At 50.5% G+C, this 55,989-nt stretch carries 67 protein-coding genes, 1 pseudogene, 2 riboswitches and 1 other annotated feature (1 of these 71 only partly in view); of the genes and pseudogenes, 53 read left to right on the top strand and 15 right to left on the bottom strand.

Going from position 1 to position 55,989, the window contains the following annotated elements; genetic code table 11:
- A protein-coding gene (gene aroD, locus CRN96_RS11130; protein WP_097042173.1) for a type I 3-dehydroquinate dehydratase crosses the window boundary here: on the top strand, positions 1 to 408 show its 3' portion. The gene continues 336 nt to the left of window position 1, outside the view; 408 of the gene's 744 nt are visible here — the last part of the coding sequence; its start codon lies beyond the left edge, outside the window; it ends in the stop codon at positions 406 to 408.
- A 40-nt stretch (positions 409 to 448) separates the two neighbouring features.
- Here aroD and CRN96_RS11125 read toward each other — a convergent pair whose 3' ends face one another.
- A complete protein-coding gene (locus CRN96_RS11125) occupies positions 449 to 766 on the bottom strand; it encodes a thioredoxin family protein (protein ID WP_097042171.1) in 318 nt (105 codons plus the stop codon).
- A 123-nt stretch (positions 767 to 889) separates the two neighbouring features.
- Between CRN96_RS11125 and CRN96_RS11120 the strand changes: the two genes are divergently transcribed.
- The 14 genes from CRN96_RS11120 (at position 890) to sufB (ending at position 12,410) form a co-directional block, all read left to right on the top strand.
- Positions 890 to 1,243, top strand: a complete 354-nt coding sequence (locus tag CRN96_RS11120; RefSeq protein ID WP_097042169.1) for an arsenate reductase family protein — start codon at positions 890 to 892, stop codon at positions 1,241 to 1,243.
- Positions 1,244 to 1,315: 72 nt separating this feature from the next.
- Entirely contained in the window at positions 1,316 to 1,696 is a 381-nt protein-coding gene (gcvH, locus tag CRN96_RS11115; protein WP_097042167.1) for a glycine cleavage system protein GcvH, read from the top strand.
- 65 nt (positions 1,697 to 1,761) lie between these two features.
- Positions 1,762 to 2,169 carry a toprim domain-containing protein gene (locus CRN96_RS11110; RefSeq protein ID WP_097042165.1) on the top strand — a complete coding sequence of 136 codons (408 nt, stop codon included), beginning with the start codon at positions 1,762 to 1,764 and terminating at the stop codon, positions 2,167 to 2,169.
- Positions 2,120 to 2,428: a thioredoxin family protein gene (locus CRN96_RS11105; protein WP_179647203.1), complete on the top strand. Its 309-nt coding sequence runs from the start codon at positions 2,120 to 2,122 to the stop codon at positions 2,426 to 2,428. The genes CRN96_RS11110 and CRN96_RS11105 overlap by 50 nt, the downstream gene beginning before the upstream one ends.
- 45 nt (positions 2,429 to 2,473) lie before the next feature.
- Positions 2,474 to 2,573: riboswitch (SAM riboswitch) on the top strand.
- A 77-nt stretch (positions 2,574 to 2,650) separates the two neighbouring features.
- Positions 2,651 to 3,670 carry a methionine ABC transporter ATP-binding protein gene (locus CRN96_RS11100; protein WP_097042161.1) on the top strand — a complete coding sequence of 340 codons (1,020 nt, stop codon included), beginning with the start codon at positions 2,651 to 2,653 and terminating at the stop codon, positions 3,668 to 3,670.
- The gene (locus CRN96_RS11095; RefSeq protein ID WP_097042159.1) at positions 3,670 to 4,362 is read left to right on the top strand and encodes a methionine ABC transporter permease; all 693 of its coding nucleotides are present in this window, start codon (positions 3,670 to 3,672) and stop codon (positions 4,360 to 4,362) included. Before CRN96_RS11100 ends, CRN96_RS11095 begins: the two co-directional genes overlap by 1 nt.
- A 46-nt stretch (positions 4,363 to 4,408) precedes the next feature.
- Complete coding sequence (locus CRN96_RS11090; protein WP_097042157.1) at positions 4,409 to 5,311, top strand: MetQ/NlpA family ABC transporter substrate-binding protein; 903 nt, start codon at positions 4,409 to 4,411, stop codon at positions 5,309 to 5,311.
- A gap of 273 nt (positions 5,312 to 5,584) precedes the next feature.
- Positions 5,585 to 5,920, top strand: a complete 336-nt coding sequence (locus CRN96_RS11085) for a DUF4870 domain-containing protein (protein WP_097042155.1) — start codon at positions 5,585 to 5,587, stop codon at positions 5,918 to 5,920.
- Between the two features lie 121 nt (positions 5,921 to 6,041).
- A complete protein-coding gene (locus CRN96_RS11080) occupies positions 6,042 to 6,944 on the top strand; it encodes a sulfurtransferase (protein WP_097042153.1) in 903 nt (300 codons plus the stop codon).
- Positions 6,945 to 7,200: 256 nt separating this feature from the next.
- Positions 7,201 to 7,986, top strand: a complete 786-nt coding sequence (sufC, locus tag CRN96_RS11075; protein ID WP_097042151.1) for a Fe-S cluster assembly ATPase SufC — start codon at positions 7,201 to 7,203, stop codon at positions 7,984 to 7,986.
- Between the two features lie 15 nt (positions 7,987 to 8,001).
- Positions 8,002 to 9,318, top strand: coding sequence for a Fe-S cluster assembly protein SufD (sufD, locus tag CRN96_RS11070; RefSeq protein WP_097042149.1), 1,317 nt, complete (start codon positions 8,002 to 8,004; stop codon positions 9,316 to 9,318).
- 22 nt (positions 9,319 to 9,340) lie between these two features.
- Positions 9,341 to 10,564, top strand: coding sequence for a cysteine desulfurase (locus tag CRN96_RS11065; protein ID WP_097042147.1), 1,224 nt, complete (start codon positions 9,341 to 9,343; stop codon positions 10,562 to 10,564).
- Entirely contained in the window at positions 10,554 to 10,991 is a 438-nt protein-coding gene (sufU, locus tag CRN96_RS11060) for a Fe-S cluster assembly sulfur transfer protein SufU (protein WP_097042144.1), read from the top strand. Before CRN96_RS11065 ends, sufU begins: the two co-directional genes overlap by 11 nt.
- Positions 10,992 to 11,012: 21 nt before the next feature.
- Entirely contained in the window at positions 11,013 to 12,410 is a 1,398-nt protein-coding gene (sufB, locus tag CRN96_RS11055) for a Fe-S cluster assembly protein SufB (RefSeq protein ID WP_097042142.1), read from the top strand.
- Between the two features lie 47 nt (positions 12,411 to 12,457).
- Here the strand turns inward: sufB and cyoE are convergent, their stop codons facing one another.
- A complete protein-coding gene (cyoE, locus tag CRN96_RS11050; protein ID WP_245844664.1) occupies positions 12,458 to 13,381 on the bottom strand; it encodes a heme o synthase in 924 nt (307 codons plus the stop codon).
- A gap of 196 nt (positions 13,382 to 13,577) precedes the next feature.
- On the opposite strand from cyoE, the gene CRN96_RS11045 reads away from it, so the two are divergent.
- Complete coding sequence (locus CRN96_RS11045) at positions 13,578 to 14,759, top strand: MFS transporter (RefSeq protein WP_097042140.1); 1,182 nt, start codon at positions 13,578 to 13,580, stop codon at positions 14,757 to 14,759.
- A 51-nt stretch (positions 14,760 to 14,810) separates the two neighbouring features.
- Here CRN96_RS11045 and CRN96_RS11040 read toward each other — a convergent pair whose 3' ends face one another.
- A complete protein-coding gene (locus tag CRN96_RS11040; protein ID WP_245844661.1) occupies positions 14,811 to 15,362 on the bottom strand; it encodes a M15 family metallopeptidase in 552 nt (183 codons plus the stop codon).
- Positions 15,363 to 15,562: 200 nt separating this feature from the next.
- On the opposite strand from CRN96_RS11040, the gene CRN96_RS11035 reads away from it, so the two are divergent.
- The gene (locus CRN96_RS11035; protein ID WP_179647201.1) at positions 15,563 to 15,889 is read left to right on the top strand and encodes a GRAM domain-containing protein; all 327 of its coding nucleotides are present in this window, start codon (positions 15,563 to 15,565) and stop codon (positions 15,887 to 15,889) included.
- A gap of 54 nt (positions 15,890 to 15,943) precedes the next feature.
- Entirely contained in the window at positions 15,944 to 16,504 is a 561-nt protein-coding gene (locus tag CRN96_RS11030) for a thioredoxin family protein (RefSeq protein WP_218839935.1), read from the top strand.
- 327 nt (positions 16,505 to 16,831) lie between these two features.
- On the opposite strand, the gene CRN96_RS11025 is transcribed toward CRN96_RS11030, so the two are convergent.
- Genes CRN96_RS11025 through CRN96_RS11015 form a run of 3 tightly spaced genes read right to left on the bottom strand, consistent with a single transcriptional unit; the run spans position 16,832 to position 18,783 of the window.
- The gene (locus CRN96_RS11025) at positions 16,832 to 17,308 is read right to left on the bottom strand and encodes a lipoprotein (protein ID WP_097042132.1); all 477 of its coding nucleotides are present in this window, start codon (positions 17,306 to 17,308) and stop codon (positions 16,832 to 16,834) included.
- Positions 17,309 to 17,317: 9 nt separating this feature from the next.
- The gene (locus CRN96_RS11020) at positions 17,318 to 18,082 is read right to left on the bottom strand and encodes an ABC transporter permease (protein ID WP_097042130.1); all 765 of its coding nucleotides are present in this window, start codon (positions 18,080 to 18,082) and stop codon (positions 17,318 to 17,320) included.
- Positions 18,082 to 18,783 (bottom strand): ABC transporter ATP-binding protein, encoded by a 702-nt coding sequence (locus CRN96_RS11015; protein ID WP_097042127.1) that lies wholly within the window; start codon positions 18,781 to 18,783, stop codon positions 18,082 to 18,084. Before CRN96_RS11015 ends, CRN96_RS11020 begins: the two co-directional genes overlap by 1 nt.
- A gap of 50 nt (positions 18,784 to 18,833) precedes the next feature.
- On the opposite strand from CRN96_RS11015, the gene CRN96_RS11010 reads away from it, so the two are divergent.
- From CRN96_RS11010 to CRN96_RS10990, 5 genes are all read left to right on the top strand, one after another.
- Positions 18,834 to 19,682: a DUF72 domain-containing protein gene (locus tag CRN96_RS11010; protein WP_097042125.1), complete on the top strand. Its 849-nt coding sequence runs from the start codon at positions 18,834 to 18,836 to the stop codon at positions 19,680 to 19,682.
- A 12-nt stretch (positions 19,683 to 19,694) separates the two neighbouring features.
- Positions 19,695 to 20,516: a sulfite exporter TauE/SafE family protein gene (locus CRN96_RS11005; RefSeq protein ID WP_097042122.1), complete on the top strand. Its 822-nt coding sequence runs from the start codon at positions 19,695 to 19,697 to the stop codon at positions 20,514 to 20,516.
- Between the two features lie 12 nt (positions 20,517 to 20,528).
- Complete coding sequence (locus CRN96_RS11000) at positions 20,529 to 21,848, top strand: bifunctional metallophosphatase/5'-nucleotidase (RefSeq protein ID WP_097042119.1); 1,320 nt, start codon at positions 20,529 to 20,531, stop codon at positions 21,846 to 21,848.
- A gap of 45 nt (positions 21,849 to 21,893) precedes the next feature.
- A riboswitch (Lysine riboswitch) is annotated at positions 21,894 to 22,059 on the top strand.
- A 65-nt stretch (positions 22,060 to 22,124) separates the two neighbouring features.
- Positions 22,125 to 23,711 (top strand): Na+/H+ antiporter NhaC family protein, encoded by a 1,587-nt coding sequence (locus tag CRN96_RS10995; protein WP_097042117.1) that lies wholly within the window; start codon positions 22,125 to 22,127, stop codon positions 23,709 to 23,711.
- Positions 23,712 to 23,834: 123 nt separating this feature from the next.
- Positions 23,835 to 24,257: a YutD family protein gene (locus CRN96_RS10990; RefSeq protein ID WP_097042115.1), complete on the top strand. Its 423-nt coding sequence runs from the start codon at positions 23,835 to 23,837 to the stop codon at positions 24,255 to 24,257.
- A 41-nt stretch (positions 24,258 to 24,298) separates the two neighbouring features.
- Here the strand turns inward: CRN96_RS10990 and CRN96_RS10985 are convergent, their stop codons facing one another.
- Positions 24,299 to 24,586 carry a DUF3055 domain-containing protein gene (locus tag CRN96_RS10985; protein ID WP_097042113.1) on the bottom strand — a complete coding sequence of 96 codons (288 nt, stop codon included), beginning with the start codon at positions 24,584 to 24,586 and terminating at the stop codon, positions 24,299 to 24,301.
- 87 nt (positions 24,587 to 24,673) lie between these two features.
- On the opposite strand from CRN96_RS10985, the gene CRN96_RS10980 reads away from it, so the two are divergent.
- The 5 genes from CRN96_RS10980 to CRN96_RS10960 all read left to right on the top strand — a co-directional run bounded on the left by CRN96_RS10980 (position 24,674) and on the right by CRN96_RS10960 (position 27,791).
- Positions 24,674 to 25,093, top strand: a complete 420-nt coding sequence (locus tag CRN96_RS10980) for a DUF86 domain-containing protein (RefSeq protein ID WP_097042111.1) — start codon at positions 24,674 to 24,676, stop codon at positions 25,091 to 25,093.
- Position 25,094: 1 nt separating this feature from the next.
- A complete protein-coding gene (locus CRN96_RS10975; protein WP_097042109.1) occupies positions 25,095 to 25,853 on the top strand; it encodes a TIGR01457 family HAD-type hydrolase in 759 nt (252 codons plus the stop codon).
- Between the two features lies 1 nt (position 25,854).
- Entirely contained in the window at positions 25,855 to 26,814 is a 960-nt protein-coding gene (locus CRN96_RS10970) for a 2-hydroxyacid dehydrogenase (protein ID WP_097042107.1), read from the top strand.
- A 23-nt stretch (positions 26,815 to 26,837) separates the two neighbouring features.
- Entirely contained in the window at positions 26,838 to 27,155 is a 318-nt protein-coding gene (locus CRN96_RS10965; RefSeq protein ID WP_097042104.1) for a cupin domain-containing protein, read from the top strand.
- A gap of 93 nt (positions 27,156 to 27,248) precedes the next feature.
- Positions 27,249 to 27,791: a biotin transporter BioY gene (locus CRN96_RS10960; RefSeq protein WP_097042101.1), complete on the top strand. Its 543-nt coding sequence runs from the start codon at positions 27,249 to 27,251 to the stop codon at positions 27,789 to 27,791.
- A 6-nt stretch (positions 27,792 to 27,797) separates the two neighbouring features.
- On the opposite strand, the gene CRN96_RS10955 is transcribed toward CRN96_RS10960, so the two are convergent.
- The gene (locus tag CRN96_RS10955; RefSeq protein WP_097042099.1) at positions 27,798 to 28,082 is read right to left on the bottom strand and encodes a DUF1462 family protein; all 285 of its coding nucleotides are present in this window, start codon (positions 28,080 to 28,082) and stop codon (positions 27,798 to 27,800) included.
- A gap of 115 nt (positions 28,083 to 28,197) precedes the next feature.
- On the opposite strand from CRN96_RS10955, the pseudogene CRN96_RS10950 reads away from it, so the two are divergent.
- The 14 genes and pseudogenes from CRN96_RS10950 to mnhG (CRN96_RS10885) all read left to right on the top strand — a co-directional run.
- Positions 28,198 to 28,422: pseudogene (locus tag CRN96_RS10950) on the top strand (NifU family protein); the annotation flags it as partial.
- Positions 28,423 to 28,483: 61 nt separating this feature from the next.
- Positions 28,484 to 28,747: a DUF1450 domain-containing protein gene (locus tag CRN96_RS10945; protein ID WP_425442545.1), complete on the top strand. Its 264-nt coding sequence runs from the start codon at positions 28,484 to 28,486 to the stop codon at positions 28,745 to 28,747.
- 62 nt (positions 28,748 to 28,809) lie between these two features.
- Complete coding sequence (locus CRN96_RS10940) at positions 28,810 to 29,169, top strand: HesB/IscA family protein (RefSeq protein WP_097042097.1); 360 nt, start codon at positions 28,810 to 28,812, stop codon at positions 29,167 to 29,169.
- Between the two features lie 133 nt (positions 29,170 to 29,302).
- The gene (locus tag CRN96_RS10935; protein ID WP_097042095.1) at positions 29,303 to 30,514 is read left to right on the top strand and encodes an NAD(P)/FAD-dependent oxidoreductase; all 1,212 of its coding nucleotides are present in this window, start codon (positions 29,303 to 29,305) and stop codon (positions 30,512 to 30,514) included.
- Positions 30,515 to 30,578: 64 nt separating this feature from the next.
- Positions 30,579 to 30,899 (top strand): YuiB family protein, encoded by a 321-nt coding sequence (locus tag CRN96_RS10930; RefSeq protein ID WP_097042093.1) that lies wholly within the window; start codon positions 30,579 to 30,581, stop codon positions 30,897 to 30,899.
- Between the two features lie 13 nt (positions 30,900 to 30,912).
- Entirely contained in the window at positions 30,913 to 32,394 is a 1,482-nt protein-coding gene (locus CRN96_RS10925) for a leucyl aminopeptidase family protein (RefSeq protein ID WP_097042091.1), read from the top strand.
- Positions 32,391 to 32,777 carry a PaaI family thioesterase gene (locus CRN96_RS10920; RefSeq protein ID WP_097042089.1) on the top strand — a complete coding sequence of 129 codons (387 nt, stop codon included), beginning with the start codon at positions 32,391 to 32,393 and terminating at the stop codon, positions 32,775 to 32,777. Before CRN96_RS10925 ends, CRN96_RS10920 begins: the two co-directional genes overlap by 4 nt.
- 309 nt (positions 32,778 to 33,086) lie before the next feature.
- Positions 33,087 to 35,504, top strand: a complete 2,418-nt coding sequence (locus CRN96_RS10915) for a Na+/H+ antiporter subunit A (RefSeq protein ID WP_097042087.1) — start codon at positions 33,087 to 33,089, stop codon at positions 35,502 to 35,504.
- Entirely contained in the window at positions 35,501 to 35,932 is a 432-nt protein-coding gene (locus CRN96_RS10910; RefSeq protein WP_179647199.1) for a Na(+)/H(+) antiporter subunit B, read from the top strand. Before CRN96_RS10915 ends, CRN96_RS10910 begins: the two co-directional genes overlap by 4 nt.
- Entirely contained in the window at positions 35,932 to 36,270 is a 339-nt protein-coding gene (locus CRN96_RS10905; RefSeq protein ID WP_097042085.1) for a Na(+)/H(+) antiporter subunit C, read from the top strand. The genes CRN96_RS10910 and CRN96_RS10905 overlap by 1 nt, the downstream gene beginning before the upstream one ends.
- Positions 36,263 to 37,747, top strand: coding sequence for a Na+/H+ antiporter subunit D (locus CRN96_RS10900; protein ID WP_097042083.1), 1,485 nt, complete (start codon positions 36,263 to 36,265; stop codon positions 37,745 to 37,747). The genes CRN96_RS10905 and CRN96_RS10900 overlap by 8 nt, the downstream gene beginning before the upstream one ends.
- A gap of 5 nt (positions 37,748 to 37,752) precedes the next feature.
- Positions 37,753 to 38,229, top strand: a complete 477-nt coding sequence (locus tag CRN96_RS10895) for a Na+/H+ antiporter subunit E (protein ID WP_097042081.1) — start codon at positions 37,753 to 37,755, stop codon at positions 38,227 to 38,229.
- On the top strand, positions 38,229 to 38,504 hold the full coding sequence (locus CRN96_RS10890) for a Na(+)/H(+) antiporter subunit F1 (protein WP_097042079.1): 276 nt from the start codon (positions 38,229 to 38,231) through the stop codon (positions 38,502 to 38,504). The genes CRN96_RS10895 and CRN96_RS10890 overlap by 1 nt, the downstream gene beginning before the upstream one ends.
- The gene (gene mnhG, locus CRN96_RS10885) at positions 38,491 to 38,871 is read left to right on the top strand and encodes a monovalent cation/H(+) antiporter subunit G (RefSeq protein WP_097042076.1); all 381 of its coding nucleotides are present in this window, start codon (positions 38,491 to 38,493) and stop codon (positions 38,869 to 38,871) included. Before CRN96_RS10890 ends, mnhG (CRN96_RS10885) begins: the two co-directional genes overlap by 14 nt.
- 54 nt (positions 38,872 to 38,925) lie before the next feature.
- On the opposite strand, the gene mnhG (CRN96_RS10880) is transcribed toward mnhG (CRN96_RS10885), so the two are convergent.
- Genes mnhG (CRN96_RS10880) through CRN96_RS10850 form a run of 7 tightly spaced genes read right to left on the bottom strand, consistent with a single transcriptional unit; the run spans position 38,926 to position 44,779 of the window.
- On the bottom strand, positions 38,926 to 39,297 hold the full coding sequence (mnhG, locus tag CRN96_RS10880) for a monovalent cation/H(+) antiporter subunit G (RefSeq protein WP_245844657.1): 372 nt from the start codon (positions 39,295 to 39,297) through the stop codon (positions 38,926 to 38,928).
- Positions 39,290 to 39,589 carry a Na(+)/H(+) antiporter subunit F1 gene (locus CRN96_RS10875; protein ID WP_097042074.1) on the bottom strand — a complete coding sequence of 100 codons (300 nt, stop codon included), beginning with the start codon at positions 39,587 to 39,589 and terminating at the stop codon, positions 39,290 to 39,292. The genes mnhG (CRN96_RS10880) and CRN96_RS10875 overlap by 8 nt, the downstream gene beginning before the upstream one ends.
- Positions 39,586 to 40,065: a Na+/H+ antiporter subunit E gene (locus tag CRN96_RS10870; RefSeq protein ID WP_097042072.1), complete on the bottom strand. Its 480-nt coding sequence runs from the start codon at positions 40,063 to 40,065 to the stop codon at positions 39,586 to 39,588. The genes CRN96_RS10875 and CRN96_RS10870 overlap by 4 nt, the downstream gene beginning before the upstream one ends.
- Positions 40,066 to 41,559 (bottom strand): Na+/H+ antiporter subunit D, encoded by a 1,494-nt coding sequence (locus tag CRN96_RS10865; RefSeq protein WP_097042070.1) that lies wholly within the window; start codon positions 41,557 to 41,559, stop codon positions 40,066 to 40,068.
- Positions 41,552 to 41,896 carry a Na(+)/H(+) antiporter subunit C gene (locus CRN96_RS10860; RefSeq protein ID WP_097042068.1) on the bottom strand — a complete coding sequence of 115 codons (345 nt, stop codon included), beginning with the start codon at positions 41,894 to 41,896 and terminating at the stop codon, positions 41,552 to 41,554. Before CRN96_RS10860 ends, CRN96_RS10865 begins: the two co-directional genes overlap by 8 nt.
- Entirely contained in the window at positions 41,896 to 42,393 is a 498-nt protein-coding gene (locus CRN96_RS10855) for a Na(+)/H(+) antiporter subunit B (RefSeq protein WP_097042066.1), read from the bottom strand. Before CRN96_RS10855 ends, CRN96_RS10860 begins: the two co-directional genes overlap by 1 nt.
- Entirely contained in the window at positions 42,377 to 44,779 is a 2,403-nt protein-coding gene (locus CRN96_RS10850; RefSeq protein WP_097042064.1) for a Na+/H+ antiporter subunit A, read from the bottom strand. Before CRN96_RS10850 ends, CRN96_RS10855 begins: the two co-directional genes overlap by 17 nt.
- 191 nt (positions 44,780 to 44,970) lie before the next feature.
- On the opposite strand from CRN96_RS10850, the gene CRN96_RS10845 reads away from it, so the two are divergent.
- The 11 genes from CRN96_RS10845 to trpA all read left to right on the top strand — a co-directional run bounded on the left by CRN96_RS10845 (position 44,971) and on the right by trpA (position 55,757).
- Positions 44,971 to 45,561: a peptidylprolyl isomerase gene (locus CRN96_RS10845; protein ID WP_097042062.1), complete on the top strand. Its 591-nt coding sequence runs from the start codon at positions 44,971 to 44,973 to the stop codon at positions 45,559 to 45,561.
- 195 nt (positions 45,562 to 45,756) lie between these two features.
- A complete protein-coding gene (locus CRN96_RS10840; RefSeq protein WP_097042060.1) occupies positions 45,757 to 45,960 on the top strand; it encodes a hypothetical protein in 204 nt (67 codons plus the stop codon).
- A gap of 258 nt (positions 45,961 to 46,218) precedes the next feature.
- Positions 46,219 to 46,599, top strand: coding sequence for a S1 domain-containing post-transcriptional regulator Ygs (gene ygs, locus CRN96_RS10835; RefSeq protein WP_097042494.1), 381 nt, complete (start codon positions 46,219 to 46,221; stop codon positions 46,597 to 46,599).
- 259 nt (positions 46,600 to 46,858) lie between these two features.
- On the top strand, positions 46,859 to 48,052 hold the full coding sequence (locus CRN96_RS10830) for an ornithine--oxo-acid transaminase (RefSeq protein ID WP_097042058.1): 1,194 nt from the start codon (positions 46,859 to 46,861) through the stop codon (positions 48,050 to 48,052).
- Between the two features lie 79 nt (positions 48,053 to 48,131).
- Positions 48,132 to 49,376, top strand: coding sequence for a Glu/Leu/Phe/Val family dehydrogenase (locus CRN96_RS10825; protein ID WP_097042056.1), 1,245 nt, complete (start codon positions 48,132 to 48,134; stop codon positions 49,374 to 49,376).
- A gap of 152 nt (positions 49,377 to 49,528) precedes the next feature.
- On the top strand, positions 49,529 to 50,773 hold the full coding sequence (locus CRN96_RS10820) for a Glu/Leu/Phe/Val family dehydrogenase (protein ID WP_097042054.1): 1,245 nt from the start codon (positions 49,529 to 49,531) through the stop codon (positions 50,771 to 50,773).
- 60 nt (positions 50,774 to 50,833) lie between these two features.
- Positions 50,834 to 51,059: a binding site (T-box leader), on the top strand.
- A gap of 280 nt (positions 51,060 to 51,339) precedes the next feature.
- Entirely contained in the window at positions 51,340 to 52,401 is a 1,062-nt protein-coding gene (gene trpD / locus CRN96_RS10815; protein ID WP_097042051.1) for an anthranilate phosphoribosyltransferase, read from the top strand.
- Positions 52,398 to 53,162, top strand: coding sequence for an indole-3-glycerol phosphate synthase TrpC (gene trpC, locus CRN96_RS10810; RefSeq protein WP_097042049.1), 765 nt, complete (start codon positions 52,398 to 52,400; stop codon positions 53,160 to 53,162). Before trpD ends, trpC begins: the two co-directional genes overlap by 4 nt.
- A complete protein-coding gene (locus CRN96_RS10805; protein ID WP_097042047.1) occupies positions 53,159 to 53,770 on the top strand; it encodes a phosphoribosylanthranilate isomerase in 612 nt (203 codons plus the stop codon). The genes trpC and CRN96_RS10805 overlap by 4 nt, the downstream gene beginning before the upstream one ends.
- Positions 53,771 to 54,979: a tryptophan synthase subunit beta gene (gene trpB / locus CRN96_RS10800; protein ID WP_097042045.1), complete on the top strand. Its 1,209-nt coding sequence runs from the start codon at positions 53,771 to 53,773 to the stop codon at positions 54,977 to 54,979.
- A complete protein-coding gene (gene trpA, locus CRN96_RS10795) occupies positions 54,972 to 55,757 on the top strand; it encodes a tryptophan synthase subunit alpha (protein ID WP_097042042.1) in 786 nt (261 codons plus the stop codon). Before trpB ends, trpA begins: the two co-directional genes overlap by 8 nt.
- The last annotated feature ends 232 nt before the right edge of the window (positions 55,758 to 55,989 follow it).

Here is a 55,989-nt window from a genome sequence, read left to right as displayed (position 1 = left end):
ATGGAATTCATCACGGCGGGCAAACTCCTCCCTGAAATGATGGAATGTGCGGGAGAATACGAAAAGACCGTCCTTTTGAGCCAGCATGATTTCAAGGCCACCCCGAAAGTGGAGGAGATGCAGAAGCTGCTTTACCGCATGCACAGTGCAGGCGGGGAAATACTGAAGCTCGCCTATGCGCCGCAGGATGATGATGATGTCCTCAATATGCTTAAGATCGTGAAGACGGCGAAAGAAGCCATCGGCAATAAAGTCATCGGGATCTCAATGGGGGAGAGCGGAAAACTGACGCGGCTGACCGGCGGGGAATTCGGCTCCTGCCTGACGTACGGCTACCTCACGAAAAACACCGCACCCGGACAGGTGCATGCAGCTGACATCAAGGCTGCCCTGAAAGCATACGAATAAAAAAGTGCGGCTCCTGTATGGAGGCCGCACTTTTTTCGTTTCACAGATTTTCCTTCAGGAACTCTCTCACCTTGCCGGGCTTGTCCGCATTATGGGCGCCGAGACGGGCGGTCACGGCACCCTTCCTGAAGATCAGGAGGTCCGGGATACCGCCGATATCGTTCTCGTCCGCCGCTTGGGACACTTCATCCCGGTTCAGTTCGAACCACTTGATGTACCTGTACTCCTTCATGATGGACGGGATGAAATCGTTGAAAATGGCGCAGTCGGGACACCAGTCCGCATAAAATTTGACGATGACCGCGTCATTGCTCCTCACTGCTTTCCTGTAATCGTCATAAGTCCTCAATGCCTTCATCGGCTACACTCCCAGGTAAGTTGTAAGATCCCTTTCATTTTATCATTTGAATGTTGTAAAATGAAAGTATGAATAAAATTTCATTGTTCTGGGTATAGTACTAAAAACATACGGAGGTACGGCATGATCACTTTCTACGAATACTCGAAGTGTACAACCTGCAGGAAGGGGAAGAAGTTCCTGGAGGAGAACGGCATAGAATTTGAAGCACATGATATGGTGAAGGCACCGCCTTCGAAAGAGACGCTGAAAAGGATCATTGAAAAATCGGATCATGACATCGGTAAATTTTTCAACACCAGAGGAAAGAAGTACAAAGAGCTGGATTTGAAGAACAGGCTGCCTGAGATGGATGATGATGAAAAAATTGAACTTCTGTCGACGGACGGCATGCTGATCAAACGTCCTTTAGTGGATGCAGGAGATGATGTCCTGCTGGGTTTCAAGGAGTCCGAATATAAAGAAACACTGCTTTGACGAATTTACTTGAGAAACTTTGTGAAATATGTCATTATATAATTGTATAGATCATAGAGGAGGTTTTTTATCATGGCACTACCACAAGACTTGAAATATTCTGAAGATCATGAATGGGTAAAAGCTGATGGAAATACAGTAACAATCGGTATTACAGACTTTGCTCAGGGTGAGCTTGGAGACATCGTTTTCGTTGAGCTTCCTGAAGAAGGCGACGAAATGACGAAAGGTGAATCTTTCGGCAGCGTTGAATCCGTTAAGACTGTTTCTGAACTTTATGCACCTTTGAACGGTAAAATTGTTGAAGTGAACGAAGAGCTTGAAGACAGCCCTGAACTCGTCAACGAATCACCATACGAAGATGCGTGGATGGTTAAAGTTGAACTCGAAGATACTTCACAATTAGACAGCCTGCTTAATGCAGATGCTTATGCTGAAATTACAGATGCATAATTTTTTAACAACTCTAGACATTGTCTAGAGTTTTTTTAAAATAAAATACTCCAAGGGTGATGAAAATGTATCTTTCTGATAAAGTGCTCATCGTTGAAGGTAAAACCGATAAACGCCGTATTGAAGAAGTGCTTGTGGAACCCGTGCAGATCATCTGCACTTTTGGTACAATGGGAGTCTCGAAACTTGATGAGATATTGGAACAGCTTGACGGTTCTGAAATCTACATCCTTTCGGACGCTGATAAGGAAGGCCGGAAAATCCGTAAATGGTTCAAAAGGCACCTTAGTGAAAGCACACACATCTATATTGATCCAAAATTCGGGGAAGTGGGCAGATGTCCGAGGGACTACCTCGCAAATCTTCTGATGCGGCATGGCTTTTACGTTGATACAAGCTTGATTATGAAAGGTAAGTTTTATGATGAAAGAGCAGTTGGAGACACAGGATATATACAATCTTATTCACTCTGAAGGAACATTTATTTTATACGGATATGCGCCGATATGTGCAAACTGCCGGATTGCGGAGCGCATGCTGAACCTGACGCAGGAAATCCATGACTTTGAATATACGGCGATCGACCTGAATTATCATGTGGACATCATCAATGACTACAAGATCACGTCCGCACCGGCGCTTTTGATATTCGAAGACGGTGAGCTGAAGGAAAGTGTATACCGCTTTGAATCGGTCACGAATTTGTTGAATATACTGGAGCGTCATCATTGACGTGATGGTGCACTGATGGTAATATAATTCACAATCGAATAATGACTCTTATCCAGAGTGGTGTAGGGAAGTGCCCGTTGATACCACGGCAACCGTCTTTAGACAAGGTGCCAAGTCACTGAATCGATCGATTCGAAGATGAGAGGCTGAACTGACAAATGCCTACTCTTTTCATACCAATTGAGTAGGCATTTTATTTTATAATAGTTTGGAAGATGAATAATGATAGACATTTTAAACGTCAATAAAAATTACAGCACGAAATCGGCCGACATCACCGCAGTGGACGATGTCAGCCTGAAGATTGAAAGTGGTGAGATCTTCGGCATCATCGGATATTCCGGTGCCGGAAAATCGACCCTGATCCGCCTTCTGAACGGACTCGAGGAGCCAACATCCGGGGACATCATCATCGGGGAGGATACGATCAACAAACTTTCCAAAAAAGATCTGCGGCAGAAACGTCAGAAAGTATCGATGATTTTCCAGCACTTCAATCTGCTCTGGTCGAGGACCGTGGAAGAAAACATCAGCTTCCCGCTGGAGATTGCGGGTGTCGGTAAGAAGGAGCGCAGGAGGCGGACGCAGGAACTGATCGAGCTCGTCGGCCTCACCGGCCGGGAGAAGAACTATCCGAGTGAGCTGTCCGGCGGTCAGAAACAGCGTGTCGGGATCGCCAGGGCGCTGTCGAATGAGCCGGCCGTACTGCTCTGCGATGAAGCGACGAGTGCACTGGATCCGGAGACGACGGATGAAGTCCTCGACCTGCTTCAGGAGATCAGGGAGGAGATGAACCTCACCATCGTACTGATCACCCATGAGATGCATGTGATCAGAAAGATATGCGACCGGGCGGCGGTGATGCAGGACGGCCGGGTCGTCGAGACCGGCAAAGTGCTCCAGCTGTTCCAGAACCCTGTGCACAGCGTGACGAAACGCTTCGTCAGGGATGATATCAATGATGAGGAGACGGCACTCGCCCTTGATGAAGTGCGGGAATTGTTCCCGCATTCGAAAATACTTAAGATCGGATTCGTCGGCACCAAATCGAAGACGCCCGTCGTCTCCAGGGTCATCAAGCAGTTCGACCTCGATATGAACATACTTTCCGGCAATATCAAGCAGACGAACAACGAGTCATACGGCCATCTGTATGTTGCGATCGATGTGGATGACGCGACGCTTGAAAAAGTCATCGATACGCTCGGCAATGAGGATATTACAGTGGAGGTCGAGAAATAATGAATGAATTAATCCAGGCCTTCACGGAAATGTTCAGCTTCGAGAACGTACAGTGGGACGTCGTATGGGAAGCGACGGTCGATACGATTTATATGACCGGCATCGCAACAGCCTTCACGCTGGTCATCGGACTGGTGCTCGGCATCATTTTATTTTTATCCGATAAGAGCGACAACACATTGAGCCAGCCCGTTTACGGTGTGACGGCATTCCTCGTCAATCTGTTCCGGGCGATACCGTTCATCATCCTGATCATTCTGCTCATCCCGTTCACAAAAGCGATCATGGGCACGATCATGGGTGTGCAGGGCGCACTGCCGGCGCTCATCATCGGGGCTTCCCCGTTCTATGCGCGGCTGGTCGAGATCGGGCTCAAGGAAATAGACAAAGGCGTCATTGAAGCGGCCCAGTCGATGGGTGCAGGCACATGGACGATCATCTGGAAGGTGCTCATCCCCGAATCGATGCCCGCTTTGATATCCGGCATCACGGTGACGGCAATCATGCTGGTTGGTTCGACTGCGATTGCAGGCGTCATCGGCGCCGGCGGACTCGGCAACCTCGCCTACATGGTCGGATTCACACGGAATCAGAGTGATGTCACGCTGGTTGCGACTATAGTAATACTGATCATCGTTTTCATCATCCAGTTCGCAGGGGACTACCTTGCGAAAGCGGTCGATAAACGCTGATCATCAATTATATAAAATTATTTGGTTGGAGAGGACAGGGTAAATTATGAGAAAGTTATTTCTATTCATGGTTTTAAGCGTATTTGCAGTGGTACTTGCAGCATGCGGCAACGGCGGGGAAGAAGGCACTGAAGAAAGCGCGGATACGGGCGGAGAGACTGAAGAGTCCGCTGAAACTGAAGAAACTGCATCCGAGGATGCTTCAGGAGAAGCAGGCGGTACGATATCCATCGCAGCATCACCTGCACCACACGCTGAAATTCTCGAAGAAGCGGCGACAATTCTTGAAGAAGACGGCATCGAACTTGATATCAGCATAGTCAATGACTATACGACACCGAACCGTCTGCTTGCGGACGAAGAAGTGGATGCGAACTTCTTCCAGCACACACCTTATCTTGAAGGTGAAATCGAGTCACACGGATACGACCTTGAATCGGCAGGGAATGTACATATCGAGCCGATGGCAGTTTATTCCCAGGACTATGAATCATTGGAAGAAGTGCCGGAAGGTTCAACGATCCTTGTTTCCAACAACCCGGCTGAGGAAGGACGCTTCCTGTCATTCTTTGTGGATGCCGGCCTGGTTGAAATTGAAGACGGCATCAACATTGAAGATGCGACGTTCGATGATATCACTGAAAACCCGAAGAATTTCGATTTCAATAACCAGACGGCACCGGAACTGCTCGTTGAAATGTACAACAATAACGAAGCACCTGTCGTCATCATCAACTCCAACTTTGCGATCGACGGTGGATTGAATCCGGTTGATGATTCGATTGCAGTCGAAGACGGTGAAGGCTCTCCATATGCCAACCTGGTCGCTGTACGTACAGGCGACGCTGAAAGGGAAGACATCCAGCAGCTGATGGAAGTGCTTCAGGGAGATGAAATTAAACAGTTCATAGAAGAGACGTATCAGGGCGAAGTAATCCCAGCAGAATAAAGTATCATGAACCGGCAAATCAGATGATCTGCCGGTTTTTTTATGGGTGGCGGTTGCGGACGCGGGGCGCGGTTGCCGGGGCGGATTCGATTAACTTTGATGATTCCGGCAACTTAATCGAATTTGCGTCCAGATTTCGATTATCTTTTATATATCAGATGGCTTAATCGATTCCCTTATACAGCCCCTTCCGGCAGGAGGAATTCGATTGTGTAATTTGTTTATTTATGGTAAAATTGATGTATTGAAAGCACCACATAAGGGGAGACTAAAATGACACAGAAGACTCAGGCAGGTTATGATTCGTCACTCGTCCTCGTATCTTATATTTTGGCGCTGTTCACACTTCTCATCGGACCGCTGATCATCTGGGCCTTGAAGAAGGACGATGATCCGGCGACGGCGGAAGCACTGCGGCATGTGGCCAACTTCGGCATATCCTATACGATTTACGCGCTGATCGCGTGGGCCACTACAGTCGTGCTGATCGGTTTCGTACTGGGGCCGGTCGTGCAGGTTGCGACGATCGTCTTCATCATCATCGGCATCGTCAAGACAGTGAACGGTGAAGTGTATAAGCCGCCGTTCACGCTGGACATCATCAAGTGAATATGAAAAACAACAGCCGGGCCTTGAAACTTCATCGTCCGGCTGTTCATTTTTAATCGAGCTTCATTTTATGATATGATTAAATCATAGCTAATCAATATGATTTAAGGGAGTGCTTTGGATGACTGAAAATAATGCAAAGTTTGTTTCGACTGAATGGCTTGAAGCGCATCTGGAAGATGAAGGTTTAAGGATCATCGATGCGACGACATTTTTGAAAGTGCCTGAGGAAGGCAATGACACGAAAGTTTGGAGCGGCCGCGAAGAATATGAGAAGAGTCATATTCCCGGTGCAGTCTTTGCAGATATACTGGGGGAGTTTTCGGACCCGGAAGGACCATACAGTTTTGCGGTGATCGGTCATGAGGAATTCACCGACAAGATGGAGGATCTCGGCGTCTCAGATGAGTCATTCGTCGTCATCTACGACCGGGGTGCACAGGTGGACGTGGACTTTGAAGCCTCTGACTGGGCGTCACGCCTGGCATGGCAGTTGAAATTCGAAGGATTCGATAATGTTGCGATACTGGACGGCGGCTTTAACAAGTGGACAAAAGAAGGACGTCCAACAACCGATGAAATCGTTACTCCTGAAAAAGGAGATCTGAATATCACCAGGCGTCCTGAACTCTATGCAAGCAAGGAAGATGTCCTGAAAGCAATCGATGACGATAATGTGGTGATACTCGACAGCTTGAGTCCGGCGAATTATAACGGTGAGACTGAAACGTATGCACGGCCGGGACATATTAAAGGCGCAGTCAACGTCTTCTTTGGAGATCTGGCCAATCCTGAAACCGGCGAAGTGTACGATGATGAAAAATTGAAAGAGCGGTTTGAAGCGGTGGGCGCACTGGATGAGGATAAGAAGGTCATCACATACTGCGGCGGTGCAATTGCGGCAACATGGACGCAGTATCTGCTGAACAAACTCGGTCAGGACAATGTGGCGGTCTATGACGGTTCGCTATCGGAGTGGGCGGCGGATGAAAGCCTGCCGATGGAAACGAAAGATTCGGAGTAAGATTACAACATTTGAATCATAAACGATAAGAAACCTGAATGATGACGGAATCATTTGGGTTTTCCCATTCTCAAGGAGCTTAAAGCGTTTTCCTCCCGGAATCATACTTTCGGACGAGGCACACCCCTTTAATATGTTTGGTTTTTAAGGTATAATATTACAGTGTGAATCATACTCCAATTCTTTGACTATAGATTAGAATTATTATAAACTAGTGGAGTATGAGAATAATATTTTCTAATTGGAGGATAAGTAAATGACTTCTGTTCTGGAAATCAAAAACTTACATGTCGAAATAGACGGTAAAGAAATTTTAAAAGGTGTCGACCTGACACTCAAGCAAGGCGAAATTCATGCGGTCATGGGACCGAACGGTACTGGTAAGTCCACTTTGGCACAGGCAATCATGGGACATCCGCGTTATGAAGTGACTCAGGGTGAAATACTTCTTGACGGTGAAGATGTGCTGGAGATGGAAGTGGACGAGCGTGCGAAAGCCGGCCTATTCCTTGGAATGCAGTACCCATCCGAAATTTCAGGCGTGACAACTTCAGACTTCCTTCGTTCGGCGATCAACTCACATCGTGAGGAAGGCGACGAAATCAACTTGATGCAGTTCATCAAGAAATTGGATAAAAACATGGAGTACCTTGAAATCGATCAGGACATGGCAACACGTTACCTGAATGAAGGGTTCTCCGGCGGTGAGAAAAAGAGAAATGAAATCCTCCAGCTGATGATGCTTGAGCCAAAATTCGGCATCTTGGACGAAATCGACTCCGGTCTTGACATCGACGCACTTGCAGTCGTATCAAAAGGCATCAACAAACTGCGCGGTGAGAACTTCGGTTCACTGATCATCACTCACTACCAAAGACTTCTTAACTACATCGAGCCTGACCATGTACACGTCATGATGAAAGGCAAGATCGTCAAATCCGGCGGCAAAGAACTTTCAGAGCGTCTTGAGTCCGAAGGTTATGACTGGATCAAAGAAGAATTAGGTATTGATGACGTAACTGTAGAATCTGACGTTAAATAAGACAGGAGGATCATAATGGCTACTGTATCTAATGAATATATTATAAATGCAGATGAAGTCATTCAGCGCGCAACAGAGCGTGGTGAATCCGACTTCCTTATCAATAAAAAGCGGGAAGCACTCGAGACGATCGAAAATCTTGAGATGCCGAAGCCTGACAAGACGAACATCAAGAGATGGGACTTCTTCACAATGGCAGAGCCTGTTGTCGACAGCAGTGTCTACAACAGCCTGGATGAGCTGCCTGAAGCGGTCAAGGAAATTCTTGATATCGAAAACACCAAAAACATCTATGTCCAGCACAACAATACGCCTGCTTATCTCCAAATAGATGAAAAACTGCAGGACAAAGGTGTGATCATCGAAAACATCATCGAAGCGACACACAATCACCCTGAGCTCGTTGAAAAGTACTTCATGACCGACGGTGTGAAAGTCGATGAGCATAAGCTCACGGCCTTCCATACGGCAATGTTGAACGGCGGACTGTTCGTCTACGTGCCGAAAGATGTCCAGATTGAAGATCCTATTCAGATGGTCGTACTCCACGATGATGAAAAGGCATCCCTCGTGAACCATGTCCTCATCGTTGCGGACAAAGGATCGGAAGTCACTTATGTGGAGAACTACCTGTCCAACGTCGAGCAGACCAATGAGCAGATCAACATCGTCTCCGAGGTCCTTGCACTGGATAATGCGAAAATCACTTACGGTGCGGTGGATGTGCTTGCAGAAGGCATGACGGGTTACATCAACAGACGCGGTGTTGCATCGACTGATGCAAGAATCGACTGGGCACTCGGCCTGATGAGCGATTCAAACATCATCAACGACAACACGACTTACCTCATGGGCGACCGTTCAAATTCGGACATGAAGACGGTCACGATCGGACGCGGTGAACAGAACCAGAACGTCACGACACAGATCATCCACTACGGTAAGGATTCCAATGGACATATCCTGAAGCATGGCGTCATGAAAGACAGAGCGACAAGCATCTTCAACGGTATCGGCTACATCAAGCACGGTGCGACACGCAGTGACGCACAGCAGGAATCACGCATCCTGATGCTGAGCGAACGTGCGCGCGGTGACGCGAACCCGATCCTCCTCATCGATGAAGACGACGTGACAGCCGGTCACGCAGCTTCAGTCGGACGTGTGGACCCGCTTCAGCTCTTCTATCTGATGAGCCGCGGTATTTCACAGAGAGAGGCAGAGAGACTTGTGATCCACGGTTTCCTGGACCCAGTGGTAAGAGCCCTGCCGATCGAATCGGTCAAGAAGCAGCTTAAAGAAGTCATAGAGTTGAAAGTATTATCGAAATAAGCATTAAAGGGGTTTTTCCCATATGGATATAAATACCATCCGCAAAGATTTTCCGATTCTGGATCAGGAAGTCAACGGTAAGCCTCTGGTTTACCTGGACACTTCCGCGACAAGCCAGTCGCCATCCCAGGTGATCGATGCGATGAACGATTACTACCAGAATTACAATTCAAACGTCCACCGGGGCGTGCATACACTCGGAACGAAGGCAACGGATGCATATGAGCAGGCACGGATGAAGGTCAGAGGTTTCATCAATGCACAGCGCTATGAAGAAATTATCTTCACACGAGGCACGACTTCGGCAATCAATCTGGTTGCCCGCAGTTTCGGTGAAGAGAACGTTTCGGAAGGTGATGACATCGTCGTCACTGCGGTGGAGCACCATGCGAACATCGTACCCTGGCAGGAACTTGCAAAACGTAAAAAGGCCAATCTCGTGTTCATTCCCCTTGAAGCGGATGGAACGATCAAATTGGAGAATGTTGAAGCGGTGATGTCGGACAGGACGAAGATTGTGGCGCTCACACATGTTTCCAATGTGCTCGGCACGATCAACGACATTAAGAGCATTGCGGAAATCGTACACAGTCACGGCGCATATATCGCTGTGGACGGTGCACAGGCGGTGCCCCACATGAGCGTGGACGTGCAGGATCTGGATGTCGACTTCTATGCATTCAGCGGCCATAAGATGCTCGGCCCGACAGGTATAGGCGTCCTTTACGGCAAAGCTGATTTACTTGATAATATGGAACCCATCGAATATGGTGGAGATATGATCGACTTCGTGGATTTGAGAGAGTCCACATGGACTGATCTGCCGGTGAAATTCGAAGCGGGCACACCGATGATCGCGGAAGCGATCGGGTTATCTGCAGCGATCGATTACATCAATGAGGTCGGTGCAGATGAAATACTCCGCTACGAACAGGAACTGGTCAAGTACGCATATGATAAGATGTCACAGATTGAAGGCATAGAGATTTACGGACCAAGGGAAGAACGCGCCGGATTGATCACATTCAACCTGGACGGTGTACATCCTCATGATTTGGCGACTGCACTGGATTCCGACGGGGTTGCGGTCAGGGCCGGGCATCACTGTGCCCAGCCGCTGATGAAGTTCCTGGAAGTCTCCTCCACGGCCAGAGCGAGCTTTTATTTATACAACACTAAAGATGAAATTGATTACTTCATCGATTCTTTGGAACGCACAAAGGAGTTTTTCACGCATGAATTTTAATAATCTGAACCAGCTGTATCGCTCGGTCATCATGGACCACTACAAGAACCCGAGGAACAAAGGTGTACTTGAAGAAGGCACGATGACCGTCGATATGAACAATCCGACATGTGGTGATGCAATCCGTCTGACTCTGGACGTCCAGGATGACATCGTCCGGGATGCCAAATTCGATGGTGAAGGTTGTTCCATTTCATTGTCGAGCGCTTCGATGATGACAGAGGCCATCAAGGGCAAATCGCTGGAAGAGGCGCTCGGGATGAGCGAGGAATTCAGTAAGATGATGCTCGGTGAAGACTACGATATTCCGGAAGAGTATGGGGATATAGAAGCATTGTCCGGGGTGAGCCAGTTCCCTGCACGTATAAAATGTGCGACGCTAACCTGGAAAGCACTTGAAAAAGGTGTTAAAGGATCCGGACAGTAATATATAGAAGGAGTGATTGTCATGGCTAAAAATGTACCTGAAATAGAAGATTATAAATATGGTTTCCATGATGAAGACGTATCAATTTTCCGTTCGGACCGCGGTCTGACACCGGAAATTGTTAAAGAGATTTCAAAAATGAAGGAAGAGCCTCAGTGGATGCTGGATTACCGCCTGAAATCGCTGCAGCATTTCTACGACAGACCAATGCCGATGTGGGGCGGGGACCTTTCAGAGTTGAACTTTGATGAGATCACGTACTACGTGAAGCCTTCCGAGCAGACTGAACGCTCATGGGATGAAGTGCCGGAAGAAATCAAACTGACGTTTGACAAACTCGGTATCCCGGAAGCGGAACAGAAATACCTTGCGGGTGTTTCTGCACAGTATGAATCAGAAGTGGTCTACCACAACATGGAGCAGGCTCTTGAAGACAAGGGCGTAATATTCAAGGATACGGATTCTGCACTGCGTGAAAACGAAGATCTCTTCAGAGAGTACTTCGGAACTGTAGTGCCGGCGACGGACAACAAATTCTCAGCGTTGAACTCAGCTGTATGGTCCGGTGGATCATTCATCTACTGTCCTCCTGGAGTTACGGTCGATTCGCCTCTGCAGGCATACTTCCGCATCAACTCCGAGAACATGGGTCAGTTCGAGCGTACACTGATCATCTGTGACGAAGGTTCAAGCGTCCACTACGTAGAAGGTTGTACAGCACCTGTCTACACGACGAACTCCCTGCACTCTGCAGTTGTTGAGATCATCGTCAAAAAAGATGCCTACTGCCGTTACACGACGATCCAGAACTGGGCAAACAACGTATACAACCTTGTGACCAAGCGTACTTTCGTTGACGAAAACGGAACTATGGAATGGGTCGACGGAAACCTCGGCTCCAAGATCACAATGAAGTACCCTTCAATCTTCCTTAAAGGTGAAGGCGCACGCGGTATGACATTGTCAATCGCTCTGGCAGGTAAAGGCCAGCTGCAGGACGCAGGTGCGAAAATGATCCACCTGGCACCTAACACGTCTTCAACGATCGTCTCCAAGTCGATCGCCAAAGGCGGCGGTAAAGTTTCATACCGCGGACAGGTCCACTTCGGCAGAAAAGCTGAAAATGCAAGAGCGAACATCGAGTGTGACACCATGATCATGGATAACGAATCCACTTCCGATACGATCCCGTATAATGAAATCTTAAACGATAACATTTCACTGGAGCACGAAGCGAAAGTTTCGAAAGTATCTGAAGAACAGTTGTTCTATCTGATGAGCCGTGGTATTGGTGAACTTGAAGCGGTTGAAATGATCGTCATGGGCTTCATCGAGCCATTCACAAAAGAACTTCCAATGGAATATGCGGTTGAAATGAACCGTCTGATCTCTTTCGAAATGGAAGGTTCAATCGGTTAATGATCATATTAAAACGCCTTACCGGATTCCGGTAAGGCGTTTTTTTTCTATATGGTGACGAGTATCATCACGAGCAGGGTGATGATAAGGTAAATCAGTGAATAGCGCAGGTTCATGCGTGCCCACAATACGGTGTCCATGGTCTTTATTCCCCTGAAGGCGAGGATGATCCAGCCTGCCGTAAGTCCAAGCGTGACGATGAAGAATATCAGCCCCATTGAAGGGAGCAGGACGAACGGGAAAGGAAGGAGGGCGATGATGTATATCAGCATCTGCCGGATGGTCATCGGGACGCCTGAGACGACGGGCAGCATCGGTACGCCTGCCCGCGTATAATCATCGAGCCTTCTGATCGCAATGGCGAGCGTATGCGGCACCTGCCAGATGAACAGCAGGTAGAACAGCATGACCGGGACGATATGATTCGCCGGCGCCACGGCTGCCCAGCCGATCAGCGGCGTAAATGCCCCTGAAATGCTGCCGATGATCGTATTGATGGTATATTTCCGCTTGGACCAGAAAGTGTAGAGCACCACATAGAAAAACCAGCCGAGGAACGAATAAAGTGCCGCCTCAACCGTCGTGAACAGCATGATGCCGAAGCCGAGGATCGTGGTGATGACCGCCGAGCGGAACACCGCGGTCAGTGTGAAAGCACCTGTGACCGTCGGACGGTTCTGCGTGCGGTCCATCTTTTTATCAAGGTCGGCTTCATACCAGTTGTTGAACATCAGGGCGCCGGCGATGATCAGCGTGCTTCCGATCATGGTGAGCAGGAAGGTGCCGAAGTGGCTGCTGAAATCCTCCCCGCTGAAGTAGAGCGCAAGCCAGAATGCGGTGAATACCGGCAGCACATTCGCCACCAGCACTTTCCCCTTCAGCAGATATTTGACATTAGTAAGAAATCCGGAAAGGCCGGATGCGGTCCGGGACTGCATCCGGTCCCCGGATGATGAATGATCGTTATTCAAAAGAATTCCCTCTCAAGTGTTAAACTCAACATCGCAATGTTGGAAAATATCCATATTACATTATATCAGTCTGCCGGATATTTCGCATCACCACGGGTGCCTATGCGGGCATGTTTCTGGGCATTTGTGTCTGAATTCTGTACAATTAGTAAATGATTGCATCTTCTAAAAATATTAAAAGGAAGCTGTGTTATAAATGGCCGATCAAAGAAAAGAGAAATTATGGACGAAAGGGTTCGTACTGACATCCACAGTCAACCTGATGCTGACATTGTCGATGTACCTTCTGCTTGTCACGATGGCGGTGTATGCCATGGAAATATACGGTGCATCGGTCAGCATGGCCGGCTTCGTCTCCAGCATATTCATCATCGGGACATTGTTCGGCCGCCTGTACGGCGGGAAGAACATTGCAAGGATCGGCAACAGGAAGATGCTCCTGGCCGGGGCAGCAGCGGTGCTCGCCACCACTGCACTGTATTTTGTGCCGATGGGCATCTACCCTCTGATGGGGTTGAGATTCCTGCACGGGGTGGCGCTCGGTCTTGCAGCGACCGCGACGGGAACGATCGTCGCCCAGATCATCCCGCGCTCAAGGAGCGGCGAGGGGATCGGCTACTTCAGCATGAGCGTCGTACTGGCGACGGCCGTGGGGCCCCTGGTCGGGGTGGTGCTTCTGAACCAGTACGGGTTTACGAGCATCTTCATATTCTCACTCATCATGGCCGCCATCAGCCTGCTGCTCAGCCTCACCGTGCGTCCACCGGAAGTGGAAGTGCCCGCTTCAGGTTACAAGCGTTTCAGCCTGTCGGATTACTTCGAGGCGCGTGCCGTACCGATTTCGATCGTGATGTTCGTACTGGCCTTCGCCTATTCAAGCATCCTTTCATTCGTCACGGGATATACCGCTGAAATCGATCTGGTTGAAGCGGGCAGCTTCTTCTTCCTGGTCTACGGGATTGCGGTGCTGCTCTCCAGGCCGGTGACCGGTCCGCTGATGGACAGGAAGGGTGCGAACATCGTCGTCTATCCTGCATTGATATCATTCGCCGCAGGCATGCTTGTGATCAGCCAGGCGGATGCCGGATGGATGCTGCTCGCAGCAGCTCTCCTCATGGGCCTCGGCTACGGCAACTTCCAGTCGATCTCCCAGGCCCTTGCCATTAAAGCGACGCCGCGGCACCGCATGGGGCTTGCGAATACGACCTATTTCATCGCCCTGGACCTGGGCCTCGGATTCGGTCCGCTCGCACTCGGGTTCATCGTGCCGATGCTCGGTTACAGGGGCATGTATGCATCCCTCGTCCTTGTCATCCTTGCGGGTCTCGTCGTTTATTATTTTGTGCATGGCAGGAAAAGCGGGGGAGTCACTTCATAAACCCTCCGTTGAAATTTTAAGAGGCCCGGGATTCCCGGGCCTCTTTTCTGATTAATATGCAAATTGGTAATAACCCTGATTGTACCAGTACTGGAGATCTGCAAGCGTCATGCCGTAGTCCAGCTGCAGGTGGGGGTAATCCGGGAATGATGTCCAGTCGCCGCCCCAGTTGAAGCCGACGCTCTTCGCTATATTGCCGACGTCCTCCCAGTCGGAGACGCCGTTTCCGTTGGCATCACGGTCAAGTGACCAGTAGGCATTGCCGTAATGATCGGTCAGCACAAAGTCGATCGCAAGGCCGTAATTATGATAGGACTCACCGCCGCGGGCATTCGTCACGACCTGACCTTCTGTCGTCCGGCCCTGATTGTAGAGGGCATCCTGGTGTTCAAATGAACGATAGCCGTCCGTATATCTGATCAATATGCCCTGATCGGCGGCGATCTGCTTTACAAGGGCCGCCTTCTCAGCAACCTCGGGATGCAGACCGTAATAAACGCCGTCTGAGGCAGCTTTCGCTTTTCCGCCGTATGTAAGCGACAGCGTGAGCAGGAGTGCAGCTCCCAGTAAAATTTGTGAATACTTCTTGAATGAATGTTGCAAATAAATGTCCCCTTTCACAATTTTGTTACATTTTCACGGTAACATAGTGAGGAATCGGGGCAATGCTTCTTAACAATATGAAATTCAATTGTAATGGCGGTGTAATTTTTGAGGCAGATATAGTGAGAATATGTAAAAATATGTTACCGTCCGTATGTTATAATACCGTTTATATATTCATTTAGGAGAGGGGGTTCATAGTGGCTGAAGATATCGTCAAAAAAGGCACGGCGAATTTATGGCACGGCATTCATGCGGTCAAAGGGCGTTTATTTCTGACTGCAACACGTCTCATTCATGATCCCGCCATGATGCAGGTGAAGAAGACGAGGACGGAGATCATGCTTGAAGATGTCGAGACAGTGAGCATCGTGAACAATATGCTCGGGAAGATCCCGATACCGAACGGCATCCGGGTGACCACGGCAGATGGTGAGGAATTCCAGTTCGTGGTCAACCGGCGCAAGGACTGGGTGAGGAAGATCGAGCGCATGATTGAGACGCTGCCGGACAAGGCAGCCAAATGACTGGGCACCGCACCTGAATATGATAAAATTAAAGGTGAAATGACTGAAGGAGGAATGAAAGTGAACTTGAACGACTGGTTTGAAAAGGGACTGACATTCGATGAGTATGAAAAGGAACTGACGGATCATGAAGAGAACTATATGAAGATATATGAAAACTTCACGCTGCCTGAAGACGCAGCGTTCTTCAGACAGACGGCCGACAGCGGCGTCAGGGCCATAATCATCGCTGAGCCGTGGTGCGGCCACTGCATGATGAACCTGCCGATTTTCAGAAGAATCGCTGAAAAAGGTGAGATCGACACAAGAATCTCCCTCCGCGACACACATACTGAACTGATGGATGCTTATGAGACAGACGGCAAACGTGTGATACCGATCATCGTGCTGTTTAATGAAGACGGACAGGAAGTTGCAAAGTGGGGGCCGCGTGCGCCTGAAACTACCGAAATCCAGAAAGAAGTGCTGCGGGACATGCCTGAAAAAGGCTCGGACGAATACGACAAGATGTTCAAAGTGAAAGTCCGCGAGCTGGCGGAGACATTCGCAGGCAACGAAGTGCTGTGGCAGCATATTTATCAGGATATGAAAAAAAAGATCAATACGGCGATATAAGAATAAGCCTGCCCCTTTTATTGAGGGGCAGGCTTATTTTGGCCGGGTTGAGGCTGTGCTGCTCAGTTAACAAGAAAATTGGGGCTGAGTGAGCAGGAATGCGTCCGTGCTGCTCATTTAATATGAAATTAGGTGATGAATGAGCAGTAATTCCTCGACGCTGCTCATTTAACAAGAAATCCGGTGCTGAGTGAGCAGAAATACGTCTCCGCTGCTCAGTTAACAAGAAATCCGGGGCTGAGTGAGCAGAAATGTGTCCGTGCTGCTCATTCACCATGCAAACCTGCCACCGAGTGAGCAGCCGGGATTTTATTACAGTACCCGCCATCACTCATATTTCATTCCGGAGCCGTACACTTCGAGGCTGTGGAAGTCGACGGGGCCGGTCTTCACATAAAATACCGCGGGCACTGCGATTTCCGTGCAGATGACGTCACCCGGAGCGGCTCCCTCTTCCGCAACCGGCGTCAGTTCGAAGTTGAATTTCAGTATGCCGTCATCTTCCTCCACGGAAGTGAGTGTGTAGCCGCAGCCGTTCTCCATGATTGAGACTTCAAAAAGAAGAGCCTCTTCAAAATCTACATCTTCCGCGCCGATATCGGCACCGGTCTCTTCAACAGAGGTCATGAGCATATCTTCATCATGGATCAGCTCCGCACCGTTTTGGAATTCCTGTACCGGGACCGACTGGGATTTGGCGACCACTTCAAATCCGGTCTCCGCTTCCTCTCGGTCACCGGCTGCACAGCCGGAGAGCACCAGGACGAGGACAGCCGCGAAAAGAAGCGGTAATTTTTTATTCATACAAATCACCTACCGTTCCGACGGCCTGAGCCCGATGTACTGCAGCCGCTGGTTGAATAATTTCGGATAGGACATATAGCCGACCATGACCGAGGACAGGGCGGCGGTGGTCAGGATGAGGAACAGGATCAGCAACTGGTACATCACCGCTTCAAGCGGGTCTGCACCGCCGATGATCAATCCGCTCATCATGCCGGGGAGCTGCACGAGGCCCATCGTCTTCATCGCTTCGACGGTGGGGATCATGCTCGTCCGGATCGACGATTTCAGGCTCCTTGAAATCGCCGCTTCAGGTGCCCCGCCGAACGACAGTATCAGTTCGATCACTTCCTCACTGTTGACCAGTTCATCCTTGAACTTGTTGAGGAATAAAAGGGACAGGACCATGCAGTTGCCGATCACCATGCCGCTGATCGGGATGATCTGTTCAGGTTCTGCCGGAATGATGCTGAAGCCGAGCAGTATGCCCATCGAGACGGCTTCAACCGCGAACAGCGTGAAGATGATGATGGCGGTGATCCCCGGGATCCCGGTCCCTTTCTTCACGACGTTCTGGCTCGCTGCGGCGATCATCAGGAGGATCATCAGGATGATGAAGATGACGGAGTCACTTTCGAAAACGAACGTCAGTATGTATCCGATGATCAGAAGCTGGATGACCGACCTCACCGTTGCTATGATGATATCCTTCTCGAGCCCGAGCTTTAAAAATAAAGTCAGTCCGAGCGGGATGGCGACAAAGATCAATGACAGTCCAAGCTGCAAAAATGACATCAGTGTTCCCCCTTTACAAATGCCTGTATTTCAGGGTTATCGGTCCCGTCTATGAATTCCGCAGGGCCGTACTCGATGAGTTCGCCCTTCCTCAAAAACCACATATCATGGCTGACGCGCCTCGCCTGCTCCAGATCATGGGTGATCCAGATGACAGTGACCTCCTTTTCGGACTGGAGGCGCATAACAAGCCTTTCAATATCCCTGACAAGCACATAGTCGAGGCTTGAAGTGATCTCATCAAGGAGGAGGACCTCCGGCCTGTGCACAAAAGTGCGGGCTAGTGATATGCGGCTCCTTTCACCCCCGGAGACCTCCCTGACGGGGCGGGTGAGGAAGGATGCATCCAGCTCGACCATGTCGAGCAGTTCGGCTGCACGTGCTTCCCCGAGCACTTCACCGTGCACCTCGCACGGCAGGTTCAAGTTGTCGTAGACGGTGCCGTGGATCATGGGGGAACTCTGAAATGCCATGCTGACGGTTTTCCTGAGCCCGCTGATATCATAATCGAAAATGTCCTTCCCCCTGTACAGCACCTCCCCCGCGTCGGGCGAGAGAAGGCCGTTGATCATCTTGAGGCAGGTCGATTTTCCGGCACCGCTCGGCCCGACGAAAGTGGTGATCCTGCTTTCACGGAACGATCCCGTGATATTATGCAGAATATCATTGTGACTCACGTTCTTGAATTCTATAATGGGCATTATGAGTTTCCTCCTTTAAATATATGGTAAAATACCAGTAAGGTGATTTGATGATATATATAGGATTGACGGGCTGGGGAGACCACGATGATCTGTACACCGGCCTGACGAATAAAAAAGATAAATTGACTACATATTCCAGTTTCTTCCCGATAGTTGAACTGGATGCGACTTATTATGCCATCCAGCGGACCTCCGTGGTCGAGAAATGGTGCAGCGAGACGCCGAAGGAATTCAAATTCATCGTCAAGGCGCATCAATACATGACCGGTCACAGTGATTACAGGTCCCACTATGCCTCAATCAGGGAAGTGTTCAAAGCGTTCAAGGATATGTTATACCCTATGGCGGAACAAAACAAACTCGGCTTCGTCCTGCTGCAGTTCCCGCCGTGGTTCGACTGCACGGGAGAGAACATCCGTTACGTGAAATTCGCAAAAACGATGCTCGAACCATTCAAGGTGGCGGTCGAATTCAGGAACCAGACATGGTTTAAAAGTGAATTCAAGGAAGAGACACTGTCCTTCCTGCATGACAACGACATCATCCACAGCATATGCGATGAACCTCAGGCAGGTATCGGAAGCATACCATTCGTCAACCGGGTGACGGATGAGACGGCATTCATCCGCCTGCATGGACGCAATGCCCACGGCTGGACGCAGAAGGACCTCACCCAGGAAGAATGGCGGAATGTCCGCTACCTCTACGACTACAGCAAAGAAGAGCTTGAATGGCTGAAGCGGCAGGTTGAAATCCTCAGACATAAGACGAAGGACATCTATATCGTCTTCAACAACAACTCCGGAGGACATGCAAGCGGCAATGCACAGGATTTCATAGAGATGATGGGAATCAAATATACTGGATTGTCACCAAAACAATTGAGATTATTTTAAGGGGTAGTGCATATGGAATATCTAATATTGATATTAATCGGACTGTCTGCAGCTGCTTTGGGTTCACTGGTCGGTATCGGCGGGGGCGTCATCATAGTGCCCCTGTTGATCTTTTTTGGTATAGATAATGACATCATTTCAAATGTCACCCCCCAGTCTGCAGTCGGCACTTCGAGCATGGTGCTGATCTTCATCGGGCTTTCGGCGCTGATGTCCTACGGGCGGAGCAACCAGGTCGACCGCAAGAACGGGTTTTTATTCATGGCCGGCATCATCCCGGGGGCCCTTGCCGGGGCGTACTTGAGCGGCCTGTTCACGACCGAGAGCTTCAAGCTCTATTTCGGACTGTTCCTCATACTGCTGAGTGTGATCCTGATCGTGAGGGACCGCATCAAACCCCTCAGCATGTTTCAGGATGAGCGGTATGTACGGCCGCATGTGGACAACATGGGTAACGTCTACCATTACGGCTTCCCGCCGTATATCGCGATCATCGGAAGCTTCATCGCGGGCCTTACGGCAGGCCTGTTCGGCATCGGCGGCGGTGCGATCATGACCCCGATGATGCTGATACTGTTCCGCATGCCGGCATCCATCGCGATCGGCACAAGCATGCTGCTCGTCTTTTTCGGTGCACTGTCTTCTGCAACCGGCCATCTGCTGCAGGGCAACGTCAACTTCCTGCATACCCTCTTCCTCGTGCCTTCCGCATTCGTCGGTGCGAAAATCGGTGTATCCCTCAATCAGAGATTCGATTCTGATACGGTGGTCGCCGTCCTTAGGACGGTGCTGTTGCTGCTCGGTATATATATGATTATACAATCTTTTCTATAGGAGAGTGACATCATGGAAATAAAGCTCTTTCATACGAATGATATCCACAGTCATCTTTATAATTACTTGAAGATAAAGAACTATCTGCTCCACCAGAAAAAAAGATATAAGGAAAGAATGATGTATGTGGATCTCGGGGACCACGTCGACCGATCGCACCCTTATACGGAAGCGACGCTCGGAAAGGGGAACATCGACCTTTTGAATCAGGCGGGGTGCGATGTCGCCACACTCGGCAATAATGAGGGGATCACCCTTGAGATCGATGATCTGAAATCATTGTATGACGGAGCCGGATTTGATGTGGTGTGTGCAAACCTGCTTGAGAGCGGCGAACGGGAACCTTACTTCGAGCCGTATGTGATCAAGGAGATCAACGGCATAAAATTCGGATTCATCGGGCTCACCGTCGAATTCACGCCCTTCTATAAAGCGCTCGGCTGGAATGTCTCCGATGCTTTCGAATGGGTGGAGAAATGTGTGGACCAGCTGTCGGGCAGGGTGGACTGCATCGTGTTGATGAGCCACCTCGGGAAGTACGACGACGAGACGATCGCGATCCGCTTCCCTGAAATCGACATCATCCTCGGCTCGCATACACACCATCATTTCGACAAAGGCGAGCGGGTCGGGCCGGTGCTCATCGGGGCGGCGGGCAGGTTCGGGGACTATATCGGCGAAGTCACGCTGAACTTTGAAGGCGGGAAGCTCGTCCGGAAATCTGCACGCCTGATCGAGACGGATCTGCTTGCACATATCGATGATCCCTACTATGAATATGGCAGGGACTTGATGCGGGAGAGGGTCATACAATGGAATGCCCTGCCGATACCGAGGCACCTGTACCATACAAGCCGCTTCATCACACGGCTCGCCGGGATGATCCGAAAATTCACGGACACCGATGTAAGCATTGTGCACACAGGGCTGATCGCCAAAAATTTCGAAGGCGGCACATTGACGGACTACGAGCTCCATAAAGTGCTGCCCCATCCGATCAATGCAGTGAGGATAGAAGTCACCGGGCGTGAACTGAAGGACATATTGAGGCAGTCCATGCGCAATGAGTTCCGCGATGAAGTGGTGCGGGGCATGGGCTTCAGGGGTGACATCTTCGGCAGTTTCGTGACGGATAACATCGGCTACATCCAATCGAAGCGGGAATATTTCGTCGGCGGAAAACGGGTCAGGGATCATGCGAAATACACCATAGGTACGCTCGACATGTACACATTCGGCCGCATCTTCCCGCATTTCAAATCCTCGAGGAAAACTTATATGATGCCCGATTTCCTGAGGGATATCGTCAAGCGCTACAGTGACGATCTGTAGCTTGCCGTTTAAAACTTTTATGCTATAATATGAATGTTAATCGAATAGAAAAGTAGAGGTTGCAACCATTATCAGTATGGATGACGAGCAGGCATGCGTTGGAGTCATCCTGAAAGGAATGGCGGCCGAAGGGGGTTTTTGGCGGAAAAACCCCCTGGGACCAGGCTTAACAGGCCGGGTACTGTCATTATTATGATGCGCTACACGGATACATATTTTGTCACGTGGCGCATTACTGCCTCACGTGACTTTTTTATATTTTAGGAGGAAAATTCAATGGAGAGCTTTTTAGCATGGGAATACATGCCGCTGATACCGCCGCTTCTGACACTGGTCCTCGTCCTGTTGACCCGTAAAGTCGGCATCAGCCTGGGTGCGGGCATCATCACGTCGGCAATCGTCGTTGCGGGCGGAAGCATCATGGAAACACTCGGGCTTCTATGGGAGGCGTTTATCGGCATCTTCATAGATGATGGCAGCATCAATACTTGGGAAGCGTTCATACTGATATTCCTGACGATGCTCGGCATCATGACCGCTTTCATGAACATGTCCGGCGGTGCGAAGGCGTTCACCGGCTGGGCACTGGATAAATTCAGTACGAGGCGGAGCGCCGGGCTTGCAACGGGACTTCTCGGCATCATCGTTTTCATAGATGATTATTTCAGCGCCCTGATCACCGGCCAGGTTGCAAGGCCGCTTACGGATAAGCACAGGATATCCCGTGCAAAACTTGCATATTACGTGGATACGACGGCGTCCCCGGTCTCTGTGATCGCGCCGGTCTCAAGCTGGGGTGCGGGCATCATGGGGCTTGTCGCACCGCTGCTGCTTGCGGCGGGTCTCACATCCATTTCGCCGTTCCAGGCATTCCTTTACATGATTCCGATGAATTTCTATGTGATCACGGCGATTGCCATGATGTTCATCGTCATACTGATGCGCTTTGACATCGGTCCGATGAGGGAGCAGGAAAGGCGTGCGATCGTCGACGGTGAAGTCATTGACCACGGCAGGGAAGTGCCGGGCAATGTCGATGAAGATCTGCCGTCTGTGAACAACAGTTCAGCCAAGGCGCTACTTGTGCCGATGATCGGACTTGCGGTGACCGTCATCGTGATGATGTTCATCACCGGCGGACTTGAAGCGGGTTCATGGGATCTATTTTCCGTCCTTGAAAACACGCTGGTGACACACAGCCTGATCGCAGGTGGAATCGTCGGCCTCGGACTCAGCCTGTATTATTATTTCACTTATACAAAAAACAATGACCGTTTCGGTTCAGGCCATATCTGGCTCGGTGTGAAAAGCGGCTTCAAGGCCATGCTTCCGGCGATGGTGGTGCTGACCCTTGCATGGATGATCGGCAATCTGATCAGCCAGCTCGGTACGGGCGAAGTGCTCGGTGCAATGGTCGAGGAATCGAACCTGCCGGCGGGCATGCTGCTTGGCGTCGTCTTCGTCGTGGCGTGCATCATGGCACTGGCCACAGGGACGAGCTGGGGTTCGTTCGGCATATTGATTCCGGTCACTGGTGAGATCATGATTTCACTGGGTGAGACGGAACTCCTGATCCCGGCTGTAGCAGCAGTGCTTGCGGGTGCGGTTTTCGGCGACCACTGTTCCCCGATCTCCGACTCGACGATACTGTCTTCGACGGGTGCGGGAAGCAACCATATCACCCACGTGCTGACACAGCTGCCATATGCGGTGCTGTCGGCTGCAATCGCGCTTGCAGGCTACATCGTCCTCGGCATCACCTCGAGTGTATGGATCTCACTTGCAGTGATTGCTGCACTGCTCGGCGTTGTCGTCCTGGTTTCAAAACTGGTATACAAACCGATAGAAAAACCTGCTTCATGATTTGAAGACCTCTTCCGCCGGAAGAGGTTTTTTCAACGCTGTATACATGGGTCTGAATTTTATGATAATATGAAAACACTGAAGCATCATGGGTGATGAAGGAAGGAAAGAGGTGTAGCGGGCATGATCACGATAGATCATATGAATTTTGAACTGATTGAAAACTACAGGGATGCATTCGACGAAGAACAGTTCAAGGCGAAATACAGCGAGGTACTGAACAAATATGATTATATCGTCGGGGACATCGGTTATGAGAAACTGAGGCTCACCGGATTCCACCGTGACAATAAGAGGAAGGTGGAGCGGGATAAGAAATTCAGCGCCATCCAGGATTACCTGAGTGAGTACTGCAACTTCGGCTGCGCCTACTTCGTCCTCAGAAAAGTGACGAAAGAAGAGCTGAAGGCAAGGGAGACCGAAGGGGAAGTGCAGGACGGGGGACCCGCAGCCGAAGACCCGCCTGCTGAAACCGGCGATGCCCCGGCGTCAGCGGGTCAGGTGAAGGATAAAACCTATGCCGCCCTGAAGAAGATGGAAGAATGAAGGGCCGGGAGACCGGTCCTCTTTTTTAAACCGTACGGCCTTTATTCCATATCCCCCATGCCGGTCACGATGACCTGCCTTAAAAAGTCCTCGACTTCTTCGCCCTGTTCGGGCTCAAGGCCAAGGATGTGTGCGGTGTAGCCTTCTTCGTTAAGATCATCCGTGCCGATGATGCCGAAGCGGTTGCTCTGGGTGTTCAAAACGAGTGCTTTCCCGAAGAATCTGCCCGTATGGACGATTGCAAGGTCATATCTGCCGTGGTCGCCTGCAAATCCGACGTACCTTGAGTGTGTATCCTCGGTGTCATCATATAAGAAAAAGTCGATCATGATTATTTCCTCCGCTTCTACTGTGCTTTGCAAATTATGCTATCATAATATTATCATGACCACAAAGAATGTAGAGGAGTGTAGGCTTTGTATTTTGTAGACCGCGATTTACTCAATGAAAGGCTCGATTATATCGGAAGGCTCACAAAGGAGTTTGAAGATGCCGAAGGTTTTGCACTGGAACGCATCTGCCATATGCTGATCGAATCGACGGTGGACGTCGGCAATATGATCATCGACGGCTTCATTTTACGTGACCCGGGAAGTTATCTGGATGTGATTGAAATATTGAAGACCGAAGGCGCGATCCCTGAAGAGGATCAGAATGATTTCAAGGCGACTTTCGAATGGCGGAACACGCTCGTCCGTGAATACACCGCAATCGACCATGAAAGCATGAAGGCCGATTTCAAAAGACATCTCGGTGCCTATGAGCAGTACAAATCAAGAATTCATGCGTTCGCAGAAAATGACGGTCAGGCAGTGACCGCCTTCAAAGGTGAATGATATGTACAAAGGCTATCTTATAGACCTCGACGGCACGATGTACAACGGCAGTGAACTGATCGAAACGGCACGCGGGTTCGTCTCGGAACTCGAGAGGAAGGGTATCCCGTATGTTTTCCTCACGAACAATGCGACGAAATCGCAGGCAGAAGCGGTGCAGAAGCTGATCGCCATGGGCGTGGAGACATCCCCTGAAAACATGTACACATCCGCAATGGCGACGGCCGCCTATATCAGCACACACCACCGGGGCGCATCCGCCTACGTCATCGGCACATCATCCTTAAAAAGCATGCTGCAGGACGCGGGACTTACACTGTCAGAAGATGAGGCGGATATTGTCATCATGGGCCTCGATCCGGACATCGACTATGCGAAGCTTAAGCGTGCGGCACTCCTGATCGGCAAAGGGGCAGGATTCATCGCAACCAACCCGGACAGGCGTTTTCCGACCGAAGAGGGTATTGTACCGGGGAACGGAGCCCTGCAGCAGGTGCTGATCGAGACGACCGGGGTGGAGCCCGTGATCATCGGGAAGCCGAATGAATTCATCCTCGAAGGTGCGATGGCACAGCTGAAGCTCGAAAAGCACGAAGTGGCGCTCATCGGCGATAATTATGACACGGATATAATGACCGGGATCAACGGGGGCATCGACACGATACATGTGGATACAGGTGTCAGCCCGGCGGAGGAAGTACTGAAAAAAGATGTTTTACCGACACATACCATAAACAATTTATCAGAATGGAGCATTTGACATGACAAAAAAAGTGGTCGTTACAAGACAGATCAAAGAAGAACATTTAAAGCAGCTTAAAGAGAAATTCGAAGTTTTCATGTGGGACAGCGCCGGCGATCCGATGCCGAAGGAGAAGTTTTTGGAAGAGATGGAGGATGCCGATGCAGCACTCACGATGCTCAGCGAGAAAGTGGATGCCGAAATGTTCGGTACGGCGAAAAACCTGAAAGTCGTCTCGAATCTTGCCGTCGGCTTCGACAACATCGACCTGGATGCTGCGGCAGAGAACGGTGTGACGATCACCAATACACCGGAAGTGCTGACCGAGACGACCGCCGAACTCGCGTTTACGCTGATGCTCACTTCGGCACGCCGGATCATCGAAGCGAACCGTGAACTGGAGCGCGGCGACTGGACGGGATGGAGCCCGTATCATATGGCGGGCACAGACGTCTACGGCAAGACGGTCGGAATCTTCGGGATGGGTGCAATCGGTGCAGCTTTCGCCAGGCGCCTGAAGGGCTTCGACTGCCGTGTCATCTACCATAACCGCAGCGAATCGAAGTATGCAGCCGACCTGGATGCAGAACTGGTGTCATTCGATGAATTGCTCGAACAGTCGGATTTTGTCCTGTGCGCAGCGCCGCTCACCGATGAAACGAAGTATAAGTTCGATAAGGAAGCATTCAATAAAATGCAACCCCATGCGCATTTCATCAATATCGGACGCGGTGCGCATGTCGTGGAAGCGGACTTGAAGGAAGCTGTGGAATCCGGTGAAATCGCGGCCGCCGCACTCGATGTCTTCGACGGCGAACCGATTTCAAAAGACCATCCGTTCATCGGCATGGACAATATGACACTTCTCCCGCATATCGGCAGCGCCTCCGTTGCCACAAGGGATAACATGGTGCAGCTGTGTGTGGATAACATCACGCGTGTACTCGAAGGTGAACAGCCGCTCACCGAGGTGAAGTGAATTTTTTTAAGGGAGAGATGACCATGGAGAAAAGCACTGTCGGATCCGCCCTGACTTTCGATGAAGAACGATTCACCAAGATCGATATCTTCAAAAACAGGAACAGCTCGATGTTCATGTTGAATTTTACGCCCGGCCAGACGATGAAGTCGCATACCCACCCTGGGAAAGAGCTGTATCTACATGTACTCGCCGGACACGGTGAATTTTTGATTGAAGATGAAGCGGTCAATGTGACGGAAGGAGATGTCATCCATCTCGAAGCAGATGAAATGATCGGTTTTGAAAATGGTGATGCGCGCACTTCGATTTACGTCACGATGAACAGGATGCCTGTTTAAGATCCCTAGCCTATTGTTAACCCTTTTAATTAAAAGGTTAACAATAGGTTTTTTTCATGGTATGATATGAAAAACAACCAAGGAGGAATCACATTGAAAACAAAACATTTGGTGTTCGTCGCATTATTCGCAGCATTGATCGCAGTCGGTGCACAGATCAGGGTGCCCATCGGCCCCGTGCCTTTCACCCTGCAGATGCCGATGGTGCTGCTCACGGCACTCATACTCGGTTCTAAGCTCGGCGCATTGTCGACTTTGGTGTACATGCTCGTCGGATTGATTGGTGTGCCGGTGTTTGCTGGGAGCGGGGGGATCGGTGCACTCCTGTCACCAAGCTTCGGTTTCGTCCTCGGCTTCATCCCTGCGGCCTATATTGCGGGGATCGGGGTCAGGGAGGGGCAGCCGTTCCATCAGTCGCTGATCAATACATACCTTGCCCTCATTGTGACCTTCATATTCGGTATCGTATATTTCACCTTCATCATGAACATGGTCATCGGTACGCCGGTCGGGCTCATCGAAGCGCTGATGGTGACGGTCGTGCCTTTCATCATCAAGGATCTGATCGTCGGCACATTGACGGTGATGTTTGCACGTGTATTGAAAGCACGCGGGATTTTGAGGATCGCACATTGAAGTTTGTCATTCCCGGGCTTCAAACCATCTGATGACCGTGGCCGGATCCATAGTCCCGTCTGAGACGATTTCATCATTTACGGTGACCGCCGGGATCCCAAGGTCCCCTTCATCAAGCTGTTCCATCAGGTTCTCATCATGATCCGTCAGATTTTCAGTCTGCCGGATGTCGATGAAGTTGAAGAACAGATCATCATGGGGACGGATGCCTGGAAGGTGTGTCCGGAGTGCTTCATAAAGGGTGGACTTTTCGTCTTCCCGCCGGCCGTACACATTAATGACAAATTTCATATGAACATCCTCCTTTAAGATGATGGATTTTTATCGTGAAATCTATTATAATACATGTATATTGAAATCTGTATCAAATGATTGGAGGAATATACCAATGGCAACAACACAAGATACGATGTATGAACAAGTCGAAGTGGTTATAGAGAAGTTACGCCCTTTCCTGCTGAGGGACGGTGGCGACTGTGAGCTGGTGGATGTGGAGGACGGCATCGTCAAGCTGCGTCTGCTCGGTGCATGCGGTACATGCCCGAGTTCAACAATCACACTTAAAGCAGGTATTGAAAGAGCAATGCTCGAAGAAGTGCCAGGGTTCGTTGAAGTTGAACAAGTATTCTAAACTGATCGTTGGGGCTTAAACGTCCCAACGGTTTTTTATTTTAATGGAAGGAGGGGCAGGAATGTATCCGATGAATCTGGTTGAGTTCTGCAATGCGAATATGCAGAAGGGGTCGGACGAAGTTTTCAGACAGCTTGATGAGGACAACGATATAGATGTGCTGGATTATGAGTGCACGAATAATTGCGGTATATGCTCAAAAGCCATGTTTGCGATCGTCAACGGCCAGCTTGTCGGGGCACAGTCCGCTCCGGCGCTTCTGGATAAAGTGTATAAGCAGGTCGAACGTCAGGAACAGGCTGAAGACGAGTGGGATTTTTTGTAAGGACGGAAAGTTTGAGCTATAAAATAACTTCTTATATAATGGAGACAACGGAGGGTGATAATATGATTCAGATTGAACTCACTGAGAGTGCAGCATATGAAGTGAAGGATATGCTTGAGAAAAATGATATGGCGGACGGTTACCTACGATTCAAAGTGGAAGGCGGCGGCTGTACAGGCATGACTTACGGCATGGCGGCGGAATTTGAAAAGTCCGATCGTGATGAAGAGTATGAGTTCCACGGCGTCAAAGTGATCGTGGATAAATATGATGCCCCTGTGATCAACGGCACGGTCATCGACTTCAAGCAGTCGCTCATGGGCGGCGGATTCACGATTGATAATCCGAATGCCTCATTATCATGCGGCTGCGGCGCTTCATTCAGAACCAAGACTCATGCAGGTGCACCGGAAGATTGTTAAAAAGTTATCAAAAAGCCTTGAAATATTATATGTTAATCGCTAATATTAATAATGATATTAATATTAGCGATCTTATTTGATATAGATGAAATTATAATGTTTTTTAATTTATTAGGAAAAGGTGACTATAATTATGAGTTTTGAGAGAAAGAAGATCCTTGTGCTCGGTGCCGGATATGCTGGGTTATCAACTGTGACCAGACTTCAGAAGGTCCTGAGCTTCCAGGATGCAGATATCACTTTAATCAACAAGAATGAGTATCACTATGAAGCAACATGGCTGCACCAGGTCGCTGCCGGTACAATCCACTGGGAAGAAGCGGCATATCCAATCACGAGTGTCATCAATACTCAGAAAGTCAGATTTGTACCTGCTGAAGTGACGGCCATCCACCGCGACGAGCAGCGTGTTGAAACGAACCAGGGTGAGTTCGAGTACGATATCCTGGTGGTGGCACTCGGCTTCGAAAGTGAAACATTCGGCATCGAGGGCATGGACCAGTATGCGGAAACGATCACAAATTCAGAGACGGCCGTTGCGGCAAGGCAGGAGATCGAAAGGAACTTTGCGAACTATAAGACGTCCAATGATCCCCGCGACATCTCCATACTTGTCGGCGGTGCAGGGTTCACGGGTGTCGAGTTCCTTGGTGAGCTGACTGAAAGTATTCCGGCACTTGCAAATCAGTACAACATCAACTATGAGGATGTTAAGATCACCTGTGTTGAAGCAGCACCGTCGATGCTCCCTATGTTCAGTGATGAATTGACCCAGTATGCGGTCGATTACCTTGAAAGCAAGGGCATCGAGTTCAAAATAGGTACACCGATCGTTGCAGCGAATGAAAATGGTTTCGTCGTGAAAGTCAACGATGAGGAAACCCAGCTCGAAGCGAACAGTGTCATCTGGACGGCAGGTGTGCGCGGCAACAGCCTGATGGAAGAATCATTCGAAGGTGCCAAGCGCGGACGCGTCGTGACGAAACCTGACCTCACAATCGAAGGATACGACAATGTATTCGTCATCGGGGATGTGGCGGCAGTCATGAATGGGGAAGGTGAAGATGCCCGGCCTTGGCCGACAACTGCACAGATTGCGATGCAGATGGGCGACCACGCTGCCAAAAACATAAAAGATAAAATCAACGGCGAAAGAATGGCAGGATTCAGCTTTGACGATAAGGGCACGGTATGCTCACTCGGATCGGATGAAGGCATCGGAGTGGTGTTCGGCCGCGAAGTCAAAGGCCGCAGGGCAGCATTCCTGAAGCGCGTCGTCGATACAAGAGCCGTATTTAAAATCGGCGGTCCGTTCTTAGCTTATTCCAAAGGTAAATTTCTATAAAAAGTGATGAACAGGCATGGGCGAGTTTCTTGCCCATGCCTGTTTTTTTGGAGGTTTAAATCAAGTGGCAACTATCATTCAACTGATCATTTCCATGATTTTATTTTTCGTGCTTTTTTACGGCATCAGCTTTATACTGAACATGATTTTGAAGGTGACATGGCTGATGGTCATCGTCTATCCTTTCGTCATCATCCTTTTGATGGACGGCATATCGACCTTCCAGTACTTCACCCGTCCGGGTGAGTCTTTCCAGGCGGCCTATGATGGTCTTGCAGGACTCTCTTTGCCTGATATACTGATGCTTGGAAGCGGTTTTGCCGGAGTGGTCCTTGCAGGAGTCACGATACGTTATTTGAGGAATGCGGGTTACAAAATGTTCTAAGGGGAGAAGTATAATGAATTTCAAATTCCAGGAAAGATATGAAGCTTCAAAAGATCCGATCATCATCGGTTTGCCGGAGCATCCTGAAAATCTGCCGGATTTCGATGAGGTGGATTCATTATTGAACGGGGGGCTTCGTGACCTTGTTGATGAAAGGGTTTTATCGACGGCATTCGGGGAAATCACATCCACGGGTGTGACGATCCAGACAGAAGTGAAGAAAGTGATCGCGATCGGTCTCGGGGAGACCGGGGAGCTTACAAGCGACAAGATACATAAGGTGTTCGGACGGCTGTTCCAGCATTTGAAAAAGGGCTCGGTGGAGAGCGCATCGCTGATGTTCGATACATTCAATCATGACGTGAGGACGACTGCCGAAGCGCTCGGCTACATGTCGAATGTCAGCATATTCGAATATGCCGGTAAAAAGCATCAGGACGAAAGCCCGTTTTTGACCGGGTTCGAATTGATGATTACGTCGAAGGAACCGGTTGAGGATTATGTCTCATACGGCAGGACACTCGGGGAAAGCGTGAATTTTGCGCGGGTGTTCTCTGAGACGCCTCCGAATTTCATGACACCGGAAATCATGACGGAAAAGATCTCCGCGGCCTTCAAAGGCAGCAAGCATACCAAAATTGACATCAAGGACGAATTCGACTTGAGTGATGAGGGGTATGGGCTGATCACGGCCGTGGGCAAAGGCTCTGCCAACAAACCGCGTCTCGTCACGGTGGAATACCGCCATCCGGAGGCATATGACGTGAAGCCGGTGGCGCTTGTCGGCAAAGGCATCACATATGATTCCGGCGGTTATTCGATCAAAGGTAAGACGGGCATGCCCGGCATGAAGTATGATTTGAGCGGTGCGGCTAATGTCCTCGGCATGATCCACGGCATCATGGCACTTGAGCTGCCTGTGCATGTGGTGGCCACTGTCGTGCTTGCCGAAAATATGATCAGCGGGGCTGCAATGAAGCCGGACGATGTGTTCACTTCGCTCAGCGGCCAGACCGTTGAAGTGAAGAACACGGACGCGGAAGGCAGGCTGGTCCTTGGCGATGCAGTGCATCACGCCTCCCAGTATTCGCCGCGCGTCATCATGGACTTTGCCACCCTGACAGGTGCAGTGGTGGCAGCAATCGGTGATGAACGTACTGGAGTATTCACAAATAAAGGCGACGATCTCATCGCACCGATACTCGACCTTGCAGAAGAGACGGGTGAACGGCTCTGGAGGCTGCCGCTTGATGATATAGAAGAGCAGAAAGTGAAATCATCGGCGGTCGCAGACCTTGTGAACCACGTCGAAAAGCCCGGCAGGGCATCTTTTGCTGCATGTTTCATCAGGCAGTTCGCAAATGGCAGCCCATGGGTACATTTTGATATCGCGGGCACCGCGACACAATCGAAGGCGAATGCATACGGCCCCAAAGGGGCGACGGGTGTACTGATCAGATCAGTGATCAAAGCGGTGGAGCGTGATTTGATATGACCGGAAAAGAGCCATCGAACCTGCTTGAGTTTTTGAATATCGAAGTGGTGGAGGAATCGGATGGACATATGGTGATGTCCATGCCGATCACTCCGAAAGTGCATCAGACGAAAGGTTTCATACACGGCGGGGCGAATGTCGTGCTCGCAGAGACGGCGGCATCCGTCGGCGCATCAAGGCTGATCGGTGACGATGAGATCACGTTCGGCATGGAGATCAATGCCAATCATTTGAGGACGGTCCGGGACGGCATGATTTATGCGACGGCCCGGATGCGCCACAGGGGAAAGGGCACACAGGTATGGGAGATAGACATCACGGATGATGACGACAACCTCACATGCGTTTCAAGATGCACCATGGCGGTAAAGAAGAAAAGATAAATGTGTAATGAGTCCCATTAGTATAAAATAACTCATAAAAACAGTATCAATACACTTTCAATTCCATTTTTATTGTACAAATCACCGGATTTTTTGTTATGATGGTTTTTGTAAGAAATGGACAGTCGGCCCCGACTGTTGATAACTGAAAATTCATAATCAAATCTATATGCGTAATATAGTGAATTCTGGAGGAGTCTGTCACCAAGGCATAACTATGTCTTATTTGATGAGGGCTTCTTTTTTTTATTTAGGATGCCCTTGAAAATAAAAGAAATGATCTTTATCAGAGATATTGGGGGAACAGAGATGACTTTATTACATTTTGCAGTACTTGCACCCTTCTTATTTGCTGTACTGGTGCCATTTTTATTCAAATACATTAGGAAGATCCATACTGGCTGGTTCGTATTAGTCGTGCCACTCATTCTGTTCATCTATTTCCTGTCATTCATATCGGTGACTTCCGATGGACGGGATGAGATGCAGCGGATGGAATGGGTGCCGTCGCTCGGCATCAACTTCGATCTGTATGTCGACGGCCTGAGCCTGTTGTTTGCACTGCTGATCACCGGGATAGGGACGCTCGTCATCCTCTATTCGATCTTCTATCTGGCCGGCAAGAAAGAAAGGCTGAACCATTTTTACGTCTACATACTGTTATTCATGGGCGCAATGCTTGGTGTGGTCCTTTCCGATAACATCATCGTGCTCTATGTATTCTGGGAGATTACAAGTATTTCATCAGCACTGCTGATCAGCTACTGGTATACGAAGAAAGCATCGGTGTACGGTGCACAGAAATCCATGTACATCACGGTCTTCGGCGGACTTTCAATGCTCGGGGGCTTCTCGCTGCTCTATGTGATGGCCGGAACTTTCAGCATCAGGGAGATGGTCGGCAACGCCGATATCATATTGGGACATGATCTGTTCCTTGCGGCGATGATACTTGTCCTGCTCGGTGCATTCACGAAGTCTGCACAGTTTCCGTTCCATATCTGGCTGCCGGATGCGATGGAGGCGCCGACTCCGGTCAGTGCGTACCTGCATTCTGCGACCATGGTCAAGGCGGGGATCTACCTTGTCGCACGCATGACGCCGGTATTCGGCGGCGGTGCGGAGTGGTTCTGGATCATCACTTCCTTCGGTGTGTTCACGATGTTGTGGGGTGCCGTCTCGGCGGTGAGACAGAAGGACTTAAAAGCGATACTCGCATTTTCAACCGTCAGTCAGCTCGGTATGATCATGAGCCTGCTCGGTGCGGGGTCGGCCGCGTTCTACTATATGGACGGGGACAATGCATTGTACACGACAGCAATACTTGCTGCGGTGTTCCATCTGATCAACCATGCGACATTCAAAGGCAGCCTGTTCATGGTGGCGGGGATCGTCGACCATGAAACGGGTACAAGGGACATCAGGAAGCTCGGCGGCCTGATGACCATCATGCCGGTCACGGCCACCATTTCATTCATTGGTCTTGCAGCGATGGCGGGCCTGCCGCCGTTCAACGGCTTCCTGAGTAAAGAACTGTTCTTTACGGGGATCACCAATGTCGTCCAGTACGATATGTGGAATGGTGATACGATCGGCATGATCCTGCCGGTCGTTGCCTGGATCGCAAGCATATTCACCTTCGCCTACAGTGCGATCATCTTCTTCAGGACGTTCAGGGGCAAATTCAAGCCGGAGGCGCTTCCGGTCAAGAAAGTCCATGAAGCACCGGCAGGGCTGCTGATCAGTCCGATCGTGCTGGCCGTTGCAGTGCTGCTCATCAGCATCTTCCCGAATATGCTCGCCTATACGATCATCGAACCTGCGATGATGTCGATACTGCCGGGCATCTTGAGCGAAGGATCGGCATTCTATGTGGATATATACCACTGGCACGGCATCAACCTGGAATTGATGATGACCGCAGGTGCCGTCGCACTCGGAATCGTCGTCTACATCACGATGGACAAATGGTCGAAGCTCGGCATCTATCAGAGGGAGCGGGATATCATGACAGCAGCCTATGACAATGGTTATGATTTATTGATCAAAGGCTCACAGCTGCTCACTCGCGCCCAGATGACGGGCATGCTCAGGGATTACCTGGTGTATATGCTGCTGTTCATCATCGGTATAATGTTCTATACGATGTTCCGTTTCGAAGGCTTCCACTTCGGCATGGACAACGCAAGCGACATCGACATATTCATGTACTTCATCCTGGGCGCACTCGTCATCACGGTGCTGCTGCTTCCAAAAGTGAACAACAGGATGACTGCAATCATACTTGCAGGGTTCGCCGGTTTCCTGGTGGCCTTCATATTCACGGTATTCAGGGCGCCGGATCTTGCACTGACGCAGCTGATGGTCGAGACCGTCTCGGTCCTCCTGTTCATGGCAGTGTTCTATCACCTGCCGAACCTGACCAAGGATGACATCACACCGCTGACCAAGACGATCAACATCGTCGTTGCAGGCCTTGCAGGCCTCATGGTGACGTTGGTGTCGATCAGCGCATTCACATTCGGACAGACGACGTCCCTTGCGGCGATCTCCGAATACTATATAGAGAATTCCAAAATACTGGCCGGCGGATACAATATGGTCAACGTCGTCCTGGTCGATTTCCGTGGCCTGGATACCATGCTTGAGCTGCTCGTGCTCGGCATAGCGGCATTAGGCGTGGTATCACTGATCAAATTAAAAGTCAGGGAGAGTGATGATGTATGATAAAAGAACCGAATGATATGATGTTCCGCGTCTTCATCAGACTGATTGCGGTCATCGTCGTGACCTTCTCCATATATCTCTTCTTCTCCGGGCATAACGCGCCGGGGGGCGGTTTCATCGGTGGGCTGATGAGCGCCATCGCAATACTCGTCATCTATCTTGTGTTCGGCATCGACCGCATCAAAGCAGCGCTGCCGTTCAATTACACTTATATGATGAGCATAGGGCTGCTGCTTGCCATAGCGACGGGCATCATTTCCTGGATCGCCGGCTATCCTTACCTTAAGCAGTTCTTCGACTACTTCCAGCTGCCTTTCTTCGGAGAGGTGGAGCTGACGACCGCATTGATCTTCGATCTCGGCGTCTACCTGCTGGTTGTGGGTGCTGCGATGACATTCATACTGACGATAGTGGAGGATGATTCTTAATGGAGATACTAATGTCGGTAGTAATCGGCATATTGTTTGCCGTAGCCGTTTACCTGATGTTCTCAAGAAACATCATCCGGGTGCTCATCGGCACCCTGCTTTTGTCCCACAGTGTCCATCTGATACTGTTCACCATGGCAGGGCTGCAGAGAGGTGCACCGCCGCTGTTATTCCTTGAGGCGGAAGCATATGCGGATCCACTCCCGCAGGCGCTGATCCTGACAGCGATCGTCATCAACTTCGGTGTCACGGCTTTCGTATCCGTTCTTGTATACCGGACGTATCAGGAACATAAGACTGTGGATCTTTACGACCTGAGAGGAGAGAAAGATGAGTAACTTGATCATTTTACCTATAATATTTCCATTCATCATCGGAGCGGTGCTCGTCTTCTTTGCCAAAAAATCCAGGGCACAGAGAATCATCAGTGGTGTGAGTGTGCTCGCCATGGTGGGCCTGACGGCTTACCTGGCAATCATGGCCTACCAGCAGGACACCGTCATACTGGAAGCCGGTGACTGGGCCGCACCTTACGGAATCACGCTCGTTCTGGACAACCTTGCAGCACTCATGCTGCTCATAACGAGCATACTCGGTGCAGCCTGTCTGTTCTTTGCATTTGGGACGATTTCGGAAAAACGTGAGAGATATTATTTCTACCCATTCTACTTCTTCCTGCTGGTCGGGGTGAACGGGTCTTTCCTCACGGGGGATATATTCAACTTGTTCGTATTCTTCGAAGTCATGCTGCTGTCCTCATATGTCCTGATCGTCAACGGGGGCACGAAATACCAGCTGCGTGAGTCGTTCAAATATGTCATTTTGAACATCTTCGGATCCGCTCTGTTCGTCATGGCGGTCGCCTGGATCTATTCCATCACGGGTACCCTGAACTTTGCGCATCTGTCCGAGAGGGTCGCACAGCTTGAACAGCCGGGGATCCTCACCGTGGTGGGTGTGATGTTCTTCATCGTGTTCGCCGCCAAAGGGGCGCTGTTCCCGCTGTACTTCTGGCTGCCGAGATCATATTTCGGCCCGCCTGCCGCACTTGCGGCGCTGTTCGGGGGGCTGCTCACGAAAGTCGGAATCTATGCAATCATCCGGGTGTTCACGCTGATCTTTTATCATGAACCGCTGTTCACACATAAAGGCCTCATTGTGACGGTCGCCGGATTCACGATGCTGTTCGGGGTGCTCGGTGCCGTGTCGCAGTACGATTTCAAGCGCATCCTGTCCTACCACATCATATCCCAGGTCGGGTATATGGTCATGGGACTCGGCATCTTCACGCCGCTCGCCGTGGCCGGAGCGATCTACTACATCGTCCACCATATGTTCGTGAAGACCGCGCTCTTCCTCCTCGCGGGAGCGACGGAGAAGATCACAGGCACCACGAACATCAAGGAGATGGGCGGCCTTATCAAGTCGCACCCCGTGCTGACATGGTCGTTCTTCATCGCTGCGATTTCACTTGCAGGCATACCGCCGCTCAGCGGGTTCTTCAGTAAGTTCCCGATCATCCTGGGCGGTTTCCAGGAAGGGCAGTGGGTCATTTCGGCCGTGGCGCTGCTCGTCGGACTCCTGACACTCCTCTCCATGATGAAGATCTTCGGATATGTCTTCTGGGGTGAGAATAAACTGACCGATCGCCAGTACAGCACATCAGTGACCAATCTGTTGATACCGATCGCACCACTCGTCGCATTCTCAGTCATACTGGGACTTGCAGCTGAACCGATCTTCACATATTCACTGCACATCGCAGAGCAGATTCTGGAGCCGTCGAACTATGTGGATGCGGTACTTAAGGAGTAGATGATATGGCATTTCAATTCATGGTTAATTTGTTGATAGCGATTATTTGGATGTTTTTAAATGACAGTTATACGATGGCCAACTTTGTTTTCGGATTCCTCATCGGCCTCCTGCTTTTGTTCGTGCTCAGAAGGTTCATGGAGTTCGACTTTTATTTCGTGAGGGTCATTGCATTCGCAAGGCTTGTATGGATATTTCTGATCGAGATGATCAAAGCCAACATCGATGTCGCAAAAGTCGTACTCCGTCCGAAGCTTAATAATAAGCCGGGCATCATCGCGGTGGACACTTCCCTGGAGACGGAGCTGGAAATTTCGACGCTCGCTGCATTGATCACTTTGACACCGGGAACCGTGTCGATGGATTTTTCCGCGGACGGCAAGACGATCTATGTCCATTCCATCGATGTGGATGACCGGGATGCAATGGTCGCACAAATCAAAGGGTCGTTTGAAAAAGCGATCAAGGAGGTGACGAAATAATGTTCGATATCATTTTATACGCGGCACTCATAGTGACTTCGGCATCACTGCTCATCGTACTCGCCCGGGCGGTCCTCGGACCGACGACAAGCGACAGGATCCTTGCACTGGATACACTTGGCATGATGCTGATCGGTATCATCGGCCTGGTCATGATGCTTCAGGAGACCATCGTTTATGACGATATCGCATTAGTCGTCGCCATCATCGGATTCGTCGGAACGATCGCCATGGCGAAATTCATTGAAAGAGGTGTGGTCATTGACGATAACTGAAATCATTACGAGCTTCTTCGTCATAGTCGGGACCTTCTTCATATTCGTCAGTGCCATCGGCCTCATCAGGCTGCGTGATGTCTACACAAGGACGCACGCGGGAGGCAAGAGTTCCACGCTTGGCGTGATGAGCATCATGTTCGGGGCCGTCATCTTCTTTCTGGTCACACAGGGCGATTTCAACTTCAAGCTGATCCTGACGATCATATTCGTCCTCATGACGGCACCTCTTGCGGCACTTGCCGTCAACCGTTCGGCTTACAGGACGAACGTGAAGCTCGATGAAGCCACTTCGATGGATGAGCTCGGCGATGCGATGGACATCGAACGGGAAAAGGAAAAACTGAAAAGAATTTCGGAAGAATGAAAAAAGACATTTGATGCCCCTGGCATCAAATGTCTTTTTTGTGTTACTCAGGAATTATTCCACTATGTCCCGGTCCGGATCATTTTCAGCATCCGGATCGGATTCATCCCGCTTCAGGTCATTCAGCACGGTCAGCTTATACGGCTTCACGTCTGCGTGGAAGGCGCTGCGGGACAGAAGGTGGCTCGACACCGGTGCCGTCAGCAGGATGAACAGTGCACCGAGCAGCAGGTTGGTCTCGATCAACCCGTCGATATACCAGAAATACAGGAATGCCCCCGTCATGATCATGATGACCCCGAGGGTCGTGCTCTTCGTCGTGGCATGCAGCCTTGAATACATATCCGGAAGCCGGATCATCCCGACCACGGCAAGCGCGGTCATGAGCGTGCCGCCGATCAGGAAGAACGCGATCAGACTATTCATCAGAATCTCTATCATCATCTATAATCACGTTCCTTTCCAGGTATTTGGCAAATGTTATAGTGGACAGGAATGCCAGTGTACCGATGAGCAGTATAATCGGTATGAAATATACCGAGCCGAGGGTGATCGCAGTGATGGCGATCATACCCATGAGCATGACCCCGAATGCGTCCAGTGCGACGATCTTGTCATGGAGTGTCGGGCCGACGATGATTCTGTATGACAGGCCGACGAGGGACAGTGCGAATATGATGCCGCTCGTCAGTATTACAATCTGCAGGAAAGTCGTCATGGTCTGCTCACCTCTTCAATCAATTTCTCAAAACGGTTCTTGATCAGTGAAATCTCCGCATCGACGTCCAGGGCATTGATGCCATGGATGTAGATTGTGGAATAGTCATCTGAAATCGCAACGATCACCGTGCCCGGCGTCAGTGAAATCAACGCCGAAAGGAGGGTGATTTCCCACTCCTCCTCAAGGTCGCACGGGTAGGCGAAGAAGCCGGGATGGATGTCGATCTTCGGACTGACGATGATTTTCGTCAGGTCATAGTTGGCTTTGATCAGTTCAATGGCGAAAACGAAAATGAGCTTCAGTGAATAGTAAACCCTGATCAGATAAAACCTGCCGGGCAGAAAATCCCTGATGATATATACCGGGAAAATCCCAATCAGATAGCCGAGGACCAGGGACCCGAGGGAGAGATCTGAAACGATCAGCACCCACAGGAATGCCAGTGTGATATTGAGTAAAATTTGTAATGCCAATTATTCCACCCCCAACAAATAACCGGAATAGGATGAAGGTTCATATAATGACTGAGCTGCGCTGTCGAAGAGCGGATAAAGGGCATCCGCCCCGAAACCGAAGGCGACCATGATGATCACCATCAGGAACGATGAAAATAAAAGCTTGTCATAGCTGATCGGTTTCAATTTGGTGAAGTCCATGCTCTCGCCCCAGAATACCGAGATGAATATCCTGAGGATCGAATACAGCACCACCAGGCTGGAAAGGAGCACGATGATGCCTGAAATGACATGGCCGTTATCGAACAGCGACGTCACGATGAACAACTTGCCGTAAAAACCCGGCAGGGGCGGAACCCCTGCGAGGCCGAAAGCCGAGATCAGGAGCATCCATCCGGTCACCGGATGGACCTTCATCAACCCGCCGAGCTTCGTGATGTCGCTCTCGCCGGTCCTGTAGATGATGAAACCGACAAGGAGGAAGAGTCCCGCCTTTATGATGATGTCATTGATCAGATAGTATGTGGCACCGATGGTCCCCGCCTCATCCATCATTGAAATGCCGGCGATGATGATTCCAATGGCAATCAGTATATTGTAGATGACGATCTTCTTCATATCGGAGTAGGCAATTGCACCGATCGAACCCATCACGATCGTAAGCACCGCGAGCAGCATCAGCATCTGATGCGTGAACCCGGTATTATCGATGAAGAACAATGAGTAGACCCGTGCTATGGCGTAAACACCGACTTTCGTGAGCAGTGCCCCGAAAAGTGCCATGATCGGCATGGGTGGTGCAAAATACGAGCCGGGCAGCCAGAAGTAGAACGGGAACAACCCGGCCTTTGTCGCGAATACGAACAGCATGACGACGGCGACCAGTGACATGATGGATGCATCACCGTCAAATGCCGCCAGTTTATTGTGGATGTCCGCCATGTTCAGTGAACCGACCGCCGAATACAGGTAGGCGACGGCAAGCACGAAGAAGTTCGAGGAGAGGATGTTGACAAGAAGATACTTGAACCCTTCCTGGAGCTGGACCTTCGTGCCGCCGGTCGTGATCAGTACATATGAAGCGAGCAGGAACACCTCGAAGAATACGAACATGTTGAATATATCGCCTGTCGTAAAGGCGCCGTTGATGCCGGAGATCATGAACATGATCATCGGGTAGTAAAAGAACCTCTCCCTCGCCGGGCCGATCGACTGGAAAGAATATACGACGACGGCAAAAGTGACGATCGAAGTCGCAAGGACGAGCAGCGCCGCAAGCATATCCACAACGAGGCTGATGCCGAAAGGCGCCTCCCAGTTGCCGACATGCGTGACGATGATGCCGTATTGTGCGACATAGTATACTATGACGATCGACACGATGACCATGAGGAGGGCGGTCAGCGATGCAATGACCCTGTGCAGATAAACGTTCGTCCGGCCGACCCCGAGCAGTATGATGCCCGAGATGACCGGGATCAGTATGGGCAGTATAGGTATGATATCAGTCATCTTCTCTAGGCACTCCTTTTAGTTGTTCGACATCGTCGGTACCAAGCTCCCTGTAGACACGTATCGCAACGACCAGCATATAGGCCGTCAGTGCGAAGGTGATGACGATGACAGTGAGCAGCATTGCCTGCGGCAGCGGGTCCGCATACTGCTGGACGGAATCATCCAGCACCGGGATGCCGCCCCGCTTGAGCCCGCCCATCGTCAGAAGCATGAGCAGTATGCCGTGGCTCAGGATGCCCGTGCCGAGGATGATGCGGAGTAGACTCTTCGACAGCATGAGGTACACAGAGGCACCGATCAGGATGCCTGCGAGTACGATGATTAAAATCTCCATTATTCTTTATCCGCCCCTTCCGACTCTGCCATGAACTGCTCTGAAGCGAGCAGGGTGATGATCAGCAATGTCGTGCCGGCAACGGTGATATATACACCGACATCGAATATCACAGCTGTATGGATCGGCACTTCCCCGAAGACGGGAAGCTGAAGGTACGTATACTGATGTGTGAAGAGTGGTGTGCCGAAAAACATCAAAAGTATCGGGATGATGAAGGATATCGCAAGCCCGAGTGTGATCGTCCGTTTGTCGTCGATCCGGAGCATCTTGCGCAATGTCTTCAAATCATAGGCCAGGAGGAGGAGGATGATTGCCCCCGCCGCGAGCAGTCCGCCGACGAAGCCGCCGCCGGGTGTATAGTGTCCCGAGAAGAATAAATTGATCGAGAAGGTGATGATGACAAGGAATACCACTTTTGCGGTATATTTCAGGAATACGTCATTCATCTGCTTATGAACTCTGTTGTAACCCAGCTTTTTAAGGGTGCTCTTCATATTTATTCTCTCCTTCCTTAGTGACTCGGAGTTTCAATAGTACAAAAACGCCGAGGCCTGCAATGCCGAATACGAGCGTTTCGAATAAAGTATCGAGGCCGCGGAAGTCAACGAGGATGACGTTGACCATGTTGCCGCCGGCTGCAAGGTCGTATACGTTGTCGATATAGAACTGGCTGATCGAATCGAACAGGCGGTTGGAATATGCCGCAAGTCCGATCACCGTCGCGACGACGCCCACCGCTGCAGAAATCATCAGGTTATTCAGTTTGAATCTCCTGTGCTCTTCATGCCGGCTGCGTTTCGGCAGATGGAAGAACGCCAGCAGGAAAAGTGCTGTAGTGATGGCTTCCACCGCGAGCTGCGTCAGTGCGAGGTCCACCGCCCTGAAAAACACGAATAAGAGGGACAGTGAAAATCCGATCGTACTGAACATGATGATGGATACCATCCTCGAACGGGTGATCAGCATCGCAGTCACCGCTGCAAGGATGATCAGTATGATCAGCATCTCGGGCAGGGCGATGGGTGCAGTGACGCCCCAGTCGAATGAAATATCCGTATTGATCAAGGTGATGAGTGAAAATATGACGAATGCACCGAATATATAAATCAGATAAGACCGTATATAGCCCGTCATATATCCGTCGGTGATCCTTTCTGCACCGAGGCGGCTGTAGATCAGGCCCTGGTCATATAAATAGTTGAGTGTGAAAGCATCGGCACCGAGCCTGTAGACCGGTTTCCAGAAATCCCTGAAGAGATACATCAGGGCACCGGCAGCTATGATGGCGATGGTCGCCCACAATGCCGGGCTGTCCCAGCCGTGCCAGTGGTAGATTTCGGTGTTCAGCGGTTCCGAAGTGTTCAGTATGCTCATCGCCGCCGGATCGATGATGGAGCCTGAGAGAAGGTTCGGGAACAGGCCGAAGACCACGACGAGCAGCGTCAGTATCATCGGTGAAATCAGCATGAGCGCAGGTGCTTCCTGAGGTTTTTTAGGTGTGGCAGGCATCTGTTTGCCCATGAAAATGCCCCGGATCAAAATGACCGAGTAGACGAATGTGAAGATGCTGCCCACAATGGCAAGCAGCGGGAACAGGACGCTCACATCGGCAAGCACGCTGAAATCCGCTTCACGGAGGGCGAACATCGCCTCCAGAAACAGCTCTTTGGACAGGAAGCCGTTGAACGGCGGTATCCCTGCCATGGACAGTGATGTGATGAGGGTCATGGTGAATGAGATCGGCATGATGGTCATCAGGCCGCCGAGCTTTTTCAGGCTCCTTGTGCCCGTTTCGTGGTCGACGATGCCGATGATCATGAACAGGGCACCTTTGAACGTCGCATGGTTGATCAGATGGAACACGGCTGCAACGACGGCGACGGTGAACAGCCCTTCAGCCGCACCGGTCTGCACGGCGAGTGCGCCGGCCCCGAGGAGCGACATGATGAGTCCGAGCTGGGAGACGGTTGAGAAAGCGAGTACGGCTTTCAGGTCATCCTGCTTGATTGCATTGAATGCAGCCCATACGAGTGTGATCAATCCGACACCGAGGATGCTCCATACCCACAATTCGGAGAATGCGAACAGCGGGGTGAATCTTGCGACCAGATACAGGCCGGCTTTGACCATCGTTGCCGAGTGAAGGTAGGCGCTGACCGGGGTCGGTGCCTCCATCGCATCCGGCAGCCAGATGTAGAACGGGAACTGTGCCGACTTCGTGAACGCCCCGAAAAGGATCAGGACGATCGCAAGCATTGAGAGCGGGTCTTCCTGGATGGCCGGCACCTGTTCGATCATTCCCCTGATACTGTATGTATCCGTGATCAGGCTGAGGATGATGAAGCCCCCGAGCATCAGGAAGCCGCCGAACATCGTGATCAGCATCGACTTCTGCGCACCGTAGATGGAACGCTCCCTCGTGAACCAGTAGGCGATGAGGAGGAAACTGGATATTGAAGTCAGCTCCCAGAATAAGTAAAGCATGAGTACATTGTCATTCAGGACAACACCGAGCATCGCGGTCATGAATATCAGCAGATAAACATAGAAGTTGCCCAGTTTTTCCTGCTTCGAGAGGTAGCCGACGGAATAAAGGACGACGAGTGTCCCTATGCCGGCGATGAGTATGGCGAAAAGTAAGCTCAAACCATCTATATAAACGTCGAAATTCATACCCACCCTCGGCATGAACTGCATCGTTTCATAAATCACCTGATTGTTGCTGACGGCCGGTATCAATGTGGCCAGGTAGACTGTGATGACGGCGGGAATGGGCAGGACAAACCAGCCGAGATGGACTTTTTTGTAAAATCTGTATAATATGCCGATGCCCACAGCAGCAATGACAGGCAGCAAAATGGCAAAGTGTATCAGCGTCACGTGTTCTCCTCCTTAGCGTTTTTTGCAATATAAAATTATTATACATTATTGATACATCTAAATAAATGTATACAGTTTGAAAAAAATGAACTTTTTGTAGTAGTATATACGGAGAGATTAACTTTTTATCTTTGAAAATTCACGAAATCCAAACGTGAATTTGAAATTTTTGAAATCCTAGGAGGCTATTTATGACTTACCCACAATTAACGGATTCATTGGGCGAGAACGAAGTACAGGCAGTAATCAAGACCAACCACGGTGATGTGACTGTCAAACTGCTCAAGGACATCGCTCCAAAAACAGTCGAGAACTTCACCACCCACGCAAAGAACGGTTACTATGACGGCCAGATATTCCACCGTGTGATCAAAGACTTCATGATCCAGGGCGGCGACCCGACAGGTACAGGCATGGGCGGCGAAAGCATATGGGGCGGAACTTTCGAAGACGAGTTTTCAACGGAAGCATTCAATCTCTACGGTGCATTGTCCATGGCGAATGCGGGACCGGGCACGAACGGCAGCCAGTTCTTCATCGTCCAGCTGAAGGAAGTGCCTTCCCAGATGCTGTCCCAGCTTGAAGGCGCAGGCTATCCCGAGGAAATCATCGAAGCATATAAGACACAGGGCGGCACGCCATGGCTCGATCAGAGGCATACGGTATTCGGCCACGTGATTGCGGGAATGGATATTGTGGAAAATATAGCCGAAGTGAAGACGGGCGCACAGGACCGTCCTGTAGATGAAGTGAAGATAGAAAGCATCGAAGTCACAGAATAACACACTACTCTGTGGTTTCACGGGAGCCGGCTCATTCCAGAGCCGGTTCTTTTATTTTTTAAAAAGACCGGCAGCGGGTCCGTAAGTCCAAAAAGCCGGAATTCAAAATCAAGTTCTCACAAATTGGTCACTAATCGGGTGTTTAATATAAAAAGGGATTTGTTATAATGGCTTGGAAAAGGTGAGTGATGTAATATGATGGATTTCCTATATTTCCCGGATGATCCGATGGAATATATCCCTGCAGCATTTGCTATGCTGGTATGTTTCCTGGTTGCGTACGCCGCATACAGGATCATCAAATCCTACTCTAAAAATCAGGAAGAGAAGATGAAGAACTTCGAAGAAGAAGTGATGAGGAAGCTCGAGCAGAAGGAAGCAGATGAATCCGGAAGGTGACATCGGAGTATACACGCCGGTTCAATGCCGGACCCTTTAAAAAGGGTGAGGATATGGACTGCTGGTTGAAAAAGCTCACCATATTATAAAATCATGCGAAAATTGAAAGAGGCGCCCTGCCTTGCAGGGCGCCTCTTTCATATTCATGGCGGCTTCAGGCGCCCCCCGGCAGGTACAAATTTTCTTACCATTAGATTATATATCCATGATATGGTAAAATGTCAATTGGATAGAGCTTATGTTAGCGGGGTAATGGATGTGACAAAAAAATACCGCAAAAACCAGTTTGTAAAAGTTAAAGTTACTGGTATCCAACCTTACGGTGCTTTTGTCAGAACCCCTGATAATCAAGAAGGACTCATTCACATCTCCGAAGTGATGAATGATTACGTTCACAATGTCAGCCAGTATTTATCAAAAGGACAGATCGTCAAAGCCAAAGTGCTCAGTGTCGGTCCCGACGGAAAGTTGAATCTGACATTGAAGGAGAACGAATATTTCAAGAACGAAGAAAAGAAGAAAGACAAACGTTCGATAATAGAACAGATCAAAGACTCAGAGGAATACGGGTTCGAGTCCCTTCGACAAAAGATGCCGCAGTGGATACAGGAAGCTAAAATGCGGATGCAGGATAAGTGAAAATTATCTTAAAGGAAAAATCTACAGTTCATTCTGTAGATTTTTTTATTTTGCTGAAAAAAGGGCCTGAACACTTGACTGAATATTAAAACTTGAAAAAACCTTCTGGAATTGTCATTATAGAGGATGGGAGTTTACTGCCGGTCAAGAACATATCGCCAGGATCTTGCGCACAGAGGTTTTCGACGGGACCGCCCACGGTGGTCCACGATTGATCAGTTACAGTAATACATAAAGCGAATATGAAGGGATGAGGCAAATGACAAAATCAAATGAGATCATTGAAATCACAAACAAGTATGGTGCACCGAACTACAACCCGCTGCCGATCGTCGTATCGGAAGCTGAAGGCATATGGGTGAGGGACCCTGAAGGCAATGAATATATGGATATGCTCAGTGCATATTCTGCGGTCAACCAGGGGCACAGGCACCCGAAGATCATCCAGGCGCTCAAAGATCAGGCGGACAGGGTGACCCTGACATCGAGGGCATTCCATTCGGATAAACTCGGCCCGTGGTATGAAAAAGTCTGCAGACTTGCAAACAAGGAGATGGCACTGCCGATGAACACAGGTGCAGAAGCCGTAGAAACCGCAGTCAAGGCTGCACGCCGCTGGGCTTATGACGTCAAGGGCGTCGAAGACAACAAGGCAGAAATCATTGCGATGAACCAGAATTTCCACGGACGCACGCTCATACCGGTGTCCATGTCATCAGAGGCGGAGTACAGACGCGGCTACGGTCCGCTCGTCGAAGGATTCAAGCTTGTGGATTTCGGCGACATCGACCAGATCAAAGAAGCAGTCAATGAGAATACGGCAGCCATCATCCTCGAGCCGATCCAGGGCGAAGCGGGCATCAACATACCGCCTGAAGGTTTCCTGAAGCAGGTCAGGGAAATATGTGATGAGCATAATATATTGTTCATCGCCGATGAAATCCAGTCCGGCCTCGGCCGTTCAGGCAAACTCTTTGCATGTGACTGGGACGATGTCGTCCCTGATATGTACATCCTCGGCAAGGCGCTCGGCGGCGGGGTGTTCCCGATCTCCTGTGTACTTGCGGACAGTGAGGTGCTGAGTGTGTTCAATGCGGGCTCGCATGGTTCCACATTCGGCGGGAACCCGCTTGCATGTGCAGTATCGGAAGCGGCGCTGGATGTGCTGATCGATGAGAACCTGATTGAAAAATCGCATGAACTCGGTGAATACTTCAAGGCTGAACTGTTGAAGATCGATGATGACAGGATAAAGGATGTCCGCGGCCGCGGGCTCTTCATCGGACTTGAGCTGACCGAACCGGCACGCGAGTACTGTGAAGCACTGAAGGAAGAGGGCATACTGTGCAAAGAGACGCACGAGACGGTCATCCGCTTTGCACCGCCGCTCATCATCGAGCAGAAAGATCTGGATACAGCGATTGAAAAAGTTAAAGCTGTATTGGCCAAATAGCCTTTTCAAAAGCGCCCAGTATGATACAATAGAGGGTATAATAACAGTGAAAACAGTTTCATAAAAGAGGCGGATATTAATGTCAGAGAATACGAATTTAGTTACTTCCACACAGGCCATCATCGCTGAAGCACTGGAAAAGCTCGGCTTCGATGAGGGCATGTATGATTTGATCAAGGAGCCTTTGAGGGTTCTCAGGGTACGCATACCGGTGCGCATGGACGACGGCTCGGTCAAAGTGTTCACGGGCTTCCGTGCCCAGCATAATGATGCGGTCGGACCGACCAAAGGCGGCGTCAGGTTCCATCCGAATGTCACCGAAGAGGAAGTCGTCGCACTGTCGATGTGGATGACTCTGAAGGCGGGCATCGTGGACCTGCCTTACGGCGGCGGCAAGGGCGGAATTATCTGTGATCCGCGTGAGATGAGCATCGAAGAGGTTGAACGCCTGTCACGCGGCTATGTGCGTGCCATCTCCCAGTTCGTCGGACCGGCCAAGGACATTCCGGCGCCGGATGTATTCACGAACTCCCAGATCATGGCATGGATGATGGATGAGTACAGCATGCTTGATGCGTTCAACTCCCCGGGCTTCATCACCGGTAAACCGATCGTGCTCGGCGGCTCACAGGGCCGGGACCGCGCAACGGCGATGGGTGTCGTGCTGTGTCTCGGATACGCGCTTGAAAAGCGTGGCAAGACTTTTGAAGATGTGAGGATAGTGATCCAGGGATTCGGCAACGCGGGCAGCTTCCTGTCGAAGATCCTCTACGATTACGGTGCGAAGATCGTCGGCATCTCCGATGCCAACGGTGCACTCCATGACCCGGACGGCCTGGATATCGATTACCTGCTGGACCGCCGTGACAGCTTCGGCATGGTGACGAACCTGTTCGATGATATCATCACGAACGAAGAACTGCTCGAACTCGATTGCGATGTGCTCATTCCGGCGGCGATCGAAAACCAGATCACCGAAGACAACGCCAACAACATCAAGGCGGACATCATATGTGAGGCGGCAAACGGCCCGACGACGAAAGGTGCGACCGCCATACTGCACGAAGCGGGCAAACTGCTTGTGCCGGATGTGCTCGCATCAGCGGGCGGCGTGACCGTATCCTACTTCGAGTGGGTCCAGAACAACCAGGGATATTACTGGGACGAGGAAGAAGTCAACGAAAAGCTCGAAATCAAACTTAAAAAAGCGTTCAATGAAATTTATGATCTGCATGATAAGCGCCACATCGATATGCGCCTTGCTGCATATATCGTCGGTCTTAAGCGTACGGCAGAAGCTGCAAGGTACAGAGGCTGGGCGTAAACTCAGGAAAAGCCGGGGAGATGCACTTCCCGGCTTTTTATCATGAGAGTTTTTAGAAAATACAATAAATATATTGAAATAAACTGGATGGTATAGTAATATTATAGTCTAATATGTATGTTTATTCACAAAAAAGCAGGGGGATTTCTCTAATGGCTGAAACTTCTAATCTTATACAATCAACACAAAAAGTGTTACATAAAGCATTGGACATGCTCGGATACGATGAGGGCATGTATGATCTCATCAAGGAACCGTCAAGGGTGCTGACAGTGCGTATACCGGTGCGGATGGATGACGGTTCGGTCCAGGTCTTCACGGGCTACCGCGCCCAGCACAGCGATGCAGCGGGTCCGACGAAGGGCGGGATCAGATTCCACCCGGATGTCGACCGTGACGAAGTGATTGCACTTTCCATGTGGATGACCCTGAAGGCGGGCATCGTCAATCTGCCGTACGGCGGCGGTAAGGGCGGCGTGATCTGTAACCCGAAGGAACTGAGCCAGAGGGAGATCGAGGGCATCGCACGCGGTTACATCAGGGCGATTTCACAGTTCGTCGGACCGCTTAAGGACATTCCGGCACCGGATGTGTACACGAACGCACAGGTGATGTCATGGATGCTCGATGAGTACAGCATGAAGCACAATGACAATCCTCTCGAATTCATTACGGGGAAACCTCTTGCGCTCGGCGGATCAAAAGGCAGGAATACTGCAACCGCGATGGGTGCCGTCATCTGCGTGAAAAAAGCGCTTGAAAAAAGGAACATCAAAATGGAAGATGCGCGTGTCGTGGTCCAGGGCTTCGGCAACGCGGGCAGCTTCATCTCGAAGATCCTCTTTGATGCAGGTGCGAAAATCGTCGGCGTCTCAAGATCGACCCGTGCACTTTATCATAAGGACGGCATCGATATCGACTACATCATCGAGAACAAGGATAAAGGCATCGATGCCGAAGCGCTCGGTGTGGAGGTCCTCACAAACGAGGAACTGCTCGAGAGCGAGTGTGATATTCTGATTCCGGCGGCAATTGCGAACCAGATCACTGTGGGAAATGCCCATGACATCAAGGCTGACATCATCGTCGAGGCGGCAAACGGCCCGACGACGGAAGAGGCCACGGAAATCCTGACCGAGCGCGGCAAACTGCTTGTACCGGATGTACTCGCATCAGCCGGCGGCGTCACCGTATCTTATTTCGAATGGGTGCAGAACAAGACCGGCTACTACTGGGAAGAAGATGAGATCCAGGAACTGCTTGAGGAAAAGATGAGCAAGTCCTTCGACGAAATCTATGACTTCCATGATGCAAGACAGGTCGACATGCGCCTTGCAGCTTATGTGGTGGGTATCAGGAAGACGGCGGAAGCCATCAGATACCGCAACTGGGCATAAAAATAAATTTTATACTTGCAATTATCAGATATTTGTTTTAAGATGGTTTGCAACAGTAAAAATAATTGATTTTTGGAAGAAGAGTAGCAGGTTTTCCTGTTTCAGAGAGCCGGTGGTCGGTGTGAACCGGTGCAGTGAATTTGTGAATGGGCTTCCAACATGAACCGGTTTACACCGGCGTCTGACCAGCGTTATCAGGGATTTCGGCATAATTCGTTATGCTGCATATAAAGTGGACTGCATCACGCAGTCAATTAAGGTGGCACCACGGCTCCCCGTCCTTTTTCGTACAGGATTCGGGGAGCCTTTTTTTATAATTTAATAACAGATATTGATCAGAGTAAGTATACCAGTATGGTCTGCGACAGAGAGATGCCCGGTGGTGAGAGGGTGTCCGGCGTATTGGTGGAATGGGCCTGATGGACGATATCGCGTTTTGTCGACGTTACAGACATCAAGAGAAGCACAATGCTTAACAGAGGTGGCACCGCGGTAACCCGTCCTCCATTGGTCATATGACCGGTGGGGGATTTTTTTATTCAAAATAACAAATGGAGGTTTTTATAATGACACAATCAGCTGTACACATCACTAATGAGACGATTTCGGTTTACCAATATATTTTAAAGTTATCACGCAAGGAAGATCTGACGTTCGATGAGATGTATGACGCTTTTGATGCAGTGCTTGAAGGCCGGGCTTCGGACAGCGAGATTGCGTCCCTCCTGATGGGATTGAAGGAGAAGGGTGAAACGGTCGGGGAGATCACTGCCCTCGTCACGGTGTTGAAAGACCACGCATTGAAGCTGCCGCACCATGTGCCGGGCGTCATCGACAACTGCGGCACCGGCGGTGACGGTTCGAACAGCTTCAATATTTCCACGACTTCCGCATTCGTCATCGCAGGCGCAGGTGTCAAGATCGCAAAGCATGGCAACAAAAGCATCACCAGCCTGACCGGCAGTTCGGATGTGTTGTCCGCACTCGGTCTGAAGCTCGATTATTTCCCGGGAAAAGTGGCGGGACAGCTTGATGCGGCGGGCATCGCATTTTTATTCGCCCCGTTCGTGCATCCGAAGATCAAGCAGATCATGAAGGTGAGGAATGATCTGAAGGTGCCGACGGTCTTCAATATGATCGGGCCGCTGATCAACCCGGTGGATCTGGATTATCAGTACCTCGGCATCTATAAGCGTGACCAGGTGGAGACGATGGCGCATGTGCTGAAATCACTCGGCAGGAAGCGCGCGGTCGTCGTCAACGGCGCACATTCGATGGATGAGGCGAACCTCGCAGGGGAGAACAGGATTGCGATATTGAAAGACGGCGAAGTGAGGACGCATATACTGAAGCCATCAGATGTCGGCCTGCCCGGGTATGATATGGAAGAGCTGCGGGGCGGCGACGGCCATGTGAACAAACAGATACTGCTCGATGTCCTTGAAGGTAAAGCGACGGCTGCACAGAGGGATACGGTGCTGTTGAATGCAGGCATCGCCATCTTCACCGCTGAAAAAGCGGAATCCATCAAGTCGGGCATCGAAAAGGCGAAAGAGAGCATCGAATCGGGCAGTGCGAATGAAAAACTTCAGGAATTGATCAAATATACAAATGAGGGTGTCAAATGACTATACTGGATAAGATTGTGGCAGCGAAAAGAGAGAGATTGAAAGATTATCCGGAAACTGTGGAGCATATTCCGGGAAGGCAGCCAATACCTTTCAAGGCAAGGGTTGAAGCCGAGGGTGAACTCGGCATCATCAGCGAGATAAAAAGGGCATCGCCGTCAAAGGGTGACATCAATACGGACCTGACGCCGGTGGACCAGGCGGGGCTGTATGTCGAGGGCGGTACGAACGCGATCAGCGTGCTGACCGAAAGCGACTTCTTCAAAGGATCGATGAATGATCTTGCCGATGTACGGCAGGTGGTCGATGTGCCGATACTGAACAAGGACTTCATCATCGATGAACGGCAGATAGTGGATGCATACAACCACGGTGCGGACATCATCCTGCTTATCGTGACGATACTTGATGATGAGACGCTCGCACGTTTTCACAGGACGGCGCGCGACCTCGGGATGGAAGTGATTGTGGAAGTGCATGATGAAGAAGAGATGAAGCGGGCGCTGAAGCTTGATCCTGAAATCATCGGCATCAACAACCGGGATCTTAAGACGTTCCTCGTGGATCTCGACAACACGGTGAACTTGATCGACAAGTATTATGATGAAGATATTTTATTCATCGCCGAAAGCGGCATGGAGACCCGCGCGGATGCACAGAAGATGGCCGACGGGAAAGCCCGGTGCCTCCTGGTCGGCGAGACGCTGATGCGCGCGAAGCATCCGGTGGAGATCATCAGGGAATTGAAGGTGGAAATATGACGAAGGTGAAGATTTGCGGGATGCAGACGCTTGAGGATGCACAGTACGCCGTCGATGCGGGGGCGGACTTCATCGGATTCGTCTTCGCACCGAGCAAAAGGCAGGTCACGATCGATGAGGCGGGAAGGATACTGGATGGGCTCGATAAAAAGGGCGTAAAGACCGTCGGGGTGTTCGTCAATCCGTCCATGGAGGAGGCACGCAGGGCGCTGGAAAAGGGACTCGACTACATACAGTTCCACGGGGATGAGACCCCGGGCTTCGTTGAAAATTTCAAGGGACAAGCCATCAAGGCATTTCCGAGCAATTCTGAATTCACGAACAAAGAGAAATTTGACTATCCGGCGGAGTACATACTCGTCGACAGTCCGAGGAAGGAATACTACGGCGGTTCGGGTTCCAGTTTCGACTGGGAGGCGTTCGACCAGGAGGGTCTGGACAGGGCGCGCTTTGCGCTCGCGGGCGGACTGAAACCTGAAAACATCGGGGAGGCGATCTCGGTGTTCGAACCGGCGCTCGTGGATGTTTCAAGCGGTGTGGAATCGGACGGTATGAAAGACCCGGAAAAGGTCAGTCGTTTCATAAAAAATGTTAAAGAGGTGTCATAGATGGTATTATCATATGAATTTCCGGACAGCAAGGGCAAGTATGGCGAGTTCGGCGGCAGGTACGTGCCTGAAACGCTGATCGGTGCATTGAATGAGCTGGAGGCGGAGTACAATAAAGCCCTCCAGGATGAAGAGTTCCTGAATGAACTCGATGAATATTTGACGGAGTTCGTCGGGCGGGAGACACCGCTTTATTATGCAAAAAATTTAAGCGGACATATCGGCGGTGCAAAGATCTATTTGAAGCGGGAAGATCTGAACCACACCGGTGCGCATAAGATCAACAACACGGTCGGCCAGGGGCTGCTCGCCAAACGCATGGGCAAGAAAAAGATCATCGCAGAAACCGGCGCCGGGCAGCACGGAGTCGCAACGGCCACAATCTGCGCGAACCTCGGCCTTGAATGCACAATTTTCATGGGCAAGGAGGATGTCAGGCGCCAGGAGCTGAACGTCTTCAGGATGGAACTGCTCGGTGCCGAAGTCGTGAGCGTCGATGCAGGACGCGGCACATTGAAGGATGCGGTCAATGCCACGCTCCGCCACTGGGTTGCGAATGTGGATGATACGCACTATATCCTCGGTTCCGTCCTCGGTCCGCACCCGTTCCCGCAGATCGTGCGTGACTTCCAGAGCGTGATCGGCAGCGAGACGAGGGAACAGGTCATGGAGAAGGAAGGCCGGCTGCCGGACAGCATCGTTGCATGCATCGGCGGCGGCAGCAACGCGATGGGCATGTTCTATCCGTTCATCGAGGACGAGGGCGTCGAATTGATCGGTGTCGAATCCGCAGGCAAGGGGCTCGACACCAATGAATATGCAGCATCCATCTCGAAAGGGCGCGTGGGTGTACTGCACGGTGCGAAGATGCATCTGCTGCAGGATGAAGCCGGGCAGATCGAAGAGGCGTACTCCGTATCCGCCGGGCTGGATTACCCGGGCATCGGACCGGAACACAGCCACCTCCATACGACCGGCCGGGTGAACTACGTCTCCCGGAACGATATGGAAGCACTCGCAGCCTTTGAGCTGCTGAGCCGTAAAGAGGGCATCATACCGGCGCTCGAGAGCGCCCATGCTGTGGCGGAAGCCATCGAAGTTGCCAAAGGTAAAAATTCCGATGAGGTCGTCGTCATCTGCCTGTCGGGCCGCGGCGACAAGGATGTCAGCGAAGTCAAACGTCTGTTAAGGGGTGGAGAGAATGAGTAAAACACAAATTGAGCAAGTTTTCGAGAAGTTGAAGGAAACCGGAGACAAGGCGTTTATTTCATATATTATGGCAGGCGACGGCGGGCTGGATAATCTGAAGCATCAGATAAAGACACTTGAAGAAGCCGGGGTGGACATCATCGAACTCGGTATACCGTTCTCAGATCCGGTCGCTGACGGTCCGGTGATCCAGCAGGCGGGCATCCGTGCACTGGACGCAGGCGTTTCGCTCCAGAAGATACTGGATGAGCTGAAAAAGATCAAAGATGACATCAACGTGCCGATCGTGCTGATGACCTACATCAACCCGATTCTGAACCTCGGCTACCAGGCATTCGCAGAAGACGCCCGCGAGTCCGGAATCTCAGGCGTTATACTTCCGGATGTTCCGTTCGAGGAGGAGGACGAGGTCAGCACGCACCTGCATGACAATGATATCGCACTCGTCAGGCTCGTCACGCTGACCAGTGATGAGGAGCGGATCCGTGAACTAGCCGAAGGGGCCGAAGGCTTTCTTTATGCGGTGACAGTCAAAGGAACGACCGGCGGCCGCACATCTTTCGGCGAGGATACTTACGAGCTGCTTGAGAAAATCAAAGGCATCGCCGATGTGCCCGTGTGCGCAGGGTTCGGCGTCTCCAACCGGGAGATGGCCGAAGCACTCGGCCGTCACTGTGACGGCGTCATCGTCGGCAGCAAGATCGTCGACATGCTGCACCAGGGTGAGGAAGACGGCATCAAGAACCTCATCCCTGAAAAGAGTAACGCAGTAAAATAAACATCATGACGGCCGGCAGGGGTGTACCTCTGCCGGTCGTTTTGTGTCACGGGAAGGCGTTTTGTGATATAATTTCCTGCCTCACTATCGACTTATGTCACGGGAAGACGTTTTGTGACATAACTTGGCTCCTCACAGATTATGTCCATATAATTGTGTAATAAAGAAAAATGAGCCAAGTCATTTCTCTGTAGTACAATGTAGTTACCACAACACACATTGATTGGAGAGA

The organism is Salinicoccus kekensis (assembly GCF_900220995.1).
In the GTDB taxonomy this organism is placed as follows: Bacteria; Bacillota; Bacilli; order Staphylococcales; family Salinicoccaceae; genus Lacicoccus; species Lacicoccus kekensis.
Note: the sequence above shows the minus strand (reverse complement) of the source record. Positions and strands in the feature narration are given on the sequence as shown.

Coding starts and splice junctions, on each gene's coding strand:
- CRN96_RS11125 (WP_097042171.1), bottom strand. CDS start 766: ATGAAGGCATTGAGGACTTATGACGATTACAGGAAAGCAGTGAGGAGC.
- CRN96_RS11120 (WP_097042169.1), top strand. CDS start 890: ATGATCACTTTCTACGAATACTCGAAGTGTACAACCTGCAGGAAGGGG.
- gcvH (WP_097042167.1), top strand. CDS start 1,316: ATGGCACTACCACAAGACTTGAAATATTCTGAAGATCATGAATGGGTA.
- CRN96_RS11110 (WP_097042165.1), top strand. CDS start 1,762: ATGTATCTTTCTGATAAAGTGCTCATCGTTGAAGGTAAAACCGATAAA.
- CRN96_RS11105 (WP_179647203.1), top strand. CDS start 2,120: ATGAAAGAGCAGTTGGAGACACAGGATATATACAATCTTATTCACTCT.
- CRN96_RS11100 (WP_097042161.1), top strand. CDS start 2,651: ATGATAGACATTTTAAACGTCAATAAAAATTACAGCACGAAATCGGCC.
- CRN96_RS11095 (WP_097042159.1), top strand. CDS start 3,670: ATGAATGAATTAATCCAGGCCTTCACGGAAATGTTCAGCTTCGAGAAC.
- CRN96_RS11090 (WP_097042157.1), top strand. CDS start 4,409: ATGAGAAAGTTATTTCTATTCATGGTTTTAAGCGTATTTGCAGTGGTA.
- CRN96_RS11085 (WP_097042155.1), top strand. CDS start 5,585: ATGACACAGAAGACTCAGGCAGGTTATGATTCGTCACTCGTCCTCGTA.
- CRN96_RS11080 (WP_097042153.1), top strand. CDS start 6,042: ATGACTGAAAATAATGCAAAGTTTGTTTCGACTGAATGGCTTGAAGCG.
- sufC (WP_097042151.1), top strand. CDS start 7,201: ATGACTTCTGTTCTGGAAATCAAAAACTTACATGTCGAAATAGACGGT.
- sufD (WP_097042149.1), top strand. CDS start 8,002: ATGGCTACTGTATCTAATGAATATATTATAAATGCAGATGAAGTCATT.
- CRN96_RS11065 (WP_097042147.1), top strand. CDS start 9,341: ATGGATATAAATACCATCCGCAAAGATTTTCCGATTCTGGATCAGGAA.
- sufU (WP_097042144.1), top strand. CDS start 10,554: ATGAATTTTAATAATCTGAACCAGCTGTATCGCTCGGTCATCATGGAC.
- sufB (WP_097042142.1), top strand. CDS start 11,013: ATGGCTAAAAATGTACCTGAAATAGAAGATTATAAATATGGTTTCCAT.
- CRN96_RS11045 (WP_097042140.1), top strand. CDS start 13,578: ATGGCCGATCAAAGAAAAGAGAAATTATGGACGAAAGGGTTCGTACTG.
- CRN96_RS11030 (WP_218839935.1), top strand. CDS start 15,944: ATGAAAGTGAACTTGAACGACTGGTTTGAAAAGGGACTGACATTCGAT.
- CRN96_RS11025 (WP_097042132.1), bottom strand. CDS start 17,308: ATGAATAAAAAATTACCGCTTCTTTTCGCGGCTGTCCTCGTCCTGGTG.
- CRN96_RS11020 (WP_097042130.1), bottom strand. CDS start 18,082: ATGTCATTTTTGCAGCTTGGACTGTCATTGATCTTTGTCGCCATCCCG.
- CRN96_RS11015 (WP_097042127.1), bottom strand. CDS start 18,783: ATGCCCATTATAGAATTCAAGAACGTGAGTCACAATGATATTCTGCAT.
- CRN96_RS11010 (WP_097042125.1), top strand. CDS start 18,834: ATGATATATATAGGATTGACGGGCTGGGGAGACCACGATGATCTGTAC.
- CRN96_RS11005 (WP_097042122.1), top strand. CDS start 19,695: ATGGAATATCTAATATTGATATTAATCGGACTGTCTGCAGCTGCTTTG.
- CRN96_RS11000 (WP_097042119.1), top strand. CDS start 20,529: ATGGAAATAAAGCTCTTTCATACGAATGATATCCACAGTCATCTTTAT.
- CRN96_RS10995 (WP_097042117.1), top strand. CDS start 22,125: ATGGAGAGCTTTTTAGCATGGGAATACATGCCGCTGATACCGCCGCTT.
- CRN96_RS10990 (WP_097042115.1), top strand. CDS start 23,835: ATGATCACGATAGATCATATGAATTTTGAACTGATTGAAAACTACAGG.
- CRN96_RS10985 (WP_097042113.1), bottom strand. CDS start 24,586: ATGATCGACTTTTTCTTATATGATGACACCGAGGATACACACTCAAGG.
- CRN96_RS10975 (WP_097042109.1), top strand. CDS start 25,095: ATGTACAAAGGCTATCTTATAGACCTCGACGGCACGATGTACAACGGC.
- CRN96_RS10970 (WP_097042107.1), top strand. CDS start 25,855: ATGACAAAAAAAGTGGTCGTTACAAGACAGATCAAAGAAGAACATTTA.
- CRN96_RS10965 (WP_097042104.1), top strand. CDS start 26,838: ATGGAGAAAAGCACTGTCGGATCCGCCCTGACTTTCGATGAAGAACGA.
- CRN96_RS10955 (WP_097042099.1), bottom strand. CDS start 28,082: ATGAAATTTGTCATTAATGTGTACGGCCGGCGGGAAGACGAAAAGTCC.
- CRN96_RS10945 (WP_425442545.1), top strand. CDS start 28,484: ATGTATCCGATGAATCTGGTTGAGTTCTGCAATGCGAATATGCAGAAG.
- CRN96_RS10940 (WP_097042097.1), top strand. CDS start 28,810: ATGATTCAGATTGAACTCACTGAGAGTGCAGCATATGAAGTGAAGGAT.
- CRN96_RS10935 (WP_097042095.1), top strand. CDS start 29,303: ATGAGTTTTGAGAGAAAGAAGATCCTTGTGCTCGGTGCCGGATATGCT.
- CRN96_RS10925 (WP_097042091.1), top strand. CDS start 30,913: ATGAATTTCAAATTCCAGGAAAGATATGAAGCTTCAAAAGATCCGATC.
- CRN96_RS10920 (WP_097042089.1), top strand. CDS start 32,391: ATGACCGGAAAAGAGCCATCGAACCTGCTTGAGTTTTTGAATATCGAA.
- CRN96_RS10915 (WP_097042087.1), top strand. CDS start 33,087: ATGACTTTATTACATTTTGCAGTACTTGCACCCTTCTTATTTGCTGTA.
- CRN96_RS10910 (WP_179647199.1), top strand. CDS start 35,501: ATGATAAAAGAACCGAATGATATGATGTTCCGCGTCTTCATCAGACTG.
- CRN96_RS10905 (WP_097042085.1), top strand. CDS start 35,932: ATGGAGATACTAATGTCGGTAGTAATCGGCATATTGTTTGCCGTAGCC.
- CRN96_RS10900 (WP_097042083.1), top strand. CDS start 36,263: ATGAGTAACTTGATCATTTTACCTATAATATTTCCATTCATCATCGGA.
- CRN96_RS10895 (WP_097042081.1), top strand. CDS start 37,753: ATGGCATTTCAATTCATGGTTAATTTGTTGATAGCGATTATTTGGATG.
- CRN96_RS10890 (WP_097042079.1), top strand. CDS start 38,229: ATGTTCGATATCATTTTATACGCGGCACTCATAGTGACTTCGGCATCA.
- mnhG (WP_245844657.1), bottom strand. CDS start 39,297: ATGAATAGTCTGATCGCGTTCTTCCTGATCGGCGGCACGCTCATGACC.
- CRN96_RS10875 (WP_097042074.1), bottom strand. CDS start 39,589: ATGACGACTTTCCTGCAGATTGTAATACTGACGAGCGGCATCATATTC.
- CRN96_RS10865 (WP_097042070.1), bottom strand. CDS start 41,559: ATGACTGATATCATACCTATACTGCCCATACTGATCCCGGTCATCTCG.
- CRN96_RS10860 (WP_097042068.1), bottom strand. CDS start 41,896: ATGGAGATTTTAATCATCGTACTCGCAGGCATCCTGATCGGTGCCTCT.
- CRN96_RS10855 (WP_097042066.1), bottom strand. CDS start 42,393: ATGAAGAGCACCCTTAAAAAGCTGGGTTACAACAGAGTTCATAAGCAG.
- CRN96_RS10845 (WP_097042062.1), top strand. CDS start 44,971: ATGACTTACCCACAATTAACGGATTCATTGGGCGAGAACGAAGTACAG.
- CRN96_RS10840 (WP_097042060.1), top strand. CDS start 45,757: ATGATGGATTTCCTATATTTCCCGGATGATCCGATGGAATATATCCCT.
- CRN96_RS10830 (WP_097042058.1), top strand. CDS start 46,859: ATGACAAAATCAAATGAGATCATTGAAATCACAAACAAGTATGGTGCA.
- CRN96_RS10825 (WP_097042056.1), top strand. CDS start 48,132: ATGTCAGAGAATACGAATTTAGTTACTTCCACACAGGCCATCATCGCT.
- CRN96_RS10820 (WP_097042054.1), top strand. CDS start 49,529: ATGGCTGAAACTTCTAATCTTATACAATCAACACAAAAAGTGTTACAT.
- trpD (WP_097042051.1), top strand. CDS start 51,340: ATGACACAATCAGCTGTACACATCACTAATGAGACGATTTCGGTTTAC.
- trpC (WP_097042049.1), top strand. CDS start 52,398: ATGACTATACTGGATAAGATTGTGGCAGCGAAAAGAGAGAGATTGAAA.
- CRN96_RS10805 (WP_097042047.1), top strand. CDS start 53,159: ATGACGAAGGTGAAGATTTGCGGGATGCAGACGCTTGAGGATGCACAG.
- trpB (WP_097042045.1), top strand. CDS start 53,771: ATGGTATTATCATATGAATTTCCGGACAGCAAGGGCAAGTATGGCGAG.
- trpA (WP_097042042.1), top strand. CDS start 54,972: ATGAGTAAAACACAAATTGAGCAAGTTTTCGAGAAGTTGAAGGAAACC.